This is a genomic window from Streptomyces sp. NBC_01429 (assembly GCF_036231945.1).
In the GTDB taxonomy this organism is placed as follows: domain Bacteria; phylum Actinomycetota; class Actinomycetes; order Streptomycetales; family Streptomycetaceae; genus Streptomyces.
The window spans coordinates 4,751,798-4,809,468 of sequence record NZ_CP109599.1 but is presented as its reverse complement, the minus strand read 5'-3'; the positions used below and the strand labels follow the sequence as shown (position 1 = coordinate 4,809,468).

The window sequence follows — 57,671 nt, the reverse complement described above, 5'->3', positions numbered from 1 at the left end:
TCAGGGCGGCGGCTGCCGCGGGGCCGTACCACGCGGGCGTGAGCCCCGCCCGAAGACGGGCCCGCGCCCGGGCGGCGTCGATGTCCCGCAGGGCCTCGGCCGCGGAATCCGCGGACACGTCTGCTCCGCCTGGCAGTCCGCGGCTCATCTCCTGCGATGACATCGTGTTTCCCCGGCTCTCTCATCACTGTTCGACACCTTGCGCCGCCACGCGGGCAAGCTGCGTGGGCGAGCGACCCGCGTGAGCGACCTGCCCCATACTGCCATCCGGTTTCCACAAAGGAAAGTACTTTCCTCTTGAGTCGGATGCGACCGGCCCGGCGCCCCTGGGGATTCGGGGCGCCGGGCCGGTCGCGTGTGGTGTGGTGTGTTTCGTTGTGTGTTTGTGGTTGCCGTACGGGTACGTGTCAGGCGGTGGTGGCGGTACGGCGTCGGCGTACGACCACGGCCGCGACGCCCGCCAGGATCAGCAGGGCCGCCGTACCGGCGAGCGGGAGGACGGAGCTGCCGGTGGAGGCGAGGCCGCCGCCGGAGCCGCCGATGGTGTCGGCGCCTCCCGTGGTGGAGCCGCCGGTGGTGCTGCCACCGACCGTGCCACCGGCGGTGGTTGAGCCGCCGGACGTGCTCTCGCCGCCGGTGCTGCCGCCCGCCGTGGAGCCGCCCGCCGTGGAGCCGGTTGACGTCGAGCCGCCGGACGTGGTGGCCGAGCCTCCGTCCGTACCACCTTCCGTACCGCCGTCGGTCGCACCACCGTCAGCACCCCCGTCAGCACCCCCGTCCGTACCGCCCCCGTCGTCAGCGGGCGTCACGGTCAGCCGCGCCGCCGCCGTCCGCGTACTGCCCACCGCGTTGCTGAAGGCCGCCCGGTAGCGGTAACCGTCCTGCGCGGCAAGGGCCTTGAAGGAGAGCGTGGCGTCGGCGGAGTCCGCCACCGTGTTCCAGGACTGCCCGCCGTCCGGGCTGACCTCCCACAGAACGACCGGGGACGGAGTGCCCTCGGCCGCCGCCGTGAGCGCGACCTCGCCGCCGACCGTCACCGTGGTGTCCTCGGGGGACGTCGTGACCTTCGGCGAGACCTGGCGCTCGATCAGATGGACCTCGCCGCCGGCCACCGCGTAGACGCCGTGCCGGGCGGGGTCCAGGGCCAGGGCCGTCGGGCTGCCGCCGATCTCCACCGCGTCGATGACCGGGGTCCCGGCGGTCGGGTCCACCACCGCGACCGTGGTGCCGGTGAGGCGGGCGACGTACAGCAGCCCGGTGGCGTTGTCGTAGACCATGGCCTTCGGGTTGCCGCCGACCGGGAGCGTGCCGGTCACCTCGTTCGCGGCCAGGTCGACGACCGAGACCGTACCGGCCGAGAGGTTGGCGACGTAGCCGGTGCGGGACTTCCCGTCGATGGCCACGCCCTGACTGCCCAGAGCGGTGTCGCCCAGGCTGAGCGTGGAGGCCAGTGTGCCCGTGGCGCCGTCGATGGCGTTGAGGACGTTGCGGTAGACGACGCCGCCGTTCTCCACCGCGCCGCCCACGTACGTCGCGTAGCCGATGTGGTTCTCGGTGTCGACCGCGAGGCCGAAGGCCGCGAACGGCAGGACGACCGGGGCGCCGACGGGCTGCCGGGTCGCGGTGTCGTACACGCTGACCGACTTGGTGGCCTGGTTGGCGACGTAGAGCCGCCCGGCCGCCGGGTCGACCGCGAGGTGGCCGACGCTGCCGGTGAACGTGATCGGCTCGCCGGTCTCCTCTCCCGTACGGGAGTCGTGCACCGTCACCGAGCCCGTGTGCCCGATGTAGAGCCGTTTCCCCGCGGAGTCCAGCGCCATGGCGCCGGTGGTCGGGGTGATGGCGACGGCCTCGCCGACCCGCTCGCCCGAAGCGCCCTCGTACGTGTTGAGGAAGGTGCTGGTCCCCGGGCTGGTGATGGTGCGTACGCGGCTGTCGGCCGGATCCACCACCACGGTGCGGGCCGCGGTGTCGAACGTACGGACCACGGTGTGACGCACGGTCCCCTCGGGGACCTCGGGGGTCGGCTCCTCGGTGCCACTGCCGAAGGAGACCGGGACGACGACGTCCTGGTCGCGCTCGGTGAAGTGCGTGTGATCGGCCTTGGTGACCACGGCGCAGCTCAGCCGCGTGCAGTCGATGTCGCCCTCGGTCGCCTTGACGGTGAGGTTGAGTTCGAACTCGCCCTTCCCGTCGGCGCCCACGGTGAACGGTTTGACCAGGTCCTTCGCGTACTCGGGCGGGTTGTTGGAGATCCAGAAGGACGATCCGGTGATCCCGCTCATGTCGGCGCCGCCGATGCACGGCGTCGGCTGCTCGCCCGCCTTCTCGGGCACGGCGCAGAAGGCCAGGTAGACACCCTTGTCGGGGGCGTAGCCGGTGCCCCTGACGGTGACGGTCGAGCCCTTCGGGGCGAGGTTCTCGGTGTTCGAGACGGTCAGGGTCTGACCGGTGGGCCCGGTGGCCGAGCCGGGAACGGCCGCCGCCGCGACGGGCGCCGCACCGGTGAGACCGGTGATCAGCAGACCCGCCGCGGCGGCGGCCGCGAGAAGGCGGCCTCTTTTGGAGAGGTTTCCCGGGTGGAGTGATCTCACTGGAAGGTCACCGGCACGTAGGTGTCGAAGTTGCGGTTGTTGGTGTTGTAGTGGTCGGCGCGGGTGACGATCGCGCACTTCACACCGTTCTGGTCGCAGGTCACACCGCTGGAGACGGTGGGCTTGACGTGGATCGGCACGGAGAAGCTGCCGCCGTCGTCGTAAGGCGAGGAGTTGTTCGGCGACAGCCAGTACCAGTCGCTGTTGATCCAGTGCGAGGCGCCGGTGGTGCCGGCCTCGTCCTGGCCGCCCAGACACGGGGTCGGCTTGCTGGTGAAGGTCGCCGGGTCGGCCGGGTCGACGCCGTCGGGGATGACGCAGAGGCTGACGTAGATGCCCTGGGCCTCGTTGAAGCCGCTGCCGGTGACCGTGACGTTCTCCCCCGCGACCGCGACCGTGGAGGGCGCGGTGACCGAGAGGTTGTACGTCACGCCGCTCTCGGTGACGGTGCGCCCGACGGTCGCGGCGGAGGCGGAGGCCGCGAGCCCGACCGTGAGGGCGGCGGTGCTGAGGCCGACGAGGGCGGTGCGGGCGAGAAGAGCGGTTGGGCGCATGGAGACAGACACCTTTCAACGCACAGCGCGGGGTCCACCGATCGAACAACCAGGCGGACTTAGGTAAGGCAAACCTAAGTATATGGCTGGCAAAGCGTCAACACTCCCGGCCTGATTGCCTCTTGCCTCCTGCCTCCTGCCTCCTGTCTCCTGCCCCTCGCCCCTCGCCCCTCGCCTCCCGACTCCCGACTCCGCCCCTCCCCCCTCACCTCCTGCCTCTCGCGCGCGGAGACGCGCGGAGAACGGCCCGCGGTCGGCGGCCTCAGCGCGGCAGGCCCTCCGGGGCCGTCGCCCAGGATGTGTTCGGGCGGTCGGTGAGCCCGAAGGTGAGCGCGCCGCCGTCGCGCACGAGCGAGCCGTCGACCCACGACGCGTCGCGGGTACGGCCGTTGAGCCGTACGGAATCGACGTACCGGTTCGCGGCCGTCGCGTCCGGCGCGCTCACCGTGATGGCGCCGCGCCGCCCCGCCGGGGCGATCACCGCGCGCGGGAAGAGCGGGCTCGTCAGCAGCAGGTCGGCGCGGCCCGGGGTCTGCGGGTAGACGCCGAGCGCGGCGAAGACGTACCAGGCGGACATGGTGCCGAGGTCGTCGTTGCCGGGCAGGCCGGCCGGACCGGTCCCGTACACGGCGTCGACCAGTTCGCGCACCGTCTCCTGGGTCTTCCAGGGCTGTCCGAGCGCGTTGTAGAGCCAGGGCGCGTGGATGCCCGGCTCGTTGGTGGCGTCGTAGCGCAGCGGGTCACCGCCGCGCAGCGACCACGAGCCGTCGGGCTTGTGGAAGAAACCGTCCAGCCGCGCCGCCGCGCTCTCGCGCCCGCCCATGGCCCCGGCCAGGCCCTGGACGTCCTGCGGCACCATCCAGGTGTACGTGGCCGACGTGCCCTGGGCGAAGCCGCGTTCGGAGGCGGGGTCGAAGGGGGTGACCCAGGAGCCGTCGAGGTTCCTGGCCTGGGCATAGCCAACACCGCTGCCCGCTTGCGGGTTGAAGACGTTGCGCCAGTAACTCCCGCGCGCCTCCAGCTCCTTGGCCTCCGCCTCATGGCCGAGCAGCTTCGCCCACTGCGCGAGCGCCGAGTCCGCCACGGCGTCCTCCAGCGTCTCGGCGGCGCCGCCCCAGCAGTGGCACACGTCCTGCGCGGCGTAGTGCGAGTCGAGGTACTGCGCGAGGTTGGGGCGCTGGCCCTCGCACTGGCCGGGGCAGCCCGCGTCGGACAGCCCGTCCGGGTGCGGGACGGTGGCCTGGCGGTAGAGCGAGGCGAAGGCGCCCTCGGCGTCGAAGTTCCGGACACCCATGGCGTAGAAGGTGGCCAGGGTCGCGGCCGTGGGGTCGCCGGTCATCACATGGGTCGCGCCGCTGATGTGCACCCAGCGGTCCCAGACGCCGCCGTTCTGGCGCGCGAAGTTGAACAGCGACTGCGCGAAGTCGCCCGCCACCCGGGGTTCGAGGAGCGCGAGCAGCTGCACCTGGGCGCGGTACTGGTCCCAGCCGGAGAAGTTGCTGTACTGCGCGCCCTGCCCGCGCACGACGCGCCGCGTCTCGCCCATGGCGTCGGCCTTGTTGTCGGGATCGCGGCCCATGCCCGGGTAGCGGCCGTCGCGGTCGCTGATCAGGTTGGGCTGCTGGAGCGCGTGGTAGAGCGCGGTGTAGAAGGTGGTGCGCTGCGCCTCGCTGCCGCCGCTGATCCGCACCCCGCGCAGCTTCTTGTCCCAGGCGGCCCGCCCGTCCGCCGCGACGTCCGCCGCGCTCGCGCGCGGGGCTATCTCGCCGCGCAGGTTGGCCTCGGCGCCGGCCAGGGAGACGTACGAGATGCCGAGCCGCATCCTGACATCGTTGTCGTCACGGGTGTCGAAGCTGACGTACCCGCCGGAGCCGCGTCCCGCCCGGTTCGCGCCCGTCAGGTATCCCTCGCCGCCGTCGGCCGTCGTGGAGCCCGCCGCGAGCTTGTCGTCGCGCCAGGTGCCGACGCCGGAGAAGGCGCGGTCGAACGACGCGGTGAAGTAGAGGCGGTAGTAGCTCTTGCGGTTGTTCTCGCCGCCGTTGGCCCGCCGTCCGCAGAACGCGCCGGTCTCCACCCACCCCGTCACCTTGCGGTTCCCGGCGTCGATGTCGACGTGCGCGTCCTGGCTGCCGTTGAGGGAGTTGGAGACGCGGAAGAGCAGGTTGGCGGGCTTGTCCGCCGGAAAGGTGAAGTCCGCGACGCCGGCCCGCTCGCTGACGGCGAGGTCGGTGCTCACGCCGGAGTCCAGCCCCACGCGGTAACGCCCCGGCTCGGCCTTCTCGTTGTCGTGGCTGAAGCCCGCCGCGTACTTCTGGTCCTTGGTGTCGGCGCTCGGCGAGGAGTCCACGTCCCCCACGAACGGCATGACCGGCACGTCCCCCGCCGCGCCCGGATGGCATCCGGCGCCGTTGACGTGGGTGAGGCTGAAGCCCCGGACGCGCGTCGTGCCGTACGCATAGCCGTTGGCGGCGGCGGTGTTGGTCTGGTCTCCGGCGGTGCTGGTCGGGGACCAGGCGATCATCCCGAAGGGCAGATTGGCCCCGGGATACGTATTGCCGCCGTTCGCCGACCCGATCAGCGGATCGACGTAGGCGGAGGGACTGCGCACCTCACCGGCGGACACGGCGCCCGCGACGGGGGTACCGACGAGGAACGGAGCGATCAGCCCGCCGACGACGGCGACCACCACGCCCCCGCCGGAACTCCCTCTGGAACTCCCTCTGGAGCTTCGCCCGGAACCTTGCCTGGAACTTCGTCTGGAAAACGCACTCATCGCGAGCCACACCTCTCGTCCGTCGCGGTCCACCGCGCTCTGCTGGAGATCGGCAGTGACGATAGAGGCACTTCATGGTCAGGACCATGCCCCGCGAGAGACGAGTGATGAAGCTTGGCGGAAGTCGCCGAACCCGGAGGCGCCGCCCCTTAGTAGCCCACGTAGAAGGTCGCGTCGGCCAGCTCCGTCGCGGTGGAGACCGGGTCGATGCGCAGCAGGTTGTCGGCGTGCCGGAGGTAGCGCGTCGGGTAGTTGTACGAGCGGAAGGACGCCCAGGAGGCGTCGGCCAGCCCGGCGGTCCGGTGGAACGTGGCGTCCGCGGCGAACGCCGAGGTCCCGTCGTTCTCGTCCAGCCGCAGGTTGTAGCTGTAGTGCCGCAGATAACGGCTCGGGTAGCCGACCGACTGGAAGGACACGCCCGTGCTGTCGGCCAGGCCGGGCACGAGCTTCCACTGCGCGTCGGTGTACGGGTCGAACGGGTAGGGGTCGATGCGGCCGACGTAGTCGGCGTGGCGGACGTAGCGGGCCGGGTAGTTGTAGGACTTCAGCCGGTTCCAGGCGGGGCTGCCCCACCGCGCCACCAGGTTGCCGTACTCGGTCGCGGTGATCGGCGCGATCGTGCAGTGCTTGGAGTTGACCGGCTGGGTGTAGCGGCGCTGGTCCAGCGCGGTCCAGGTGCCCGCGGCGAGGTCGCCGCTCTGCCAGGCGTAGAAGACGCCGTTGGGCGTGTACGTGTCGCCCCACAGGTACCAGGTGCCGGAGGTCAGGGACTTCACCAGCGTCGGCGCCTCGGTGCCGCCCTGCGCGACCGGTGTGCTGAAGGGGGTGAAGCTGCCGGGGGTGAGGGTGGTGGACCGCGCGCCGACCAGACCTTGGTCCCGCTTGTAGTAGAGGTAGTTGACGCCGTTCACGCCCACGGCGAGATCGCCGTCGATGACGTCGTAGCCGGGGTCGAAGAAGACCTGCGGGGAGGTGACCGTCCGGAAGTCGGTGGTGTAGTTCACCATGATCACGTTGTGGCCGCTGGAGTTCACGGACGAGTAGATGATCCCGTACCGGCCGCGCCCCGCGTCCCAGAACGCCTCGGGCGCCCAGCTGTGGGTGGTCATGTCGTGCAGCTTCAGCAGCCGGTAGCCGGTGAAGGTGCGCAGGTCGGCGGAGTCCCAGACGTGGATGTACTGGCTGTTGCGGCTCCAGTCGGTGCCCTTGAGGTCGGTGGCGATGACCACGAAGGTGCCGTCCTGCTTGCGCATGATGAACGGATCGCGCAGCCCGGCCGCGCCCGCGGTGGGGACGACCACGGGGTTGTTCTGATTCAGCGGCGTCCACTGGAGGCCGTCGGTGCTGACGGCCAGGTGCAGACCGTAGTCGTCCCCCAGTCCGTTCGGGGACTCGGTGAAGTAGCCCATGACATAGGCGGAGTCGGCGGCGTACGCGGACGACGCGCCGGCACCCAGCGTTCCGGTCAGAGCCAGCGGTACGGTCGCGGCCAGGCCGAGGATCAGCCGCCGCGAGGGGCGGGGGGCGGGACCGGGGCCGGTGCTGCCGCTGGTACTGCTTGCACTCATCTGCTCTCCAGGGTCCGAAGGTCCGTGCGGGGACAGTGGCCGATATATCGAACACAGTTCGGGAAACCGATCAGAAGCTAGGGGTGTGGCGGGTGCACGTCAATCACTCCCGCGCCCTTTCGAAACAATCGGCGCGTCAGATCCAGCGGCCCCGCGCACGACCTGCGCCCGCCGCCTGCCCCGGACCGCCGAGGCCGGCGATCCGAAGCGGCCCGGCACGGCACGGGCCTCGTGCCTGAAACGAGCGCCGACAAGGCAGACCAAGTACAGCGGGATCAATCGCAGCGCAACCCGACCCACCGCTCCCCCCGGCAATACCCCGCAGAGCAAAGACAAGGGCCCCGCCCACCGTCCATAAGGACGGCGAGCGGGGCCCTCGCTGATCGCTCCGGGGAGCTACCAGGCCGGATCAGATCCGATCATCCGAGGATGATCAGACGTTGATCTTGGTGACCTGGCCGGCGCCGACGGTCCGGCCACCCTCACGGATGGCGAACTTGAGGCCCTCCTCCATGGCGACCGGCTGGATCAGGTTGACCGTCATGACGGTGTTGTCGCCCGGCATGACCATCTCGGTGCCCTCGGGAAGGGTCACCACGCCCGTTACGTCCGTGGTACGGAAGTAGAACTGCGGGCGGTAGTTGTTGAAGAACGGGGTGTGACGGCCACCCTCGTCCTTCGACAGGATGTAGGCCTGGGCCTCGAACTCGGTGTGCGGCGTGACCGAACCGGGCTTGATGATGACCTGGCCGCGCTCGACGTCCTCGCGCTTGATGCCACGGAGGAGCAGACCGACGTTCTCACCGGCCTGGCCCTCGTCGAGCAGCTTGCGGAACATCTCGATGCCGGTGACCGTGGTGGTGGTCTTCTCCTGCTTGATGCCCACGATGTCAACGGTCTCGTTGACCTTGAGGACACCACGCTCGATACGACCGGTGACGACGGTGCCACGACCGGTGATCGTGAAGACGTCCTCGATCGGCATCAGGAACGGCTTGTCGACGTCGCGCTCGGGCTGCGGGATGGACTCGTCGACGGCCTTCATCAGGTCGAGGACGGTCTGGCCCCACTCCTTGTCACCCTCAAGAGCCTTGAGCGCCGAGACCTTGACGACCGGAAGGTCGTCGCCCGGGAACTCGTACTCGGAGAGCAGCTCGCGAACCTCGAGCTCGACGAGCTCGAGGATCTCCTCGTCGTCCACCATGTCGGCCTTGTTCAGGGCGACAACGATGTACGGCACGCCGACCTGGCGGGCCAGGAGCACGTGCTCCTTGGTCTGCGGCATCGGGCCGTCGGTGGCCGCGACCACGAGGATGGCGCCGTCCATCTGCGCCGCACCCGTGATCATGTTCTTGATGTAGTCGGCGTGACCGGGGCAGTCGACGTGCGCGTAGTGACGCGACTCCGTCTGGTACTCGACGTGCGCGATCGAGATCGTAATACCGCGCTGGCGCTCCTCAGGAGCCTTGTCGATCTGGTCGAAGGCCGAGGCCTCGTTCAGGTCCGGGTACGCGTCGTGCAGCACCTTGGTAATGGCGGCCGTGAGGGTCGTCTTACCGTGGTCGATGTGACCGATGGTGCCGATGTTGACGTGCGGCTTAGTCCGCTCGAACTTCGCCTTCGCCACTGGGTCCTCCTGGAGTGGTTCTGTACGCCTTACTCATCGGCGCCAGGTGATCTTTGCTGGGATGCCGGGTCCCCGGGGTACTCCCGCCGTGTTGCGGCGGGGGCGCCCCAGGGCTTGCCGGTGACAAGCCTAAAGCGTGGACTCGGAAGAGTTACTCGCCCTTGGCCTTCGCGATGATCTCCTCGGCGACGTTCCGGGGAACCTCGGCGTAGGAGTCGAACTGCATCGAGTAACTTGCGCGACCCGAGGTCTTGCTGCGGAGGTCTCCGACGTAGCCGAACATCTCCGACAGCGGCACCAGGCCCTTGACGACCTTGGCGTTGGACCGGTCCTCCATGGCCTGGATCTGGCCACGGCGGGAGTTGATGTCGCCGATGACATCGCCCATGTAGTCCTCGGGCGTCGTCACCTCGACGGACATCATCGGCTCAAGGAGCACGGGAGACGCCCTGCGGGCACCTTCCTTGAACGCCTGCGAACCGGCGATCTTGAAGGCCAGCTCCGAGGAGTCGACCTCGTGGTAGCCACCGTCGAGCAGCGTGATGCGCACGCCGGTCATCTCGTAGCCCGCGAGGATGCCGAACTGCATGGCCTCCTGCGCGCCGGCGTCCACCGAAGGGATGTACTCCTTCGGGATACGGCCACCGGTGACCTTGTTCACGAACTCGTACGAGGTGTCGCCACCCTCGATGGGCTCGATCATGATCTGCACCTTGGCGAACTGCCCGGTGCCACCGGTCTGCTTCTTGTGCGTGAAGTCCACACGCTCGACGGTCTTACGGATCGTCTCACGGTAGGCGACCTGCGGCTTGCCGACGTTCGCCTCGACCTTGAACTCGCGGCGCATGCGGTCGACCAGCACCTCGAGGTGGAGCTCGCCCATGCCGCCGATGACGGTCTGGCCGGTCTCCTCGTTGCTGTGCACCTGGAAGGAGGGGTCCTCCTCCGCGAGAGACTGGATGGCTACACCCAGCTTCTCCTGGTCACCCTTGGACTTGGGCTCGATCGCGACCTCGATCACCGGGGCCGGGAAGTCCATGGACTCCAGGATCACCTGGTTCTTGTCGTCGCACAGCGTCTCACCGGTGGTGGTCTGCTTCAGGCCCATGACGGCGACGATGTCACCGGCGCCCGCCGACTCGATCTCCTCACGCTTGTTCGCGTGCATACGGTAGATCTTGCCGATGCGCTCCTTGCGGCCCTTCACCGAGTTCAGCACCGCGGTGCCGGACTGGAGCAGGCCGGAGTACACCCGGATGAAGGTGAGCTTGCCCAGGTGCGGGTCCCTCATGATCTTGAAGGCCAGCGCCGCGAGCGGCTCGTCCACGGAGGGCTTGCGCTTGACGACCAGCTCGGGGTCCTTCACGTCGTGGCCCTCGATGGCCTCGACGTCGAGCGGGGTCGGCAGGTAGCGCACGACCGCGTCGAGCAGGGGCTGGACGCCCTTGTTCTTGAACGCGGTACCGCAGAACACCGGGGTGACCGTGGTGCCCGAGGACTTGCCGGAGGCGATGGTGATACGGCGGATCGCCGCGTACAGCTGCTCCACGGTGGGCTCGGTGCCCTCCAGGTACAGCTCCATCAGCTCGTCGTCGTGCTCGGAGACGGTCTCCAGCAGCGTGCCGCGCCACTCCTCGGCCGCCTCGGTGTGCGTGTCCGGGATGTCGACGACGTCGTACATCTCGCCCTTGGCGGCCTCGGCGGACCAGACAAAGGCCTTCATCGTCACGAGGTCGACGACGCCCTTGAAGTCGGCCTCGGCACCGATCGGAAGCTGCATGACGATCGGGACCGCGCCCAGGCGGTCCTTGATCATGTCGACGCAGCGGTGGAACTCCGCGCCGGTCCGGTCGAGCTTGTTGACGAAGCAGATACGCGGCACGCCGTAACGGTCCGCCTGGCGCCAGACGGTCTCGGACTGCGGCTCCACACCGGCGACACCGTCGAACACGGTGACGGCACCGTCGAGGACGCGGAGCGAACGCTCCACCTCGACCGTGAAGTCCACGTGACCCGGGGTGTCGATGATGTTGATGGTGTGGTCGACGTCGTCGAGCGGCCAGTGACAGGTCGTCGCGGCAGACGTGATCGTGATGCCGCGCTCCTGCTCCTGCTCCATCCAGTCCATCGTGGCAGCGCCGTCGTGGACCTCACCGATCTTGTAGCTCACACCGGTGTAAAAGAGGATGCGCTCGGTGGTCGTCGTCTTGCCCGCGTCGATGTGGGCCATGATCCCGATGTTGCGGACCTTGGCCAGGTCAAGCGAAGTGGTGGCCATAAGGCTCAATCTTCTCTCGGTCTCGATGTGGGTAGCGACTACCAGCGGTAGTGCGCGAAGGCCTTGTTGGACTCGGCCATCTTGTGCGTGTCCTCACGCTTCTTGACCGAGGCGCCGAGACCGTTGGAGGCGTCGAGCAGCTCGTTCATGAGGCGTTCGGTCATGGTCTTCTCGCGACGGGCGCGGGAGTAACCCACGACCCAGCGCAGGGCCAGGGTGGCGGCGCGACCGGGCTTGACCTCGATCGGCACCTGGTAGGTGGCGCCACCGACACGGCGGGACTTGACCTCAAGGGTCGGCTTCACGTTCTCAAGCGCGCGCTTGAGGGTGATGACCGGGTCGTTACCGGTCTTCTCGCGCAGGCCCTCCATGGCGCCGTACACGATCCGCTCGGCGGTGGAACGCTTGCCGTTGAGCAGAAGCTTGTTGATGAGCGACGTGACAAGAGGAGAACCGTAGACCGGGTCGATGATGACCGGGCGCTTCGGGGCGGGGCCCTTACGAGGCATTCTTACTTCTCCTTCTTGGCGCCGTAGCGGCTGCGGGCCTGCTTGCGGTTCTTGACACCCTGGGTGTCGAGGGAACCGCGGATGATCTTGTAACGAACACCCGGCAGGTCCTTCACACGGCCACCGCGCACGAGCACGATCGAGTGCTCCTGCAGGTTGTGTCCCTCACCCGGAATGTAGGCCGTGACCTCGATGCCGGAGGTCAGACGCACACGCGCGACCTTACGGAGGGCCGAGTTCGGCTTCTTCGGGGTGGTCGTGAAGACGCGCGTGCAGACGCCACGACGCTGGGGCGAACCCTCAAGCGCGGGTGTCTTGTTCTTCTCGACCTTGTCCTGCCGGCCCTTCCGGACCAGCTGCTGGATCGTAGGCACTACTTCTCCGGTTTCTGTGTGCCGTTAGTGAAACTAACCTGGAACACCTCCCGACCCACGCGGTCGGGTGTGTCGAATACTGCAAAGCCCTCGCCGAGAGCGAGGAAGGCGCAGATTGCGGTGGCCGGTACTCGGACCCCTGATGCGGCTGAAGACACGCACAGGAGCCCAGGCACACCCCAGGCACAAGGTCTGAGCGTACCTACCTCATCCACTCCGGTCAAAACAAATGCCGGGCACCCCGGCGCACCAGCGGCTCCACGGGCCCGTACAGGGCCCTCCAACGCCCGGAGGGCGGCCGTCCCGTACGGGACGGCCGCCCTCCGTTCACTCACGCCTCACTGGTTGTACGGACCGTAGTCGTAGTCCTCCAGCGGAACGGCCTGGCCGGAGCCCGTGCCGAACGGCGAGTAATCGATGTCGTCGTAGCCGACGGCCGAGTACATGGCGGCCTTGGCCTCCTCGGTCGGCTCGACCCGGATGTTGCGGTAGCGGGACAGGCCCGTACCGGCCGGGATGAGCTTACCGATGATGACGTTCTCCTTGAGGCCGATCAGGGAGTCCGACTTGGCGTTGATCGCCGCGTCGGTCAGGACCCTGGTCGTCTCCTGGAAGGACGCCGCCGACAGCCACGACTCGGTGGCCAGCGACGCCTTGGTGATACCCATCAGCTGCGGACGGCCGGAGGCCGGGTGGCCGCCTTCCGTGACCACACGACGGTTCTCGGTCTCGAACTTCGAGCGCTCCACCAGCTCGCCCGGCAGCAGCTCGGCGTCGCCGGACTCGATGATCGTCACGCGGCGCAGCATCTGCCGGATGATGATCTCGATGTGCTTGTCGTGGATCGACACACCCTGCGAGTTGTAGACCTTCTGGACTTCGCCGACCAGGTGGACCTGGACCGCGCGCTGACCGAGGATCCGCAGCACGTCGTGCGGGTTGGTGGCACCGACGGTGAGCTTCTGGCCCACCTGGACCGGGTCGCCCTCGCCCACGAGCAGACGGGCACGCTTGGAGATCGGGAACGCCGTCTCCTCGCTGCCGTCGTCCGGGGTGACGACGAGCTTCTTGGTCTTCTCGGTCTCCTCGATACGGACGCGGCCGGCCGCCTCCGAGATCGGGGCGACACCCTTGGGCGTACGGGCCTCGAACAGCTCGACGACTCGGGGCAGACCCTGGGTGATGTCGTCACCGGCCACACCACCGGTGTGGAAGGTACGCATCGTCAGCTGGGTACCGGGCTCACCGATGGACTGGGCGGCGATGATGCCGACCGCCTCACCGATGTCGACCAGCTTGCCGGTGGCCAGCGAGCGGCCGTAGCAGAAGGCACAGGTGCCGACCGCGGACTCGCAGGTCAGGACCGAGCGGGTCTTGACCTCCTCGACCCCGGCGGCCACGACGGCGTCGATCAGGACATCGCCCAGGTCGACATTGGCCGGCGCGATGACCTTGCCGTCGACGACGACGTCCTCGGCGAGCATCCGCGCGTACACGGACGTCTCGACGTCCTCCGCCTTGCGGAGCACCCCGTCGGCGCCGCGCTCGGCGATCCGCAGCTTCAGACCGCGGTCGGTGCCGCAGTCCTCCTCGCGGATGATGACGTCCTGCGAGACGTCCACCAGACGACGGGTCAGGTAACCCGAGTCGGCGGTACGCAGGGCGGTGTCGGCCAGACCCTTACGGGCACCGTGCGTGGAGATGAAGTACTCCAGTACGGACAGACCCTCACGGAAGGACGCCTTGATGGGACGGGGAATCGTCTCGTTCTTGGCGTTGGACACCAGACCACGCATACCGGCGATCTGACGCATCTGCATCATGTTTCCACGAGCACCCGAGTTGACCATCATGAAGATGGGGTTGGTCTTCGGGAAGTTCGCGTTCATCGCCTCGGCAACCTCGTTGGTCGCCTTGGTCCAGATCGCGATGAGCTCCTGGGTGCGCTCGTCCTTGGTGATCAGACCGCGCTCGTACTGCTTCTGGACCTTCTCGTCCTGCGCCTCGTAACCCTGGACGATCGCCTTCTTCGCCTCGGGCACGACGACATCGGAGATGGCGACGGTGACACCGGAACGGGTCGCCCAGAAGAAGCCGGCCGCCTTCAGGTTGTCGAGCGTCGCCGCCACGATGACCTTGGGGTAGCGCTCGGCGAGGTCGTTGACGATCTCGGAGAGCTGCTTCTTGCCGACCGAGTCGTCGACGAACGGGTAGTCCTCGGGCAGCAGCTCGTTGAAGAGCGCGCGGCCCAGGGTGGTACGGAACCGGAACGGGTCGCCCTGCTGCCACGCGACGGCGGTGCCGTTGGTGTCGGCCTCGGCGTCGGCCGGCGGGGTCCAGCCGCGCGGCGGGATGGTGCCCACCGGGAAGCGGATGTCGACCTTCGCCTGGAGCGACAGCTCCCGGTTGTCGAAGGCCATGGTGGCCTCGGCGGTGGAGCCGAAGGACCGGCCCTCGCCCTTGACGACGCGCTCTTCCTCGTCCGTGGTGAGGAAGAAGAGGCCGAGCACCATGTCCTGGGTGGGCATGGTGACCGGACGGCCGTCGGCCGGCTTGAGGATGTTGTTCGAGGAGAGCATCAGGATGCGCGCCTCGGCCTGCGCCTCCGCGGAGAGCGGCAGGTGCACGGCCATCTGGTCACCGTCGAAGTCCGCGTTGAACGCGGTGCAGACGAGCGGGTGGATCTGGATGGCCTTGCCCTCGACGAGCTGCGGCTCGAACGCCTGGATACCCAGACGGTGCAGGGTGGGCGCACGGTTCAGCAGCACCGGGTGCTCGGCGATGACCTCTTCGAGCACGTCGTACACGACGGTACGGCCGCGCTCGACCATGCGCTTCGCCGACTTGATGTTCTGCGCGTGGTTCAGGTCCACCAGGCGCTTCATCACGAACGGCTTGAACAGCTCCAGCGCCATCGCCTTCGGCAGACCGCACTGGTGCAGCTTGAGCTGCGGACCGACGACGATCACGGAACGGGCCGAGTAGTCGACTCGCTTGCCGAGGAGGTTCTGACGGAACCGGCCCTGCTTGCCCTTGAGCATGTCGCTCAGGGACTTCAGCGGGCGGTTGCCGGGGCCGGTCACCGGGCGACCGCGGCGGCCGTTGTCGAACAGCGCGTCGACGGCCTCCTGGAGCATCCGCTTCTCGTTGTTCACGATGATCTCGGGGGCACCGAGGTCAAGGAGACGCTTGAGGCGGTTGTTCCGGTTGATCACACGGCGGTACAGGTCATTCAGGTCGGAGGTCGCGAAGCGGCCACCGTCCAGCTGCACCATCGGACGCAGGTCCGGCGGGATGACCGGCACGCAGTCCAGCACCATGCCCTTGGGGCTGTTGCTGGTCTGGAGGAACGCGGAGACGACCTTGAGGCGCTTGAGCGCACGGGTCTTCTTCTGGCCCTTGCCGGTACGGATGATCTCGCGGAGGCGCTCGGCCTCCTCGTCGAGGTCGAAGGACTCCAGACGCTTCTGGAGCGCCGCGGCGCCCATCGAGCCGTCGAAGTACGTGCCGAAGCGGTCGCGCAGCTCGCGGTAGAGCAGCTCGTCGCCCTCCAGGTCCTGGACCTTGAGGTTCTTGAAGCGGCTCCACACCTCGTCGAGGCGGTCGATCTCGCGCTGCGCACGGTCGCGCAGCTGCTTCATCTCACGCTCGGCGCCTTCGCGCACCTTGCGGCGCACATCGGCCTTGGCGCCCTCGGCCTCCAGCTCGGCCAGGTCGGTCTCGAGCTTCTTGGCGCGGGCTTCGAGGTCGGAGTCGCGACGGTTCTCGACCTGCTGACGCTCGACGGAGACGTGCGCCTCCAGCGAGGGCAGGTCGCGGGTGCGGCGCTCCTCGTCCACGAACGTGATCATGTACGCGGCGAAGTAGATGACCTTCTCGAGGTCCTTCGGCGCGAGGTCGAGCAGGTACCCGAGGCGCGAGGGCACGCCCTTGAAGTACCAGATGTGGGTGACGGGTGCGGCCAGCTCAATGTGGCCCATCCGCTCACGGCGCACCTTGGCGCGGGTGACTTCGACGCCACAGCGCTCACAGATGATGCCCTTGAAGCGGACACGCTTGTACTTGCCGCAGTAGCACTCCCAGTCCCGGGTCGGACCGAAGATCTTCTCGCAGAAGAGTCCGTCCTTTTCGGGCTTGAGCGTGCGGTAGTTGATGGTCTCCGGCTTCTTCACTTCGCCGTGCGACCAGGTCCGGATGTCGTCCGCGGTGGCAAGGCCGATCCGCAGCTCGTCGAAGAAGTTGACGTCGAGCACTTGTCGTCAATCCCTCTTTCGGGGGTTCGAGCCCCTCGCGTCAGCGAGTAGATGGGGCACTTCAGCAATGGTCTGAACGGGTCCGGGGAGAGCCGGCCGGATACGCGATCCGGCCGGCGAACCCGTCAGACCTCTTCGACGCTGCTCGGCTCGCGCCGGGACAGGTCGATACCGAGCTCCTCCGCCGCGCGGAAGACGTCCTCGTCCGTGTCACGCATCTCGATGGACATGCCGTCCGAGGACAGCACCTCCACGTTGAGGCAGAGCGACTGCATTTCCTTGATGAGCACCTTGAAGGACTCGGGAATGCCGGGCTCGGGGATGTTCTCGCCCTTGACGATGGCCTCGTAGACCTTCACGCGGCCGGTCACGTCGTCGGACTTGATCGTCAGCAGCTCCTGGAGGGCGTAAGCGGCGCCATAAGCCTCCAGCGCCCACACCTCCATCTCACCGAAGCGCTGGCCACCGAACTGGGCCTTACCACCCAGCGGCTGCTGGGTGATCATCGAGTACGGGCCGGTCGAGCGGGCGTGCAGCTTGTCGTCGACCAGGTGGTGGAGCTTGAGGATGTACATGTACCCGATCGAGATCGGGTCCGGGAACGGCTCACCGGAGCGGCCGTCGAACATCCGGGCCTTACCGGAGCCCTTGACCATCCGCTCGCCGTCGCGGTTCGGGATCGTGGACTCGAAGAGTCCGGAGATCTCGTCCTCGCGGGCGCCGTCGAAGACCGGTGTGGCGACGTTCGTGCCGGGCGCGACCTCGTCGGCGCCGATGGCCTTCAGCCGCTCCATCCACTCCTCGTTGCCCTCGACCTTCCAGCCCTGGCTGGCGAGCCAGCCGAGGTGGATTTCGAGGACCTGTCCCGGGTTCATCCGGGACGGCACGCCGAGCGGGTTGAGGATGATGTCGACCGGGGTGCCGTCCTCCAGGAACGGCATGTCCTCGATCGGCAGGATCTTCGAGATGACGCCCTTGTTGCCGTGCCGGCCGGCGAGCTTGTCACCATCGGTGATCTTGCGCTTCTGCGCGACGTACACGCGGACCAGCTGGTTGACGCCGGGCGGCAGCTCGTCGCCCTCCTCGCGGTCGAAGACGCGGACGCCGATGACCTTGCCGATCTCGCCGTGCGGCACCTTCAGTGAGGTGTCACGGACCTCGCGCGCCTTCTCACCGAAGATCGCGCGGAGCAGCCGCTCCTCCGGGGTCAGCTCGGTCTCGCCCTTGGGCGTGACCTTGCCGACCAGGATGTCCCCGGCGACGACCTCGGCACCGATACGGATGATGCCGCGCTCGTCGAGGTCCGCGAGGACCTCCTCGGAGACGTTCGGGATGTCGCGGGTGATCTCCTCGGGGCCCAGCTTGGTGTCCCGGGCGTCGACCTCGTGCTCCTCGATGTGGATCGAGGAGAGGACGTCGTCCTGGACCAGCCGCTGGCTGAGGATGATCGCGTCTTCGTAGTTGTGGCCCTCCCACGGCATGAACGCCACGAGCAGGTTCTTGCCGAGCGCCATCTCACCCTGCTGGGTGGCCGGCCCGTCGGCGAGGACCTGGGACTCCACGACCCGGTCGCCCTCGTTGACGACAACCTTCTGGTTGACCGAGGTGCCCTGGTTGGAGCGGGAGAACTTGGCGATCCGGTACGTGGTGTACGTGCCGTCGTCGTTGGCGACGGTGATGTAGTCCGCGGATACCTCCTGGACCACACCTTCCTTCTCCGCCTTGATGACGTCACCGGCGTCGACCGCGCAGCGGTACTCCATGCCGGTGCCGACGAGCGGCGCCTCGGACGTGATCAGCGGCACGGCCTGACGCATCATGTTCGCGCCCATGAGGGCACGGTTGGCGTCGTCGTGCTCCAGGAAGGGGATCATCGCGGTCGCGACCGACACCATCTGGCGCGGCGAGACGTCCATGTAGTCGACGTCGTCGCCCGGGATGTAGTCGACCTCGCCGCCACGGCGGCGGACCAGCACGCGGGGCTCCGTGAAGCGCATGTCCTCGGAGAGCGTCGCGTTGGCCTGCGCGATGACGAAGCGGTCTTCCTCGTCGGCCGTCAGGTAGTCGACGTCGTCGGTGACGACACCGTCGACGACCTTGCGGTACGGCGTCTCCACGAAGCCGAACGCGTTGACCCGGCCGTAGGAGGCGAGCGAGCCGATCAGGCCGATGTTCGGGCCTTCGGGGGTCTCGATCGGACACATGCGGCCGTAGTGCGAGGGGTGCACGTCACGGACTTCGAAGCCGGCCCGCTCACGGGACAGACCACCCGGGCCGAGCGCCGAGAGACGGCGCTTGTGGGTGAGACCCGACAGCGGGTTGTTCTGGTCCATGAACTGCGACAGCTGGCTGGTGCCGAAGAACTCCTTGATGGAGGCGACGACCGGCCGGATGTTGATCAGGGTCTGCGGCGTGATCGCCTCGACGTCCTGGGTCGTCATGCGCTCACGCACGACGCGCTCCATCCTCGCCAGACCCGTACGGACCTGGTTCTGGATGAGCTCGCCGACGTTGCGCAGACGGCGGTTGCCGAAGTGGTCGATGTCGTCGGTCTCGACGACGATCTGCGTGCCGTTCTCGCCGACCGTCTCGGTCTCACCGGCGTGCAGCTTGACCAGGTACTTGATGGTCGCGATGACGTCGTCGGTGGTGAGCACTCCGGCGTCCAGCGGCTCGTCCGCGCCGAGCTTCTTGTTCACCTTGTAGCGGCCGACCTTCGCGAGGTCGTAGCGCTTCGGGTTGAAGTAGAGGTTCTCGAGCAGCGTCTGAGCGGCCTCGCGCGTCGGCGGCTCGCCCGGACGCAGCTTGCGGTAGATGTCGAGGAGCGCGTCGTCCTGGCCCTGGGTGTGGTCCTTCTCCAGGGTGGCGCGCATGGACTCGTACTCGCCGAACTCTTCGAGGATCTGCTCGGTCGTCCAGCCGAGAGCCTTGAGGAGGACGGTGACGGACTGCTTGCGCTTGCGGTCGATGCGGACACCGACCATGTCGCGCTTGTCGATCTCCATCTCCAGCCAGGCACCCCGGGACGGGATGATCTTGGCGGAGAAGATGTCCTTGTCGGACGTCTTGTCGATGGAGGAGTCGAAGTAGACACCCGGCGAGCGCACCAGCTGGGACACCACGACACGCTCGGTGCCGTTGATGACGAAGGTGCCCTTGTTGGTCATGAGCGGGAAATCGCCCATGAAGACCGTCTGGGACTTGATCTCGCCGGTCTCGTTGTTGGTGAACTCGGCGGTGACGAAGAGGGGGGCCGCGAACGTGAAGTCCCGGTCCTTGCACTCGTCGATCGAGTTCTTGGAGGGCTCGAAGCGGTGGTCGCGGAAGGTCAGCGACATCGACCCGGAGAAGTCCTCGATCGGGGAGATCTCCTCGAAGATCTCCTCCAGACCCGACTTCCTGGGGACGTCCTGTCCACTCTCGACAGCCGCCTCGACACGAGCCTTCCAGGCGGGGTTGCCGAGCAGCCAGTCGAAGCTCTCGGTCTGGAGCGCCAGAAGGTTCGGAACCTCAAGCGGCTCCTTGATCTTTGCAAAGGAGATGCGCAGCGGGGCAGTGCTTGCGCCGTTGTTCGTATTCGTGGTCGAGGCGTTGCGCGAGGCGGCCAAGAGGGGGTCCTTCCGAGGGCTCGGACTCACTACGCGCGTACCGGTCCCAAGCGGGGCACGGAGAGGGAAAGCCCAGTTCAGGGCCGATCACTCACCGATGCTCTTGCGAGGGGGTGCCCCTGGTGACGGGCAGGGAGCAGCTAACAGGCAGCGCAAAGGGTCAGTGTAGCCACTTGGCACACTGATGTCCAGAGCGGGTTTTCCGACACCCTCGTTTTTCTCAACACCCTTGTCTCAACTGCATGTCTCAACCGCGCCAAGCCTCGTGTCGTAGGCGCACATCGTTACTGCCCTCTTAGCCATCGATCCATGCCTCGGATGCGGATCGATTGTGACGACGCGTCCTGAGAATTGCGCGCTGCGTGCGGTTCGTCAAGGCCCCCCACCCCGTGTGCGAGGTCACTGGGCGTACGGAAAGCACGGCGATGATCACGATACTCGCCACGGGCGGAAGAGCAAGGCACCCCCTGCCGGAACGGCGAAGGGCGACCACCCGACTGGGTGATCGCCCTTCGCGTCAACGCTGCGCCTCACGGCGCCGGGACCGTCTCCGTACGCCAGGATCCCCTCAGGGGGCCTCTCAGCGGCCGGTGACGGGCCCGCGTGGGGTTACTTGACCTCGACGGAGGCGCCGGCGCCCTTGAGGGCCTCGGCGGCCTTGTCGGCGGCGGCCTTGTCGACCTTCTCGACGACGGGCTTCGGGGCGCCGTCCACGAGGTCCTTGGCCTCCTTGAGGCCCAGCGAGGTCAGCTCACGCACGACCTTGATGACCTGGATCTTCTTCTCGCCGGCACCCGTGAGGATGACGTCGAACTCGTCCTGGACCTCTTCGGCCTCGACGGCGGCGGCAGCGCCACCGGCGGCGGCAGCGGCGACCGGGGCGGCGGCCGTGACGTCGAACTTCTCCTCGAAGGCCTTCACGAAGCCGGAGAGCTCGATGAGGGTCATGTCCTCGAACTGCGCGAGCAGCTCGTCCTGGGTGAGCTTCGCCATGATGGCGGTCCTTCCACTATTCGGCTGGTGCCGTATGTACAGTTCCGCGGGCGTACCGGCCCGCTGTGGCCGACCGAGCGTGATTACTCGGAGTCGGCCTCGACGGGGGCCGGCGTACCGGCACCGTCCTGCTCTTCCTTCTGGGCACGAAGAGCTTCCGCGGTGCGGACGAACTTCGACGGAAGCGCCTGGAAGAGCGCGGCAGCCTGCGACTGCTTGCCCTTCATGGCTCCGGCCAGCTTGGCGAGCAGAACCTCACGGGACTCGAGGTCCGCGAGCTTCTTGATCTCATCGGCGGTCAGCGCCTTACCGTCAAGGACACCGCCCTTGATGATGAGATTCGGGTTGTCCTTGGCGAAGTCACGAAGACCCTTCGCCGACACCACCGGGTCACCGGTGACGAAGGCAACCGCCGTCGGACCCGCGAACAGGTCGTCCAGCGTGTTGATCCCGGCCTCGTTGGCCGCGATCTTGGTCAGCGTGTTCTTCACCACGGCGTACTGGGCGTTCTCACCGAGAGAACGGCGCAGCTCCTTGAGCTGCGCCACGGTGAGACCCCGGTACTCGGTCAGCACAGCGGCATTCGAGCTGCGGAACTTGTCCGTCAGCTCGGCTACCGCGGCAGCCTTGTCGGGCCTTGCCATGAGCGTCGGCCTCCTTCCGGGTGATGAGGACCGCTCAGAAGGGGCTGGGCAAAACGAAACGCCCCGGCGCAGGCGCACGGGGCGTAGCTCAACCGAATGGAATCCGGGAGCTTTCCACAGTCACCTGCGCAGGTCGTCCGCAGCTAGCGGATCCTTCGGCCACCGCACCCTCTTGCGAGGACGCGGCAACGACCAGCGGTCTTTGGCTTCTGGGGAAGACTACGTGAGGACGGGCGCCTCCGGCAAATCAGCCGGTCAGCTCCCTTCGGCCCCGCTCATCATCTCGCCGAGGTCGGCCACCTCGGAGGCCGGCGGGGCCTTGATCTCGACCGGCTTGTTGTACTCGCCGAACTTGACCGTCATGTCGAGCGGCCCGGACTCCGTGGTCGCCCGGGTACGGAACTGCTTGGTGAGGTCGTCCCCGTCGATCCACATGTCCATCGTGAGCTTCTCGATGCCCATGTCCTCGTACGCCTTGAGGCTCTTCTCGCGCTTCTTCTTCGTCTCGGCGTCGAGGCCCTTCAGCTCCGCCTTCATGGCGCTGAGCGGGAGGGAGCCCTGGTAGTGCGTGGTCTTGACCCCGTCGACGGTCTCCTCGCCGACCCTCTTCAGGTCCTTGGCGAGGGCGAGGGAAGCGGACTCGGCGGCCGGGTTGCGGTCCACCTGGCTGGACAGCCCGCCGAGCGGGTTCTCGCCGCCGGCGGCGGACATGTCGTCGAGAGAGCCCATGGGGAACTTGATCCAGCGCTTGCCGTCCATCTCCGGATCGGCCGCGGCGCTGTCACCCCCCATGTACATGCCGTCGGAGGTGAGCAGGATCTCGATCTCCTCCTTCTCGCCCTCCGACTCGCCCGCCATCTTCATCCGCATGGCCGGCGGCTTCACGCTCATCGCCACGTCGCCCGAGACGGTCCCCTCACCCGGGACCTTCCCCTCCATCGTGTAGGAGAGAGAGGTGATCTTCTCGTTCTTGCCGGCGGCCCGCTTGATGGCGGCCGCCGGGGTCATCTCGACCGACGACGAGGAGACGGAAGGCGACGAGGAAGCCGAGTCGGCGGAGTCCGAGGACGAACAGGCCACGGTGGAACAGAGCAGCAAGCCGCCGAGCGCGGTCACCGCGGCGGTCCGGTACATCGAGTTCATGATTCCCCCCACAGGAATGACACAGGTGTTTCAGATGTCCCGTGACTGTACCGCCTGCCTCGGACAGTGCCCTCCGGATACCCCCGCGCCGGAACGAGCCGGTCCCCGCACCTCCGGAGAGGTACGGGGACCGGCTGCGTGCCTGCGGTGCGACCCGCGACTGCCGTCAGTGTCAGACGGCGGCCGGGTCCTCCTCGACGAGGAGGTTACGGGTGCGGTTGGCGTCCAGCGGGATGCCGGGGCCCATCGTGGTGGCCAGTGTGGCCTTCTTGATGTAGCGGCCCTTGGCGGCGGACGGCTTCAGACGGAGGATCTCCTCCAGCGCCGCCGCGTAGTTCTCGACCAGCTTCGTCTCGTCGAAGGAAACCTTGCCGATGATGAAGTGCAGGTTCGAGTGCTTGTCGACGCGGAACTCGATCTTGCCGCCCTTGATGTCGTTGACAGCCTTGGTGACATCGGGGGTGACGGTGCCGGTCTTCGGGTTCGGCATCAGACCACGCGGGCCGAGGACGCGGCCGAGACGGCCGACCTTGCCCATGAGGTCCGGGGTGGCGACGACGGCGTCGAAGTCCAGACGGCCCTTCGAAACCTCGTCGATCAGTTCGTCGGCGCCGACGATGTCGGCGCCCGCGGCACGCGCGGCCTCGGCGCGGTCACCGGTCGCGAAGACCAGGACCCGGGCGGTCTTGCCGGTGCCGTGCGGGAGGTTCACGGTGCCACGGACCATCTGGTCGGCCTTGCGCGGGTCGACGCCCAGCCGCATGGCCACCTCGACGGTGCCGTCGAACTTGGTGGCGGTGGTGTCCTTGGCGATACGGACGGCCTCGAGCGGGGCGTAGTTACGCTCCCGGTCGATCTTGGCCTCCGCGCCACGGAGTGCCTTGCTGCGCTTCACTTCGTCTCCTGGGGGTTCATCGCGTGTGGAGTTCGTGGTCCGGACCGCGCATGGTCCTGCCACTGGGTGGTGCTGCCCGGACGGGTCAGCCCTCGACCGTGACGCCCATGGAACGGGCGGTGCCGGCGATGATCTTCTCGGCGGCGTCCAGGTCGTTGGCGTTGAGGTCGGGCATCTTCGTGGTGGCGATCTCACGCACCTGGTCGCGGGTGAGCTTCGCGACCTTCTTGACGTGCGGCTCGCCGGAGCCCTTGTCCACACCCGCGGCCTTGAGGATCAGCTTCGCGGCCGGCGGCGTCTTCGTGATGAAGGTGAAGGAGCGGTCCTCGTAGACCGTGATCTCCACCGGCACGACCATGCCACGCTGCGACTCGGTCGCGGCGTTGTAGGCCTTGCAGAACTCCATGATGTTGACGCCGTGCTGACCCAGCGCGGGGCCGACCGGCGGAGCCGGGTTGGCCGCGCCGGCCTTGATCTGGAGCTTGATAAGCCCCGTGATCTTCTTCTTCTTGGGAGGCATTGCTCTCTCCGGGTCCTAGTGAGAGTTTTCGGCCGCCATCCGGTCATCCGGACGGAGGCATACCGCACAACGATAACGGGTATAGCTGCACGGCCAAAAACCGACAGGTCAGACAGCTGTCGGAGCCTGTCTGACCTGTCGGAAGCTGCGGGGCGAACTCGGTCCTGGGGTCGGACTCAGTTCTTCTGGATCTGGTCGAAGCTCAGCTCGACCGGGGTCTCGCGACCGAAGATCTCCACCAGGCCCTTGACCTTCTTCGAGTCCGCGTTGATCTCGTTGATGGTCGCCTGGAGCGTGGCGAACGGACCGTCGGTGACGGTGACCGAGTCGCCGACCTCGAAGTCCAGCACCTGGACCTCGACCTTGCGGGACGGAGCCGGCTTGCCCTCGGCCTCGGCGGCCTCGCGCGCCGCCTTCTCCTCGGCCTCCGGGGCGAGCATCTTGACGATCTCGTCCAGGGTCAGCGGGTACGGGTCGTAGGCGTTGCCCACAAAGCCGGTGACGCCGGGGGTGTTGCGGACGACGCCCCAGGACTCGTTCGTCAGATCCATGCGCACCAGGACGTAGCCCGGGAGCTTGTTCTGGCGAACGTTCTTGCGCTCGCCGTTCTTGATCTGGACGATCTCTTCCTCGGGGACCTCGGCCTGGTAGACGAACTCCTCGACGTTCAGCGAGACGGCGCGCTGCTCCAGGTTGGCCTTGACGCGCTTCTCGTAGCCCGCGTAGGTGTGGATCACGTACCACTCGCCGGGCAGCGTGCGCAGCTCTTCACGGAGGGCCTCGACCGGGTCGACCGCGGGAGCCGCGGTCTCGTCCTCGGTGTCCTCGTCCGTGTCGCCGGCCTCGGCCTCGACAGCGGCGTCCGTGTCGTCGTCGGCGTCCGACTCCGTATCGGCCGCTTCGTCGGCGTCCCGCTCGTCGGCCTCGGGGTGGACAGCGGCCTCCTCGGCCGGCTCGCCCGCGGCGATGTCAGCGGCTTCGGCCTGGTCTGGCTCGACAGCGTCCGCCGCCTCGACGATGCCGGTTTCGTCCTCTCGGGACTCCACCGACTCGCTGGCGTCGTTCAGTTTCGGGTCAGACACGGTGGCTGCTTCTTCCTGGCTCAATGGGTGGAACACGCGAAAGGGGCGCCGCACCGGGCGCCCTTCGCGGGATCAGCCGAAGACGTACTTGATTGCTTGCTGGAAGCCATAGTCAATCACGGTCACCAGACCGATCATGACGACCACGAAGACAATCACGACTGTCGTGTACGTCGTCAGCTGGCTACGAGTCGGCCAGACGACCTTGCGCAGCTCTGCGACGATCTGGCGGTAGAAGAGTGCGAGGCGGCCCAGAGGGCCCTTCTTGCCTCGCTTGCCACCCTTACGGGGCTTCTTCGACTCGGCGGACTCATCGTCGGCATCAGGCTTGTCGATGGAGCCCACGGCGTCCGTCACGCTCTCTCACCTGATTCCGGGTCGTGACCGTGCCGCGCCCGGGGGAGCCGCACGGCGATGCATTGAATGTACGTACATGCGCACACACCCTGGCGAAGGTGTGTGTAGCAGGGCCGGAGGGACTTGAACCCCCAACCGCTGGTTTTGGAGACCAGTGCTCTACCAATTGAGCTACGACCCTTTGTGTTTTCCCCAACCTACCGCATCCAACCGGGTGCACGGAGTGCCCGGTACGGACCTGGCTGCTGAAGGCCAACGACGAGTGAGTGTACGTGTTCACGGGCCGTGCGTCGAACAGCTTCCCCGGGACGTGCCCAGGAAGGCTTCCCGGCGCCGCCCGTCTCCGCCGGCACGCGGCACCCGCGTGAGCCGCTCCCCCTCCCGTCCTTCTCTCATCCTTTTATGTGTCCATCCGACGAAACCTACGTGCCGCCGAGGTTTCGGGTCTGGGACCATGGGCTTCATGAGCGCTGCAACCCCTCCCACCGAGCGCCGGGTCTCCGCGCGCGTCGGCGCGATCTCCGAGTCCGCGACCCTCGCCGTGGACGCCAAGGCGAAGGCCCTCAAGGCCGCCGGGCGTCCGGTGATCGGCTTCGGCGCCGGTGAGCCCGACTTCCCGACGCCCGGCTACATCGTCGAGGCCGCCGTCGAGGCCTGCCGCACCCCCAAGTACCACCGGTACACGCCGGCCGGCGGGCTCCCCGAGCTGAAGGCCGCCATCGTCGCGAAGACGAAGCGGGACTCTGGCTACGAGATCGAGCCGGCCCAGGTCCTGGTGACCAACGGCGGCAAACAGGCGATCTACGAGGCGTTCGCGGCGATCCTCGACCCGGGCGACGAGGTCATCGTCCCGGCGCCGTACTGGACGACGTACCCGGAGTCGATCCGGCTGGCCGGCGGCGTGCCGGTCGAGGTCGTGGCCGACGAGACCACGGGCTACCGGGTCTCCGTCGAGCAGCTGGAGGCGGCCCGTACGGAGCGTACGAAGGTCGTCCTCTTCGTCTCCCCGTCCAACCCGACGGGCGCCGTCTACAGCGCGGCCGACACCGAGGCGATCGGCCGCTGGGCCCTGGAGCACGGACTCTGGGTCCTGACGGACGAGATCTACGAGCACCTCGTCTACGGCGACACCGCCTTCACCTCGCTGCCCTCCGTCGTCCCCGAGCTGCGCGACAAGTGCGTCGTGGTCAACGGCGTCGCGAAGACCTACGCCATGACCGGCTGGCGGGTGGGCTGGATCGTCGGCCCCAAGGACGTCGTCAAGGCCGCGACCAACCTCCAGTCGCACGCCACGTCCAACGTCTCCAACGTCGCGCAGGTCGCCGCCATCGCGGCGCTCACCGGTGACCTCACCGCCGTCGCCGAGATGCGGACCGCCTTCGTCCGGCGCCGCCGGACGATCGTGCGCATGCTCAACGAGATCGACGGCGTCCTCTGCCCGGAGCCCGAGGGCGCGTTCTACGTGTACCCGTCGGTGAAGGCCCTGCTCGGCAAGGAGATCCGCGGCAAGCGCCCCCGGACCTCGGTCGAGCTGGCCACGCTGATCCTGGACGAGGCCGAGGTCGCGGTCGTCCCGGGCGAGGCGTTCGGTACGCCGGGCTACCTGCGGCTGTCGTACGCGCTGGGCGACGAGGACCTGGCGGAGGGCGTCGCGCGGATGCGGAAGCTGCTGGGCGAGGCCCAGGACTGACCCTGCTCACTCAATTGAGTGGGCTGAGAACGGGCTTCCGGTGCCGACCGGAAGCCCGTTTTTGCGTTCGGACAAGACCAGGATCGGGGAAAGTGGCTGCCGCTCCGCCGATCCGTGCGGCAGGATCTACGGATGGAGAGCACCATCCCCCGCGATCTCAGCCTGCTGCCCAAGGCTCATCTGCATCTGCACTTCACCGGCTCGATGCGCCCGACCACCCTGCTGGAACTCGCCGACAAGTACGGCGTCCACCTCCCCGACGCCCTCACCGGCGGCGAGCCGCCCAAGCTGCGCGCCACCGACGAGCGCGGCTGGTTCCGCTTCCAGCGGCTGTACGACATCGCCCGGTCCTGTCTGCGCTCGCCCGAGGACATCCAGCGGCTGGTGCGCGAGGCCGCCGAGGAGGACGTACGGGACGGCTCCGGCTGGCTGGAGATCCAGGTCGACCCCACCTCGTACGCCCCGCACCTGGGCGGACTGATCCCCGCCATGGAAGTCATCCTGGACGCCGTGGACGCGGCCTCCAGGGACACCGGCCTCGGGATGCGCGTCCTGGTCGCGGCGAACCGGATGAAGCATCCACTGGAGGCGAGGACCCTGGCCCGGCTCGCGGTGCGCTACGCGGACCGGGGCATCGTCGGCTTCGGGCTCTCCAACGACGAGCGCCGGGGCATGGCCAGGGACTTCGACCGGGCCTTCGCGATCGCCAGGGACGGCGGGCTGCTGGCCGCGCCGCACGGCGGCGAGCTGACGGGCCCCGCCTCCGTGCGGGACTGCCTGGACGATCTGAGCGCGTCCCGGATCGGGCACGGCGTACGGGCCGCCGAGGACCCGAAGCTGCTGCGCAGGCTCGCCGAGCGCGGGGTGACCTGCGAGGTCTGCCCGGCCTCCAATGTGGCGCTGGGCGTCTACGAGAAGCCGGAGGACGTTCCGCTGCGGACGCTGTTCGACGCCGGGGTCCCGATGGCGCTGGGCGCGGACGACCCGCTGCTGTTCGGCTCCCGGCTGGCCGCCCAGTACGAGCTGGCCAGGCGGCACCAGGGCTTCACCGACGCCGAACTGGCCGAGCTGGCCCGTCAGTCGGTACGGGGCTCGGCGGCGCCGGCGGACGTGCGGGACAAGCTGCTCGCGGGCATCGACGCCTGGCTGGCCGCCTGAACGCGGGTTGTCCGGCCGGACAACCCGCTACAGGCTGACGCCCACCGTCACTGGCTCGTTGACCAGGGTGATCCCGAAGGCCGCGTGGACCCCGGCGACCACCTCGCGCGCCAGCGCGAGCAGGTCCTCGGTGGTCGCCGCGCCCCGGTTGGTCAGGGCGAGGGTGTGCTTGGTGGAGATCCGGGCCGGGCCCGTGCCGTACCCCTTGGTGAAGCCCGCCTTGTCGATCAGCCAGGCGGCGGAGGTCTTCGTACGCCCCTCCCCCTCGGGAAATCCGGGCGGCGTCACGTCGTCGCCCAGGCGGGCCCGCGCGCGGGCGACGAAGTCCGCGAACTGGCCCTCGGTGAGGATCGGGTTGGTGAAGAAGGAGCCGGCCGACCAGGTGTCGTGGTCCTCGGGGTCCAGCACCATGCCCTTGCCCGCGCGCAGCTTCAGCACGGTGTCGCGGGCGGTGGCGGCGTCCACCCGGTCGCCGGGCGCGACACCGAGGACGCGGGCGGTCTCCGCGTACTTCAGGGGGGCGGAGAGACCGCCCGCGTCCTCAAGGCCGAAGCGGACCCGCAGCACGACCCAGCGGCCCGGGTGCTGCTTGAAGCGGCTGTGGCGGTACGCGAAGCCGCAGTCGGCGTTCGTGAGGGTGACGCGCTCGCGGGCGACGCGGTCGTAGGCGACGACCTCCGTGATGGTGCTGGACACCTCCTGGCCGTACGCGCCGACGTTCTGGATCGGGGTGGCGCCGGCCGAGCCGGGGATCCCGGCGAGGCACTCGACGCCCGCGAGGCCCGCCTCGACCGTGCGGGCCACCGCGTCGGTCCAGACCTCGCCGGCGGCCAGCTCCAGGGCGGTGCCGTCGAGGGCGAAGCCCTTGGTCGCGATGCGCAGGGCGGTGCCGTCGAAGCCCTTGTCCCCGATGATCAGATTGCTGCCGCCGCCGATGATCAGCAGCGGGGTGGCGGAGTCGTCCGCCTCGCGTACGGCGGCGATCACTTCCTCGTCCGTGGTGGCCGTGACCAGCCGGGCCGCGGGGCCGCCGAGGCGGAAGGTGGTCAGGGGGGCGAGGGGGGCATCGTGGAGTTCCTGCACGGGGACAAGAGTACGGTCCGGCCCCGCGCGCGTTCCTCCGCGCGGGGCCGGACCGCGGTCGGGTCGGCGGCGCTCAGGCCACGGTGGTCAGGTCGCGCCGGTCCGCCTCCCCCTTCTTCTCCCCCTCGGCCTCGGCCGGTCCGCGCGCGCCCCGGCCCGGGATGAGCAGCGCCGCGAGCGCCACGGCTCCGGCGCCGATCCACAGGGCGGGGACCGTGCCGTCGACGAAGGTGTCGGGGCTGTCGTACCCGCCGCGCGCGGCGAAGACCGCGCCGAGGACGGCGACGCCGAGCGCGCCGCCGACCTCGCGCAGGGCGTTGTTGGTCCCGGAGGCGATGCCCTGTTCGGTGGTGCGGACGCTGGACATGACGAGGCTGGCGGCCGGGGCGAAGTACAGGCCCATGCCGATGCCGCTGATGATCAGGGGCGGCAGCTGGGCCGCGTACGACAGGTCGGGCCCGAGGACCTGGGCGAACCAGGCCAGTCCGACGGCCTGGAGCGCCAGCCCGGTGGCCACGACGGGACGGCCGCCGATCCGGTCGGAGACGAGACCGGCGATCGGCGAGACGAGGAGCGGCATCGCGGTCCAGGGCAGCATCCGCACCCCCGCCTCGGTGGGGCTGTAGCCGACGACCGCCTGGAGGAACTGGCTGAGCAGGAAGATCGAGCCGAACATGCCGAGGAACATCAGCAGACTCGCGGCGTTGATCCCGGAGAAGGCGCGGTCCTTGAACAGCCGCATGGGCAGCATGGCGTCCGGGCGGCGCAGTCCGTGCCGCACGAAGGCGACGAGCAGCGCGGTGCCGGCGAACAGGCCCAGCAGGACGGTGACGCTGGTCCAGCCGTCCTCGTTGGCGTTGACGAGCGCGTAGACGATGCCGAAGAGGCCGCCGCTGATGAGGAGCGTGCCGGGGATGTCGAGGCGGGCGCCGGGCGCGGACGACTCGGCCAGCCGGAGCCGGGCGAGCGGCAGCAGGACGAGTCCTATGGGGACGTTGAGCCAGAAGATCCAGTGCCAGGACAGGTGTTCGGTGAGCGATCCGCCGACGAGCGGGCCGCTGGCGACGGCGAGGCCGGTGATGGCGCCGAAGACGCCGAGGGCCGCGCCGCGCCGTTCGGCGGGGACGGCGGCGGTGAGCAGGGTGAGCGTGAGGGGCATCATGCTCGCCGCCCCGACGCCCTGGACGGCCCGGGCGGCGATCAGGGCATCGATGCCGGACGAGAGGGCCGCGGCGGCGGAGGCGCCGGTGAAGACCGTGAGGCCGGCCATGAAGAGCCTGCACCATGTCAAGCGCTTACGTACGGAAGGGGCGAGCCGGGAAACGCGTAAGGGGCGCCCGCAATGGCGGGCGCCCCTTACGCGGCAGGGGACCGAAGCCTCCCGCCGTGTCTCAGCCGAGCTGGACGACGGCGCGGGACATGCCCAGCACCTTCTGCCCGGCGCTCATGGCCGTCAGGTCCACCCGGACCCGGCTGTCGTCCAGCTTCGCCCCGACCTTGGCGCTGACCTCGACCAGCGCGCCCTCGTCGTCGTTGGGCACCACGACGGGCTTGGTGAAGCGGACGCCGTACTCGACGACGGCTCCCGGGTCGCCCGCCCAGTCCGTGACCACCCGGATCGCCTCGGCCATGGTGAACATGCCGTGCGCGATGACGTCCGGGAGCCCGACGTCCTTGGCGAACTTCTCGTTCCAGTGGATCGGGTTGAAGTCCCCGGAGGCGCCCGCGTACCGCACCAGCGTCGCCCGGGTGATGGGGAAGCTCTGGGCCGGCAGCTCCGTGCCGACCTCGACGTCGTCGTAACCGATCTTCGCGGTCATCGCCCTCACGCCCCCTCGGCGGCACGCGCCACCAGCTTGGTCCACGCGGTCACGACATGGGCGCCGGACTCGTCGTGCACATCGCCCCGGACATCGATGATGTCGTTCCCCGCGAGGGACTTGATCGCCTCGATGGTCGAGGTGACGGTCAGCCGGTCCCCCGCCCGTACGGGACGCGTGTACGCGAACTTCTGGTCGCCGTGCACCACCCGGCTGTAGTCGAGACCCAGCTGCGGGTCGGCGATCACCACACCCGCTGCCTTGAACGTGATCGCGAACACAAAGGTCGGCGGGGCGATCAGATCGGTGTGCCCGAGCGCCTTCGCGGCCTCCGGATCGCTGTATGCCGGATTGGGGTCCCCCACCGCCTCGGCGAACTCGCGGATCTTCTCCCGGCCGACCTCGTACGGCGCGGTGGGCGGATAGCTCCGCCCCACGAAGGACTGATCGAGCGCCACGACTCGCTCCCTCCTGATGTACCTGATGTGATGTCCCCGATACCGGGGACCACAAGAATGCCCGTTCGTACGGCCTCGACGGACACGGCCCCGGGGACTACGGCACCCGGGCACCGGCACCGGGGACCAGGGCTCCCGAGTCGCGGCGGCACAACGACGCGAGGCCGTCCCCACAGAGGGGACGGCCTCGCGTACGAGCCTGATTCAGCGCGTTTCGCGGTGCGCGGTGTGCGAGTTGCAGCGCGGGCAGTGCTTCTTCATCTCAAGACGGTCCGGGTTGTTACGCCGGTTCTTCTTGGTGATGTAGTTCCGCTCCTTGCACTCCACGCAGGCCAGCGTGATCTTCGGGCGGACGTCGGTGGCAGCCACGTGAGTGCTCCTTGGACGGACAACGGATGAACGGATGAACGCATAAAAGAGTAGCCGATCGAAGGACCGACCCCACAATCGGCTACTTTTGTGTAGCGGTGACCGGACTTGAACCGGTGACACAGCGATTATGAGCCGCTTGCTCTACCGACTGAGCTACACCGCTTCGATGTTGGATCTCCTCGCCCGAAGGCGAGGATCACCGAACATCTGAGCCCCAATACGGAATCGAACCGTAGACCTTCTCCTTACCATGGAGACGCTCTACCGACTGAGCTATTGGGGCGAGCGATGAAGACATTACACGGTCGGTTGCCGATCGCCCAAATCCGTTTCAACGCCCGCTTCCCCGTGCCTCGCCCCAGTTGTCCCGGGACCGCGCTCGCGTCACAGGGCGGGGCTGAGGCGAGGCAGCGGCGGGGTGATGCGTGGGTTCTGAGGTAGGTCCTGAGTGGGCCCTGGGTGCGTCCTGGGTGGGCTCGCCGGTACGACTATTGCGCTCCTCCGCGAAGCTCGGCCGGGGCGCCCCTAGGCTCGACCCACGCTGCGTGATCCCGCCTGCCGGGCCGGACACACCCCCTCGACCAGGAGCGCGATGCCCGACAGCCAACCGCAGCCGTCCGACGGCGCCACGGCCGATACCACCGCGCTCGTCCTGTGCGGCGCACGTCTCGCCGACGGCAGGACCGTCGACGTACGGCTCGGCGCGGGCCGGATCGAGGCGGTGGGCACGGCCGGCAGCCTCGCCGCCCACGGCACCCGCGTCGATCTCGCGGGCTATCTGCTGCTGCCCGCCCCCGCCGAACCGCACGCCCACGGCGACACCGCGCTCACCGCCGGGGACGGGCCGGTCTCCTACTCCCCCGAGGACGTGCAGCGCCGGGCCACCGAGGCCACCCTGCTCCAGCTGGGGCACGGCGCGACCGCGCTGCGTTCCCACGTACGGATCGGGGACGCGCGGCAGCTGGGGCGGATGGAGGCGGTGCTCCAGGCCCGCCGCTCGCTGCGCGGGCTCGCCGATCTGACCACCGTGGCCGTGCCCCGGCTGCTGACGGGTGTGGCGGGCGCCGACGGGCTCGCGATGCTGCGCGACGCGGTGAAGATGGGCGCGGGGGCGGTGGGCGGCTGCCCCGATCTCGACCCCGATCCGGCCGGCTACGTGGAGGCGGTGCTGAACGTCGCCGCCGAGCACGGCTGCCCCGTGGATCTGCACACGGACGGTGACGATCCGGCCCGGCTGGCGCGGCTGGCCGCCATGGCGGGCGGCATGCGCCAGGGCGTGACGCTCGGGCCGCTCGCGGGGCTGGCGCGGCTGCCCGCCGAGGTCGCGGCCCGCGCGGCGGACCAGCTCGCGGCGGCCGGGGTGACCGTGGTCTGTCTGCCGCAGGGCGCGTGCGGCGGTGTGGAGCGCGCGGGTGATCCGCGCCGTACCCCGCCGCCGGACGCGGAGCGCGGCATCGCTCCCGTACGGCTGCTGCGGTCGGCCGGGGTGCGGGTCGCTGCGGGCGGCGGCGCGCTGCGGGACCTGGCGAACCCGGTGGGGCGCGGGGACCCCCTGGAGTCCGCGTATCTGCTGGCCTCGCGGAGCGGGCTGCGGGCGGTGGACGCGTACGGCACGGTGAGCGCGGCGGCGCGCGCCGCGATGGGGCTGGCCGAGGTGCGGGTGGAGGCGGGTTTCCCGGCCGAGCTGCTGGCCGTGCGCGGGGAGGACGTCGAGGGCGCGCTGTCGCTCGCGTACAGCAGGATCGTCGTCCACCGGGGCCGGGTGGTGGCCCGGACGAGCGCGGTGCGGGAGTACTGCGACTCGGCGGCGGCCGTCGCCCTGGAGCTGCCGCGACAGGGCCGATCGGACCTCGGCGCGTGAGCCGTGCGGGCCCGCGCGGCGTACGGTCGTGACCATGCGAATCGTGATTGCTGGAGGACATGGTCAGATCGCGCTGCGGCTGGAGCGACGGCTCGCCGCGCGCGGACACGGGGTCGCGGGGATCATCCGTGATCCCGGGCAGGCGGACGAACTGCGGGCCTCGGGCGCCGAACCGGTCGTCCTGGACCTGGAGTCGGCCTCGGTGGAGCAGGTGGCCCAGGCACTGGAGGGCACGGACGCGGCGGTCTTCGCCGCGGGCGCGGGCGGCGGCAGCGGAGCGGCCCGCAAGGAGACGGTGGACCGGGGCGCCGCGGTCCTCTTCGCGGACGCGGCGGAGCGCGCGGGGGTACGGCGGTTCGTGGTCGTCTCCTCGATGGGCGCGGACCCCGACCACGAGGGCGACGAGGTCTTCGACGCGTACCAGCGCGCGAAGGGCGCGGCGGACGCTTACGTACGGTCAAGGACCGCGCTCGACTGGACGATTCTGCGGCCGGGACAGCTGACGGACGACGCGGGCACCGGTCTTGTCTCGCTGGCGGAGTCAACGGGGCGCGGTGCGGTGCCCCGTGACGATGTGGCGGCTGTCCTGCTGGAGCTGCTGGAGACCCCGGAGACGGCCGGGCTGACGCTGGAGCTGATCAGCGGGACGGTGCCGGTGGCGGACGCGACGAAGGCCGTGGCCGGGCCCCGTTCCTGACCCCGGCGCCGGAGCCCCGGTCACAGCCCGCGCCCCGGTCCCGGCCGGGGTGCGGGGCCGCCCCTCTTCGGCGCGGGCATACGAAGACGGCCCCTGATCCGCGTTTCCGTGGATCAGGGGCCGTCCGTATCGCGTGGCGGCGCCAGGATTCGAACCTGGGAAGGCTAAGCCGGCGGATTTACAGTCCGCTCCCATTGGCCACTCGGGCACACCGCCATGGGATATCGCTGCCGTCCGGATACTCCGCCGGTGGGCGGCGCTCCTTGGCAACGACGTAAACAATACCCGATGCCCGGGGGTGCTCCGCCACTGGATTGATCAGCGCTGGAGGCGGGCGCGGGTGACTAGGCTTTGCGCCAGCGGTCGGTGGTGTCCGGTCGCGCGGCGAGCATGCGCCGGGCACCCCCGCCGACACCCCACAGCACCCCACAGCACCGATGACAAGGAGCCACAGGACATGGCCGACTCCAGTTTCGACATCGTCTCGAAGGTCGAGCGGCAGGAGGTCGACAACGCCCTCAACCAGGCCGCGAAGGAGATCTCGCAGCGCTACGACTTCAAGAACGTCGGCGCCTCGATCGACTGGTCCGGCGAGAAGATCCTGATGCAGGCGAACTCCGAGGAGCGCGTCTCCGCGATCCTCGACGTCTTCCAGTCCAAGCTGATCAAGCGCGGGATCTCGCTGAAGGCGCTGGACGCCGGCGAGCCGCAGCTGTCCGGCAAGGAGTACAAGATCTTCGCCTCGATCGAGGAAGGCATCTCCCAGGACAACGCCAAGAAGGTCGCGAAGTTCATCCGCGACGAGGGCCCCAAGGGCATCAAGGCGCAGGTCCAGGGCGACGAGCTGCGGGTCAGCTCCAAGAGCCGTGACGACCTGCAGACCGTGATCTCCCTGCTCAAGGGCCAGGACTTCGACTTCGCGCTGCAGTTCGTCAACTACCGGTGACCAAGGTGGTACGGGGACGGAGCGGCCGGACCGCTCCCGTTCCCGTACCCCTGGCGTTCCCGTGCCCGTTCCCGCCGGTCAGCGGGATCGCGAGTGGCCGAAGAGCACCCGGTACACGATGAGCAGGATGAGCGCTCCGCCGATGGCCGCGGCCCAGGTGGCGGCGTCGAAGAAGTTCGCGTTGATGGGGTGGTCGAGCCAACGGGAGGACACCCAGCCCCCGATGAAGGCTCCCGCGATACCGATGAGCGTGGTGCCGATGATCCCGCCGGGGTCCCGGCCGGGGAGCAGAATCTTGGCGACGGCTCCGGCGAGCAGTCCGAGAATGATCCAACCGATGATGCTCATGCCCTGAGCCCTGCCTTTCGTGCTGTGTGACCGGGAAGACGTCGTGGAGACGGGCGACGGTTGCGCAAATCGGCAACCTATGGCGCGTACACAGGAACCCACAGGAACTGCGCCCGTGATGCCGGCCCGGCTGATGATCGATCGGTTACCCAGCATCCAGTGGCACACACGCGCGGTGCGGCCGGTTCAGGGGCGAAGCAGGGTTCAGGACGCGGCGGGCTCAGGGGGGAACCAGGGTTCTCCCCTGTTTCGTCTCACGCGGTCAAGGCCGGATAATTGAGCTGGGCAGCAGCTCACGGCCATCTCGCGGAAGGCAAATGATCATGAAGCTCATCGAGCTGATCCTCAACGTCCTGTGGCTGGTGTTCTGCGGCATCTGGATGGCGATCGGCTACGTCATCGCGGCTGCCATCTGCTTCGTCCTGATCGTGACGATCCCGTTCGGCGTCGCCTCGCTGCGCATCGCCGGCTACGTGCTGTGGCCCTTCGGGCGCACCACGGTCGAGCGCCCCGACGCCGGGGCGCCGTCCTTCATCGGGAACATCATCTGGGTGGTCTTCGCCGGCTGGTGGCTGGCCCTCGGCCACCTGCTCACCAGCATCCCGCTGTTCATCTCGATCATCGGCATCCCGTTCGGCTGGGCCAACCTGAAGCTGATCCCGATCTCGCTGATGCCGTTGGGCCGGGAAGTCGTGTCGACGGACGAGCGCTTCGGGGCCCGCTGACCGTCGGGCCGCCGGCCGGCCGGGTGCGGGCCCGGTCGCTCACGGCCGGGGGGGAGCGCCCGCCATCCGCTCCAGCCGGGCGATGCGCTCCGCCATCGGCGGGTGCGTGGAGAACAGCTTCGAGACCTCGCCGGGCCGGAACGGGTTGGCGATCATCATGTGGCTCGCGGTCTCGATCCGGGGCTCGGGCGGCAGCGGAAGCTGCCGCGTCCCGGCCTCCAGTTTGCGCAGCGCGCTGGCGAGGGCGAGCGGGTCACCGGTGAGCTGCGCGCCGGAGGCGTCGGCCTCGTACTCGCGCGAGCGGCTCACCGCCAGCTGGATGACGGAGGCCGCGAGGGGGCCCAGGATCATGATGAGCAGCATGCCGAAGAGGCCGGGGCCGTCATCGTCGTCGGAGCGGCCGATGGGGATGAGCCAGGCGAAGTTCACCAGGAACATCACCACGGAGGCGAGCGCCCCGGCGACCGACGAGATCAGGATGTCGCGGTTGTAGACATGGCTCAGCTCATGGCCGAGGACCCCGCGCAGCTCGCGCTCGTCGAGGATCTGGAGGATCCCCTCCGTGCAGCAGACGGCGGCGTTGCGCGGATTGCGGCCGGTGGCGAACGCGTTGGGCGCCTGGGTCGGTGAGATGTACAGCCGCGGCATGGGCTGGCGGGCCGCCGTCGAGAGTTCGCGGACGATCCGGTAGAGCTGCGGTGCCTCGAACTCGCTGACCGGGCGGGCGCGCATGGCGCGCAGGGACAGCTTGTCGCTGTTCCAGTAGGAGTACGCGTTGGTGCCGAGCGCCACGACGAGCGCGATGATCAGGCCCGTTCGGCCGAAGAAGCTGCCGATCGCGATGATGAGCGCTGAGAGCCCTCCGAGGAGGACGGCGGTCTTCAGCCCGTTGTGCCGGCGGTGCACGGTACGCCCTCCAAGTGGTGCGGCAGGGGAACCCTTCGCTGGGGCCTGCCCGGCCGGTCTCAACCGGGCGGACAGAACCTGGTGCTGCTCAGCTCCACTCTCCAGTGGACCCTTCCGTACTGGTCAACGCCAGGCGAGCGGTACGGGTTCCCCGGTGCGTCCGGGCGGGGCGGGGGCCGTGCCGCCCCGCCCCGACGGCGTCAGAAGAGGCTGACTCCGGCGAAGCGCAGCACCAGCTGGGGCGCTCCGGACAGCACGATCCCGGCGACGGCCGTCAGGGCGATGGCGACGGTGAGGGCGGGCGCCGGGGCGGCGGAGACGACGGCCCCGCCGGGGGTGACGGCCGCGGTGTTCCCGGCGGCCGGCTCCTCCTGTCCCTCGGGGGCGCGGAAGAGGACGGCCGTCCACCGGAGGTAGTAGTAGAGCGCGATCACGACGTTGACGGCCATGACGACGGCCAGCCAGCCGAGACCGGCGTCGACGGCGGCGGAGAAGACGGTGACCTTGGCGAACAGGCCGATGATCCCCGGGGGCAGTCCGGCCAGGCAGAGCAGGAAGAAGGCCATCGCGAGGGCGGCGAGCGGCCGTCGCGCGTACAGGCCCTGGTAGTCGGAGAGGCGGTTGAGGCGGTGGTTACGGGCCACCAGGGCGACGACGGCGAAGGCGCCGAGGTTCACGACGGCGTACATCAGGGCGTACGCGACGGTGGAGCCGATCCGCCGCTCGCCCGCGTACCCGGCGGAGGCGATCGGGACCAGGAGGTAGCCCGCCTGTCCGACGGACGACCAGGCGAGCAGCCGTACCGCGCTCCGCGCGCGCGTGGCCGACTGCCGCAGCGCGGCCACGTTGCCGACGGTCATGGTGAGCGCGGCGAGGACAGCGAGGAGCGGGCCCCACACCGTCCCGTACGAGGGGAACGCGACGACGGTCACCAGGATGAGCCCCGAGAAACCGACCGCCTTCCCGACGACGGACAGATAAGCGGCGATGGGCAGGGGCGCGCCCACATAGGTGTCGGGGACCCAGAAGTGGAACGGCGCGGCGGCCGTCTTGAAGGCGAAGCCGACGAGGGTGAGGGCGACGCCCGCCTTGGCGAGCGTCTCCAGCGGGCCGGACACGTCGTACAGGCGCTCGGCGACCTCGCCGAGGTGCAGGGTGCCGGTGGAGGCGTAGACGAAGCTGACGCCCAGCAGCATCACCGCGGTCGCGGTGACCGAGGAGAGGAAGAACTTCAGCGCCGCTTCGGAGGAGAGCCGGTCCCCGTGCCTGAGCCCGACCAGGGCGAAGGCGGGCAGGGAGGCGACTTCGAGGGCGACGACCAGGGTGGCGAGGTCGCGGGAGGCGGGCAGCAGGGCCGCGCCGGCGGCCGAGGCGAGCAGGAGGAACCAGTACTCCCCTACGGGGAGTTCCTTCGTGTCCGCGAGGGAGAGCAGGACGGTGAGCAGCGCTCCGCCGAGCACCAGCGCCTGGATGACGAGGGTGAAGTGGTCGGCGGTGTAGCTGCACACGTCGGCATTGGTGGTGAGGCAGAACGTCTTGTGGCCGCCGTCGCGCAGTGGTACGAGCGCCAGCAGCGCGAGGGCGAGGCCGGCGATGGCGATCCCGCCGAGCAGGGGCTTGCGGCGGGCCGGTACGAAGAGGTCGGCGACCAGGACGATCAGGGCGACCGCCGCCGTGAGGGTGGGAGGCGCGATCGCCCACCAGTCGACGGACTGGACGAGGCTGGCGGCGCTCTCGGCGGCCACGGTCACGACTTGCCTCCTGCGAGGAGCTTCTGCACGGCCGGGTCGGTGAGGCCGAGGAGGACCGCGGGCCAGAGTCCGGCGATGACGGTCAGGGCGGCGAGCGGGGACCAGGAGGCGATCTCGTAGGTCTGGATGTCGGCGAAGCGGACCGGTGCGCGCCGCGGGCCGGTTCCGGCCGTGGTGTCGGCCGCGGGTGCCCCTGCCGACGCCTCCGCCGGTTCCGGCTCGGGCTCGGGCGGTTTCACCCCCATGCACACCCGGCGTACGACGATCAGAAGGTACGCGGCGGTGAGGAGCGTCCCGAATCCGGCGATGGCCATGAAGGTGAGGAAGGCGGGGCGGCTGAGCCCTTCCGCCGGGTTGAACGCGCCGAACATGGTGAGCATCTCGCCCCAGAATCCGGCGAGTCCGGGCAGTCCGAGGGAGGCGACGGCGGCGAAGGCGAGCAGCCCGCCGAGGCGTGGCGCGCGGCCGTAGAGCGCGGCGCCGGTCGCCCCGGCGAGGGTGTCGAGGTCGGCGGTGCCGTAACGGTCCTTGAGGGCGCCGACCAGGAAGAACAGCAGGCCGGTGATGAGTCCGTGGGCGATGTTGGCGAAGAGCGCGCCGTTGACTCCGGTGGGGGTCATGCTCGCGATGCCGAGCAGCACGAAGCCCATGTGGCCGACGGAGGAGTAGGCGATCAGCCGCTTGAGGTCCCCGCCCGCGCCCTCCCTGGCCAGCGCGAGGCAGGCCAGGGAGCCGTAGATGATCCCGGCGACCGCGAGGGCCGCGAGGTAGGGGGCGAAGGTGCGCATGCCGTCGGGGGCGACCGGCAGGACGATACGGACGAATCCGTACGTTCCCATCTTGAGCAGTACCCCGGCGAGGAGGACGGAGCCGACGGTGGGGGCGGCGGTGTGGGCGTCAGGAAGCCAGCTGTGCAGCGGCCACATCGGGGTCTTCACCGCGAGCCCGAGGCCGATCGCGAGAACGGCGGTGACCTGCACGGACGTACTGAGTCCGGCGCCGTTGTCAGTGGCGAGTGCCACCATGTCGAAAGTGCCCGCGTTGAGCCCGATGAGCAGGAGGCCGAGCAGCATGATCACGGAGCCGAGCAGGGTGTAGAGGATGAACTTCAGGGCGGCGGCCCGCCTGCCGCCCGGTACGCCTTCCGAGCCGCCCCAGCGGGCGATCAGGAAGTACATCGGGATCAGCACCATCTCGAAGGCGAGGAAGAAGAGCAGCAGGTCGAGGACGGCGAAGGTGGCGAGTGTGCCGGACTCCAGGACGAGGATCAGGGCGACGAATGCCTTGGGCGAGGCGCCGTTGGCCCGCGGCGTCGGCCGCTGGTGTCCCTGCTTGAAGTAGCTGTAGAGCGCGCACAGGAAGGTCAGGAGCGCGGTCAGGACCAGAAGGGGGAGGGAGATGCCGTCGACGCCGAGGTGGATCCGCACGTTGAGTGCCGCGATCCAGCTGATGTCCGTGGTGGCCTGCATCCTGGACGCGTGGTCGCGGTCGAAGCCGAGGGCCAGGACGACCGTGGCGAGGAGGACCGCTCCGGTCACGGTGACGCCGTGGCGCAGTACGGCCTGGTCGGGGCTCCTGCCCCGGAGTCCGGGCGGGGCAGGCAGCAGCGCGGCGACGGCGCCGACGAGCGGCACGACGAGGATCAACGCGAGAAGGAACTGCATCACGGATTCACTGATATCGATCACGGCTCACGCTCCGGCGGCGACGAGTACGGCGGCGATCGCCAGGACGACGGAGCCGGCGAGCAGGGCGCTGAGGTAGGTCTGCACATTGCCGGTCTGCGCGCGGCGCACGAGGGCGCCGAGTCCGCGCGCACCGGTTCCGGCGCCGCGTACGTAGGTGTCGACGACCTCGCGGTCCAGGAAGCGGACCAGTTGGGCCGCCGCCAGCACGGGGCGTACGAACAGCTGGTGGTAGAGGGCGTCGAGCCGGAAGCCGACCGCCGCGTGGCGGTGCAGCGGTCCCAGCAGGAGACGGCCGGGGTCGGCCGGGTCGGGGGCGGCCGAGACGGAGCCGTAGACCCGGGTGTGGTTCTCCATCGCCTCCCGCTCCGCGAGCGCGGGCTCGGCGTCGGGGTGGGCGACGACGGCTCCCATGGGGGTGCGGGCGGCCAGCGCCGTGGTGTGGCGCCAGCCGGCGTAGGTGACCAGGCCGCCGACGAGGGCGACTCCGGTGGACAGGACGGAGGTGGTGAGGTTCGGCGCGAGGCTGTGTCCGTCGAACCAGTTCGGGAGATAGCCGACGGCCAGCCCCAGGGCGAGGGAGGGAATGGCGAGTACCCAGAGCACGGTGTTCATGGCGAGCGGCTGCCTGCCGTGGTCGGGTTCGGACACGGGGAGCGCCGCGGAGCGGCTCGTTGAGGGGTGGTGGTCGGGTGACGGGCGGGCGCCGCGGCCTCGGAAGGCGAGCAGCCAGAGGCGGGTGGCGTAGGCGGCGGTGAGCAGCGCCGTCAGCAGCCCGGCCACGAGCACCGTCCAGCCGGCGGCGCCGGGGGCGGCGCCGGACGGGTCGAGCGCGGTGTGCTCGGCGGCGACCAGGACGGACTCCTTGGAGAAGAAGCCCGCGAAGGGAGGGATCGCGGCCAGCGCCAGCAGGGCGACGGTCATCGTCCAGTAGGCGTCGGGGATGCGCTTGGCCAGACCGCTCGTCCGGGACATCGTGGCGAGGGAGTTGGTGCCGGCCGCGTGGATGACGACACCGGCGCCGAGGAAGAGGAGGGCCTTGAACGCGCCGTGCGAGACGAGATGGAAGACGGCCGCGCCCCGGTCGCCCACCGCCAGGGCGCCCGACATGTAGCCGAGCTGGCCGATCGTCGAGTAGGCGAGGACCCGTTTGATGTCGTCCTGGGCCAAGGCGGCGAGCGCCGAGCCGACCATGGTGACCGCGGCCATCACCGCCAGCACCACCAGGGCCGCCGCCGAGGCGGTGAACACCGGAAGGAGCCGGGCCACGAAGTAGATACCGGCGGCGACCATCGTCGCGGCGTGGATCAGCGCGGAGACGGGCGTGGGGCCCGCCATCGCGTCGGGCAGCCAGGTGTGCAGCGGGAACTGCGCGGACTTGCCCGCCACCCCCGCGAGCAGCAGCAGCGCGATCAGGGTGGGGTGGTCGAGACCGCCGTCGGCGACGGCCTTGAGGATGCCGGTGATCCGGAACGTACCGGCGTCGGAGGCGAGGGCGAACAGCCCGATGAGGAAGGGGACATCACCGAGCTTGGTGACCAGGAACGCCTTCAGGGAGGCGGCGCGCGCCTCGGGGGTCTCCCAGTAGTGGCCGACGAGGAAGTACGAGCAGATGCCCATGATCTCCCAGCCGACCAGCAGCACCATCAGGTCGCCGGAGTAGACGACGAGCAGCATCGCGGAGGTGAAGAGGGAGACGAGGGCCGCGTACGACGGGTAGCGCGCGTCGCCGCGCAGATAGCCGGTCGAGTAGATCTGCACACAGGACGCGACGACGCCGACGAGGACGGCGACCAGGGCCGCGAAGCCGTCGATGTGCAGGGCGAGGTCGATGGGGACCGAGCCGGTCGGGGTGAGCCGGGTCGCGGCGTCCAGCGGCGCCGTGCCGTCGCCCGCGCCACCGCCCTGGCGTACGGCCACGGCGATGGCGAACGCGGCGGCGGCCAGGGTCGGCAGGACGGCCAGGGGGCGTACGAACCCGGGGGCGGTGCGCCCGAGCAGCAGTCCGGCCGCGGCGCCGAGGAACGGCAGGAGGGGGACGAGGACGGCGAGGGTCGTGGTGGTCACGCGGTGGCCTCAGCCTTCTTGGCCGGAGCGCCGGTCTCCGCCGGGCCCTCGGGGTCTTGCGGGTCGGCCGCGTCCTCGGGACCCTCGGCGGTGTCGCGGAGCCGGTCGATGTCCGAGGTGCCGCGGTTGCGGTAGACCATCAGGACGATCGCCAGGCCGATGCCGATCTCCGCGGCCGCGATGGCGATGACGAAGAGGGTGAGGGACTGGCCGGTGTGCAGGGTGTCGCGGAGCCAGACGTCGAAGGCGACGAGGTTGAGGTTGACGGCGTTGAGCATCAGCTCGACGGACATCAGGACGAGGATCGCGTTGCGGCGCGCGAGCACTCCGTACAGCCCGACGCAGAACAGGAGGGCCGCGAGTACGGCGGGATAGGCGAGATGCATCAGCGCTGCTCCTTGTCGCCGCCGCTGTTCTTGCGGGAGAGGACGATCGCGCCGACGAGCGCCGCCAGCAGAAGCACGGACAGCGCTTCGAAGGGCAGTACCCAGTTCCGGAAGAGGAACTGGCCGGAGACCTCGGTGGAGCCCTGCGCGGGCCCGTCCAGGTCGATCCAGGTCGTGCGGAAGGCGTCGACGACCACCCAGACCAGGCAGACGGCGGAGACGGCGGCCACCGCGAGGGCGGCGGGGCGGTTGCCCGAATCGGCGTCGGGAGAGCGGCCGATGGGCGCCTTGGTCAGCATCAGCCCGAAGAGGAGGAGGACCACCACGGAGCCGACGTAGATCAGGACCTGCACCCAGGCGATGAACTCCGCCGTCAGCAGCAGGTACTCGACGGCCAGTCCGCCGAGCGCCACGACCAGCCAGAGGGCGGCGTGCACCAGTTGTCTGGTCGTGACCGTCACCAGGGCCGCGCCGAGGGTCACCAGGCCGACCAGGACGAAGGCGATCTCGACGCCGGCCGGGGACAGGAAGCCGGGTCCGGTGGCGGCCGGGGCGGCGGCCATCAGGGTCACTGCGCCGTTCACTCGCCGGCCTCCCGGTCCGTCGGCTCCTCGGCGGCGGCCGCCGCCGCCCGCGCCCGCGCCTCGGCCGCCGCTTCCGCCTGCGCCGCCGCTTCCGCCTCGGCCGCCTCGGCCGCCTCGGCCGCCTCGGCCGCCTCGGCCGCCGCGGCGAGCTTGTCGGCCGTCTTGCGGGCCGCGCCCAGCTCCTTCGGCTCCTCGGCGCCCGGGTCGAGCGCGGGCGGGGCGGGCACCGTCCACATCCACTCGCGGAGCTTGTCCCGCTCATGGGTGAGTTCGAGGATGTCCGTCTCCGCGTACTCGAACTCCGGTGACCAGAACAGCGCGTCGAAAGGACAGACCTCGATACAGATCCCGCAGTACATGCAGAGCGCGAAGTCGATGGCGAACCGGTCGAGGACATTGCGGCTGCGCTCGCGGCCCCCGGGGGCGGCGGCGGGCACCGTCTCCTTGTGGGAGTCGATGTAGATGCACCAGTCGGGGCACTCCCGGGCGCAGAGCATGCAGACCGTGCAGTTCTCCTCGAACAGTCCGATCACCCCGCGGGAGCGGGGCGGCAGTTCGGGCTGGTGTTCCGGATACTGCGCGGTGACGGTCTTCCTCGTCATCGTCCGCAGGGTGACGGCCAGGCCCTTGGCCAGGCCCGATCCGGGGATGGGGGACATCTAGCTGATCGCCACCTTCACGATGCCGGTGAGCGCGATCTGCGCCAGTGCGAGCGGGATGAGTACGGTCCAGGCGAGCTTCTGCAACTGGTCCTCGCGCAGCCGCGGGTAGCTCACCCGCAGCCAGATCACGACGAAGGCGAGGACCGCGGTCTTCAGCAGCGTCCAGACCCAGCCGAGGCCGTCGCCGCCGAACGGACCGTGCCACCCGCCGAGGAAGAGGACGGTGGTCAGCCCGCACAGAACGACGATGCCCGCGTATTCGGCGAGCAGGAACAGCGCGAAGCGCAGCCCCGTGTACTCGGTGTAGGCGCCGAAGATGATCTCGGAGTCGGCCACCGGCATGTCGAAGGGCGGACGCTGGAGTTCGGCGAGTCCGGCCACGAAGAAGACCAGCGCGCCGATGATCTGCCAGGGCAGCCACCACCACGCGAAGGCGTCGAGGATGCCGTGGAGGGAGACGGTGCCAGCCGCCATCGCGACGGAGGCTGCGGCGAGCAGCATCGGCAGTTCGTACGCGAGGAGCTGCGCGGCGGTGCGCAGACCGCCGAGGAGCGAGAACTTGTTGGCCGAGGCCCAGCCCGCCATGAGCGAGCCCAGTACGCCGACCCCCATCACCGCGAGCACGAAGAAGACGCCCGCGTCGACGGCCTGGCCGACGGCGCCCTCGCCCCGGCCGACCGGGATGACGAGCACGACGAGCAGGTACGGCAGGAGGGAGACGGCGGGGGCGAGCTGGAAGATACGGCGGTCGGCGTTGGCCGGGACCACATCCTCCTTCTGCGCGAACTTCACCCCGTCGGCGACGAGTTGCGCCCAGCCGTGGAAGCCGCCCGCGTGCATGGGGCCGAGGCGGCCCTGCATGTGGGCCATCACCTTGTGTTCGGCCTGCCCGACCACGAGCGGGACCACCATGAACACCGCGAAGACGATGACCAGCCGGAGGGCGACGTCGAGTACGTCGTTCACGCGTCTCCTTCGGGGCGGCGGTCGCTCGCGGAACGGTCGCTCGCGGGCTCGGCGGGCGCGGGACGCTCGCTCGCGGGCGCGGGATTCTCGGCGCCCTCCCCCGCGGCGCCCTCCCCCGCGGCCGGGCGGGGCGCGCGCCAGGGCGCGTCCGCCGACTGCTGCTGGCTCGCCGAGCCCCCCGAGACGCTGCGCGCACGGCGGACCGGACGGTCACCACCGGCCGCACCGGCGGCGCCCGCCGCGCCCCCGGCCCGCGCCCCGCGGGCGGGACGGGCCGGGGCGGGCGGCAACTGGCCCTTGAGAGGGCCCCACTCGTTCGGGTCGGGCACGCCGGGCGGAAGCATCTGACGCCGCTTCGGAGCGCCGTGTCCGGCGCCCGCCGGGGCCTCGCCCGGCTCCTTCGCGCCGGGCCACGCCTTGGCGACGCGGGCCGCCAGGACGAAGTCCTTGCGCAGCGGATGGCCCTCGAACTCCTCGGGGAGCAGGAGGTGGACCAGGTTGGGGTGGCCGGTGAAGGTGATGCCGAACATCTCGTACGTCTCGCGCTCGTGCCAGTCAGCGCCCGCGTAGACGCCGATGGCCGTCGGCAGGACGGCCGCCTCGTGCGGCACGGTCGTACGGATCAGCAGGCGGCGTACCGTACCGGTTTCCAGCGCGGCGACATGGGCGCAGACGCGGAAGCCCGTGCCCGGTTCGTCGACCGCGCTCAGCCAGTCGAAGTAGGTGCAGCCCAGCGCGGAGCGGGCGGTTTCGAGGGCGGTGAGCCAGGAGTCGGCGGGGACGTCGACCGTCATGAGGTCGTAGGCCAGTGCGGCCGTGGCGCCCTCGCCGAAGATCTCGGCGGCACCGTCGGGGAGCCGGTCGTGGGCGCTCACGGGGCCGTCCCCTCCCCCGGCGTCGGCGGCGGCGCGATCAGGCCGCTGCTCAGGGCGGCGGCCGAGGGACGGCCGGCGGCGGCGTAGCGCTCACCGAGCGATTCGCGGGCGATCTTCTCCTGGAGCTTCAGGATGCCCTGGAGCAGCGCCTCGGGGCGCGGCGGGCAGCCGGGTACGTAGACATCGACCGGGATGATCTGGTCGACGCCCTTCGTCACGGAGTAGGAGTCCCAGTACGGGCCGCCGCAGTTGGAGCAGGCGCCGAAGGAGATCACGTACTTCGGCTCGGGCATCTGCTCGTAGAGCCGCTTCACCGCGGGCGCCATCTTGTCGGTGACGGTGCCGGAGACGACCATCAGGTCGGCCTGGCGCGGGCCGGGCGCGAAGGGGATGACGCCGAGGCGGATGAAGTCGTGCCGGGCCATGGAGGCGGCGATGAACTCGATCGCGCAGCAGGCGAGTCCGAAGTTGAAGACCCAGAGGCTGTAGCGGCGGCCCCAGTTGAGGACCACCTTCATGGGCTCGGGGGCCAGCCGGGAGAGCACGCCGAGTTTCGGCTCCGGCAGCGACACGGGGGCGGACCGGGCGACGGGCGCGGACCGGGCCACGGGCGCGGAGCCGGGAGCGGCGGCGGAGCCGGGGGTCACGTCCATTCCAGGACGCCCTTCTTCCATGCGTAGAGCAGTCCCACGGCCAGGAAGCCGAGGAAGATGAACATCTCGACGAGCGTCGTCGCGCCGTATCCCGGGGCCGCGAAGACGGTCGCCCACGGGAACAGGAAGATCGAGTCGACCGCGAAGATCACGTAGAGGAACGCGTAGACGTAGTAGCGGACCTGCGTGTGGGCCCAGCCCTCGCCGACGGGGTCGACACCGCATTCGTACGTGAGCAGTTTCTCCGGCGTCGGCACCACCGGCCGCAGCAGTCGTCCCGCTCCGAAGGCCACGGCGACGAAGAGCGCCCCGACGACCGCGAGCAGGCCGACCACCGAATAGCTCTGGAAGTAGTCCGACGCGAGAACGGTCGGTTGCGACACGTCCGCCCCTCGCTCCCTGACCTCGTTGCGACTTCATCGGCTTCTTCGACGATCTGTACGCACCGGAGTCTAGGCCCTGTTAAAGAACTGGTAAGCAGTCGCGTCACGCATAAGGGGGGACCAGGGGGGCGCAGGGGGGCTATCCCTACGTCACCGCCACCGAGCCACCCCATGGCGCGGGGAACCCCCGGCGGGCACGCTTGGTCCTTATGAGCGTGAGCAAGTCCCTGAACAGCGGCCTCCCCGGCGACGACCGGCCCCCGCCGGTGCGCTTCGGCTACGACCGGCACACCTGGAAGGAGGTCGCGTATCTCCTGGCGAACCTTCCGGCGACGCTGCTCGGTTTCCTCTACGCGGTGGTCACCGTCTCCACCGGGGTGGTGCTGTCGGTCACGGTGATCGGTCTGCCGTGGCTCGTCTGCGGTCTGGCCGGCGCGCGGTGGCTCGGCCGCTGGGAGCGCGCGCGGGCGCGCGCGCTCCTGGGGGTACGGATCGACGAGCCGAGCCCGCTGCACGGAAGCCGGCGGGACCGCGCACGCGGAGACGGCCGGGGGCGGACGGCGGGGCGGCGCTCCGAGGGCGCGCTGAGCCGGGTGTGGACCGGGCTGAAGGATCCGGTGGCCTGGCGGACGCTGCTGTACTCGTTCATCCGGCTGCCCTGGGGCGTGGTGACGTTCGCGGTGACGCTGGTGGGGCTGCTCGTCCTGTGGCCGGTGCTGCCCTATCTGGTGCGCGGTCTCACCAATGTCGACCGGGCGATGGTGCGCGGGCTGCTGGTGCCGTCGGACGAGCTGGAGCGGCGCATCGCCGAGCTGGAGTCGGACCGGGGCGTGGTGGTGGACACGGCGGCGGCCGATCTGCGCCGCATCGAGCGCGATCTGCACGACGGCGCCCAGGCCCGGCTGGTGGCCCTCGCCATGGGACTGGGGCTGGCGAAGGAGAAACTGCTGGAGGAGGACCCGGAGACGGCGGCGGCGATGGTGGACGAGGCGCACAGCGAGGTGAAGCTCGCCCTCCAGGAGCTGCGCGACCTCGCGCGCGGCATCCACCCGGCCGTCCTCACCGACCGGGGACTCGACGCGGCACTCTCCTCCATCGCGTCGCGCTGCACCGTACCGGTACGGGTGGAGGTGGACCTGGGCGAGCGGCCCGCCGAGGCGATCGAGGGCATCGCGTACTTCACCGTCTCCGAGCTGCTCCAGAACGTCAGCAAGCACAGCGGGGCCCGGAGCGCGGCCGTCGACGTGTGGCGCGCGGACGACCGGCTGCTGGTCCAGGTCCAGGACGACGGGCGCGGCGGCGCGCGGCTGGACGGCGGTACGGGGATGTCCGGGCTGGCCGAGCGGCTGGGCGCGGTCGACGGTCTCTTCGTACTGGACTCCCCGGCCGGCGGGCCCACGGTCGTCACGGCGGAGCTGCCCTGGCGCGAGCGCGAGCGCTCCTGACGCGTCCGGTCCCGGGGTGGGGAAAACCCCAGGGCGAAGAGGGAGACCGGCCTCATGGCGCGGGTGCGCGGCACTTCGGCAGCATGGACAGCGGCCGAGGGGCGCCACCACCCAGGACCGCCGCGCGCCGATCACCGCACGCCGCTTACGCCCACACCGAGACTCCCGCACACCCCGACACCCGGACACCCGGACACCCGGACACCCCGACACCCGGACACCCGCTCCAGAACGGACGACACCGATGGCCACGGATTACGCGTCGCAGCCGCGCCCCCGCCTGCTCCCCCAGGTCCTGCGCGCGCCGGTCGAGGGGCGTGCCTGGCGCGAGTTGGGCTATGTGCTGCTCAGCCTGCCGATCAGCACGGTGCTGTTCGCGTACGCGATCACGATGATCTCGCTCAGCGCCGGGCTGCTGGTCACCTTCCTCGGCGTACCGGTCCTGGCGGTCGGGCTGAGCGGCTGCCGGGGTTTCGGCGCGCTGGAGCGGGCCAGGGCCCGGGAGCTGCTGCGGGTCGAGGTGGCGGCCCCGGAACCGGCACGGGCCAGGAAGAGCGGGCTGATGCCGTGGATCGGCGCGGTCCTCAAGAGCGGGGCGTCCTGGCGTCATCTGACGTACGCGGTACTGCACTTCCCGTGGGCGGTGTTCGCGTTCTCGGTCGCGGTGACGTTCTGGTCGGTCGGCTGGGCGCTGTTCCTCTATCCGCTGTGGCAGTGGGTGTTCCCCGACGAGCCCGAGCCGTCGGGCATCGCGCTGTTCTCCGACGGCAGGGGCAACCAGATCTATCTCGACACCCCGTTCGCGATCGCCGCCACCAGCGCCGTCGGTCTGGTGTTCGTCCTCGCCTCCCCCTGGCTGATCCGCGGTCTGACCACGGTGGACCGGATCCTGGTCATCGGGCTGCTGGGCCCGTCGCTGCTGGCGGGACGGGTCACGGAGCTGGAGTCGGACCGGGGCGTGGTGGTGGACACGGCGGCGGCCGATCTGCGCCGCATCGAGCGCGATCTGCACGACGGCGCCCAGGCCCGGCTGGTGGCCCTCGCCATGGATCTGGGGCTGGCGAAGGAGAAGCTGCTGGAGGACCCGGACGCGGCGGCGCGCATGGTCGACGAGGCGCACGGCGAGGTGAAGGTGGCCCTCCAGGAGCTGCGCGACCTCGCGCGCGGCATCCACCCGGCCGTCCTCACCGACCGGGGACTCGACGCGGCACTCTCCTCCATCGCGTCGCGCTGCACCGTACCGGTACGGGTGGAGGTCGATCTGCCGGCCAGGCCGGCGGCGGCGATCGAGGGCATCGCGTACTTCACCGTCTCCGAACTGCTCCAGAACGTCAGCAAGCACGCGCGGGCGAGCCGGGCCTCGGTGGACGTGTGGCACACCCAGGGCCGGCTGATGCTCCAGGTCACGGACGACGGCAGGGGCGGGGCCGACACCACGGCGGGCACCGGGCTCGCCGGTCTCGCGGAGCGGCTGAACGCGGTGGACGGCGTCCTGGTCGTGAACTCCCCGGCCGGGGGTCCGACGACGGTGACGGCGGAGCTGCCCTGGCGCAGCTGAGCGTCCCCCCGCTGCCGCCGCTTTCCCCTGCCTCCTGCCCCCGCTGCCGCCACGTCCACTCACGCCCCTGCTGTCCCCACCACCCCTACCGACCCTGCTGTCACCGTTGTCACCGTTGTCCCCGCAGAGCGCACGGAGCTGGGATGCTGGAGTCCGCGAGTGCGCCACCGGGGCGCCGCGGGGGCGGGACGGACTTCGGCAGTGGGGGCTTGAAGATCTCATGAGGGACACGGACGACAGAGTGCGCGTGGTCATCGCCGAGGACTCGGTGCTGCTCAGGGAGGGGCTGACCAGACTGCTGACCGACCGCGGGCACGAGGTGGTCGCCGGGGTGGGGGACGGCGAGGCGCTGGTCAGGACCGTCGGCGAGCTGGCGGACCGGGGCGAGCTGCCGGACGTGGTGGTCGCGGACGTACGGATGCCGCCGACCCACACCGACGAGGGCGTACGGGCGGCGGTGCGGCTGCGCAAGGACCATCCCGGACTCGGGGTGCTGGTGCTGTCGCAGTACGTCGAGGAGCAGTACGCCACCGAGCTGCTGGCCGCCAGCAGCCGGGGCGTGGGCTACCTGCTGAAGGACCGGGTCGCGGAGGTCAGGGAGTTCGTGGACGCCGTGGTCCGGGTGGCCGGGGGCGGTACGGCGCTGGACCCCGAGGTGGTGGCCCAGCTGCTCGGCCGCAGCCGCAAACAGGACGTGCTGGCCGGGCTGACACCGCGCGAGCGGGAGGTGCTGGGGCTGATGGCGGAGGGGCGGACGAACTCGGCGGTCGCGAAGCAGCTCGTGGTGAGCGACGGCGCGGTCGAGAAGCACGTCAGCAACATCTTCCTGAAGCTCGGGCTCTCCCCGAGCGTCGGCGACCACCGTCGGGTGCTGGCCGTTCTCACGTACCTCAAGTCCTGAGCCCCGGCCCGCACGTCCCGACCCCCGATCCGACCCGCGATCCGACCCCCGATCCGACCCGCGATCCGATCCCCGATCCGACCCGCGATCCGATCCCCGATCCGACCCGCGATCCGATCCCCGATCCGACCCGCGATCCGATCCCCGATCATCAGCTCCCCACCCCCGGGTCCCCGCTCGGGGCGGACCGAAAGCCCTAGAACCAAAGGATGAGAACGCGACCGTGCCCATCGAGAACCGAGCCAGCGACAAATCATGACAAGTTAGTGCACCGGGACGTCTCAAAATGATGTCCCCCATCCGACCGGTCAAGGGAAGGCGACCCTTACCGACGTAGGGTGGCATGCAGGACCGCCGGGCGGCCGGCCGGTCCCGAGCCGCCGCCTCGAAGGAGGTCCAGTTCAGTGACCAGCCAGGTCAGTAGCCCGGCCGAGCAGGCCGATGAGGACAACGACGCGAGCGAGAACGACAACGCCGTCGGTGGACAGCGCGCCCCGGCACGAGGGGGCACGGGCGGGAAGGAAGTCCGCCGTCTCGACCGGGTGATCATCCGCTTCGCGGGTGACTCGGGTGACGGGATGCAACTGACGGGTGACCGGTTCACGTCGGAGACGGCGTCGTTCGGAAATGACCTGTCGACCCTGCCGAACTTCCCCGCCGAGATCCGGGCACCCGCCGGGACCCTGCCGGGCGTCTCCTCGTTCCAGCTGCACTTCGCCGACCACGACATCCTCACCCCGGGTGACGCGCCGAACGTGCTGGTCGCGATGAACCCGGCCGCGCTGAAGGCCAATATCGGCGATGTGCCGCGCGGCGCGGACATCATCGTGAACACCGACGAGTTCACCAAGCGCCCGATGGCCAAGGTCGGTTATCTGACCTCACCCCTCGAAGACGGCTCGCTCGACGCGTACCAGATCCACCCGGTGCCGTTGACGACGCTGACGATCGAGGCGCTCAAGGAGTTCGGGCTCTCCCGCAAGGAGGCCGAGCGCAGCAAGAACATGTTCGCGCTCGGGCTGCTGTCATGGATGTACCACCGGCCGACGGAGAGCACGGAGCGCTTCCTGCGCGCCAAGTTCGCCAAGAAGCCGCAGATCGCCGAGGCGAACGTGGCCGCGTTCCGCGCGGGCTGGAACTTCGGCGAGACGACCGAGGACTTCGCGGTCAGCTACGAGGTGGCCCCGGCCAGCGCCGCGTTCCCGACCGGCACGTACCGCAACATCTCCGGGAACCTGGCGCTCTCGTACGGTCTGATCGCCGCCGGCCACCAGGCGGACCTGCCGCTGTACCTCGGCTCGTACCCGATCACCCCGGCCTCGGACATCCTGCACGAGCTGTCCAAACACAAGAACTTCGGCGTACGGACCTTCCAGGCCGAGGACGAGATCGCCGCCATCGGCGCGGCGCTGGGCGCGGCCTTCGGCGGTTCGCTCGCCGTCACCACCACCTCGGGCCCCGGGGTGGCGCTCAAGTCGGAGACGATCGGGCTCGCGGTCTCGCTGGAGCTGCCGCTGCTCGTCGTCGCCATCCAGCGCGGCGGCCCCTCCACCGGGCTGCCGACCAAGACGGAGCAGGCGGACCTGCTCCAGGCGATGTACGGGCGCAACGGCGAGGCCCCCGTCCCGGTGGTCGCGCCCCGGACCCCGGCGGACTGCTTCGACGCGGCCCTGGACGCCGCCCGGATCGCGCTGACCTACCGCACGCCGGTCTTCCTGCTCTCCGACGGTTACCTCGCCAACGGCTCCGAGCCCTGGCGGATCCCGGAGACCGGGGAACTGCCCGACCTGCGGGTCCAGTTCGCCACCGGCCCCAACCACGAACTGGCCGACGGCACCGAGGTGTTCTGGCCGTACAAGCGCGACCCGGGGACCCTGGCCCGCCCGTGGGCCGTGCCCGGGACGCCCGGTCTCGAACACCGGATCGGCGGCATCGAGAAGCAGGACGGCACGGGCAACATCTCGTACGATCCGGCCAACCACGACTTCATGGTGCGCACCCGGCAGGCCAAGATCGACGGGATCCAGGTGCCCGATCTGGACGTGGACGACCCGGACGGCGCCCGCACCCTGGTGCTGGGCTGGGGCTCCACGTACGGGCCGATCACCGCCGCCGTACGCCGGCTCCGCAAGGAGCCCGTACCGATCGCACAGGCGCATCTGCGCCATCTCAACCCCTTCCCGCGCAATCTCGGGGAGGTGCTGAGCCGCTACGACAAGGTCGTGGTGCCGGAGATGAACCTCGGTCAGCTCGCCACGATGCTCAGAGCGAAGTACCTGGTGGACGCCCACTCGTACAACCAGGTCAACGGCATGCCGTTCAAGGCCGAACAGCTCGCCACGGCCCTCAAGGAGGCCATCGATGCCTGACACGACGACCTCGCCGATCTCCAACGAACTGCTGACGCTGGTCCCCAGGACCGAGGTCAAGCAGTCCATGAAGGACTTCAAGTCGGACCAGGAGGTCCGCTGGTGCCCCGGCTGCGGTGACTACGCCGTGCTCGCCGCCGTCCAGGGCTTCATGCCGCAACTCGGCCTCGCCAAAGAGAACATCGTGTTCGTCTCGGGCATCGGCTGCTCCTCCCGCTTCCCGTACTACATGAACACGTACGGGATGCACTCCATCCACGGCCGTGCTCCCGCCATCGCCACCGGGCTCGCCACCTCGCGCCGCGATCTGTCCGTCTGGGTCGTCACCGGCGACGGCGACGCGCTCTCCATCGGCGGCAACCATCTGATCCACGCGCTGCGCCGGAACGTCAATCTGAAGATCCTGCTGTTCAACAACCGGATCTACGGGCTGACCAAGGGCCAGTACTCCCCCACCTCCGAGGTCGGGAAGATCACCAAGTCGACGCCGATGGGCTCGCTCGACGCGCCCTTCAATCCGGTGTCGCTGGCGATCGGCGCTGAGGCGTCGTTCGTGGCCCGTACGGTCGACTCGGACCGCAAGCACCTCACCGAGGTGCTGCGGCAGGCCGCCGAGCACCCGGGCACGGCGCTGGTGGAGATCTACCAGAACTGCAACATCTTCAACGACGGCGCCTTCGAGGTCCTCAAGGACAAGGACCGGGCGGCGGAGGCCGTGATCCGGCTGGAGCACGGGCAGCCGATCCGCTTCGGCGCCGACGGCGCGAAGGGCGTCGTACGGAACCGGGCCACCGGCGACCTGGAGGTCGTCGCCGTCACCCCGGAGAACGAGGCGGACATCGTGGTCCACGACGCGCACGCGGCGAGCCCCACCACCGCGTTCGCGCTGTCGCGGCTCGCCGACGCCGACACCCTGCACCACACGCCCATCGGGGTGCTGCGCAGCGTCGAGCGGCCCGTCTACGACACGCTGATGTCGGACCAGCTGGACGCGGCGGTCGAGCGCCACGGCAAGGGCGACCTGGCCTCCGTGCTGGCGGGCGGCGACACCTGGACCGTCGTCGGCTGAGGCGCCGCGAGCTTTCCCGAGGCCCGGATCTCCTGTCCCGTCAGGAGACCCGGGCCTTGTCGTCGGCGCGGGCACCATCGGGGCGGGCACCATCGGGGCGGGCACCATCGGCGCGGGCACCATCGGCGCGGGCGCGCGTCTCGTCGTACGTCCGCCGCGCCTCGAAGACCTCGTCGAGCCGCCGCTCGGTCCAGCGCGCCAGCCCCCACACCTGCTCGGCGGCCTCCCGGCCCAGGCCGGTGAGGGAGTAGTCGACGCGCGGCGGGATGACGGGCTTGGCGTCGCGGTGGACGAAGCCGTCGCGCTCCAGCGTCTGGAGGGTCTGGGCGAGCATCTTCTCGCTGACACCGCCGACCTCGCGCCGCAGCTCGCTGAAGCGGTACGAGCGCTCCAGCAGGGCGGCGAGCACCAGCACGCCCCAGCGGCTCGTGACGTGCTCCAGGACCAGCCGGGAGGGACACATGACCCGGTTGACGTCCGGGCTGTTGCTTACGCTCATCCCAGTACCTTACTTCAAGGTGGGTACTTTCATTTGGTTAGTGTGCGCCGTAGGGTGAGGGCCAGAGCGTTACGAAATCGAGCAAATCAGCATGAACTGGAGAATTCCCTCATGAGCATCGTCGTCACCGGAGCCACCGGACACCTCGGCCGTCTCGTCGTGGAAGCCCTGCTGGCCGCCGATGTCCCGGCCGACACCATCGCCGCCGTCGTACGGAACAAGGAGAAGGCCGCCGACCTCGTGGCGCTCGGTGTGGAGCTGCGGGTCGCCGACTACAGCAGCCCCGAGACGCTGAAGGACGCCTTCCGGTCCGGTGACCGCGTCCTGCTGGTCTCCGGCAGCGAGGTCGGGCAGCGCGTGGCACAGCACACCGCCGTCATCGGGGCGGCGCGGGCGGCGGGCGTGGCGCAGCTCGCGTACACGGGCGTCCTGGGCGGCCCCGAGGCCGACTTCGACCTGGCCGCCGAACACAAGGAGACCGAGCGGCTGATCCTCGAATCGGGCCTGCCGTACACGTTCCTGCGCAACGGCTGGTACACCGAGAACTACACGGAGAACCTCGCGCCGGTGCTGGAGCACGGCGCCGTCGTGGCCAGCGCGGGCGAGGGCCGGGTCGCCGCGGCGACGCGCGCGGACTACGCGGCGGCGGCCGCCGCCGTACTGACCGGCGAGGGCCACCTCGGCAAGGTGTACGAACTGAGCGGCGACACGGCGTGGTCCTTCGAGGAGTACGCGGCGGAGCTGTCCCGCCAGACCGGCCGGACGATCGTCTACAACAACGTGCCGGCCGCGACGCACCTCTCCATCCTCACCGGGGCGGGCCTGCCGGAGCCGTTCGCCGCGATCCTGGTGAACGTGGACGCCGCGATCGAGCGCGGGCTGCTCGCCGGTACGACCGGCGACCTGGCGCGGCTGACCGGCCGCCCGACCACCCCGCTCGCGGACTCGGTCGCGGAAGCACTCAAGGGCTGACACCGGCACCGCCCCCTCCCCGGCAGGGGGAACCTCGGCGTCATGACCGTATGACGATACGAACATGACATCCCGACCCGCGCGGCGCTACCTTTCGACGAGGTTTCGCACGTCCCGACGGGGGACGGCGCGCGCGTGGGACGGGGAGGGTCAGTGAAGGCGGAAGGCGAACAGCGGACGGGACTGCTGTACGGGATCGGTGCCTACGGAATGTGGGGGCTGGTCCCGCTCTTCTGGCCGCTCCTCCAGCCGGCCGGCGCGATGGAGATCCTCGCCCACCGGATGGTCTGGTCCCTGGGCGTCGTCGTGATCACGCTCCTGGTGCTGCGCCGCTGGAGCTGGATACGCGAGCTGCTGCGGCAGCCGCGCAGGCTGGCGCTGATCGCGGCGGCCGCCTCCACGATCACCGTCAACTGGGGCGTCTACATCTGGGCGGTCAACTCCGGCCGGGTCCTGGAGGCGTCCCTCGGGTACTTCATCAACCCGCTGGTGACCATCGCCATGGGCGTCCTGCTGCTCAAGGAGCGGCTGCGGGCGGCCCAGTGGACGGCGGTCGGCATCGCCGTCGCCGCCGTGCTGGTCCTCGCCGTCGGATACGGGCGACCGCCGTGGATCTCGCTGATCCTCGCCTTCTCGTTCGCGACGTACGGACTGGTCAAGAAGAAGATCAACCTTGGCGGCCTGGAGTCGCTGGCGGCCGAGACGGCAGTGCTGTTCCTGCCCGCGCTCGGCTATCTGGTGTGGCTGAGCGCGACCGGCGCGGCCACGATCGGCTCGCAGGGCCCCGGCCATGTGGCGCTGCTCGCCGGCACGGGCCTGATCACCGCGGTGCCGCTGATCTGCTTCGGCGCCGCGGCCATCCGCGTACCGCTGTCGACGCTCGGGCTGCTCCAGTATCTGGCCCCGGTCTTCCAGTTCGTGCTGGGCGTCACGTACTTCCACGAGGAGATGCCGGCCGAGCGCTGGGCCGGCTTCTCGCTGGTCTGGCTGGCGCTGACGATCCTGACCTG

At 69.7% G+C, this 57,671-nt stretch carries 48 protein-coding genes, 4 tRNA genes and 1 pseudogene (2 of these 53 running past the window's edge); 13 read left to right on the top strand and 40 right to left on the bottom strand.

Going from position 1 to position 57,671, the window contains the following annotated elements; translation table 11 throughout:
- From OG627_RS21055 to OG627_RS20965, 19 genes are all read right to left on the bottom strand, one after another.
- Positions 1 to 118, bottom strand: the 5' portion of a protein-coding gene (locus OG627_RS21055; protein WP_329067359.1) for a hypothetical protein. The gene continues 353 nt to the left of window position 1, outside the view; 118 of the gene's 471 nt are visible here — the first part of the coding sequence; it begins with the start codon at positions 116 to 118; its stop codon lies beyond the left edge, outside the window.
- A gap of 289 nt (positions 119 to 407) precedes the next feature.
- Positions 408 to 2,594: an endoglucanase gene (locus OG627_RS21050; RefSeq protein WP_329067357.1), complete on the bottom strand. Its 2,187-nt coding sequence runs from the start codon at positions 2,592 to 2,594 to the stop codon at positions 408 to 410.
- Positions 2,591 to 3,148, bottom strand: coding sequence for a hypothetical protein (locus OG627_RS21045; protein ID WP_329067354.1), 558 nt, complete (start codon positions 3,146 to 3,148; stop codon positions 2,591 to 2,593). The genes OG627_RS21050 and OG627_RS21045 overlap by 4 nt, the downstream gene beginning before the upstream one ends.
- A gap of 262 nt (positions 3,149 to 3,410) precedes the next feature.
- Positions 3,411 to 5,921 carry a GH92 family glycosyl hydrolase gene (locus OG627_RS21040; protein WP_329067352.1) on the bottom strand — a complete coding sequence of 837 codons (2,511 nt, stop codon included), beginning with the start codon at positions 5,919 to 5,921 and terminating at the stop codon, positions 3,411 to 3,413.
- Between the two features lie 149 nt (positions 5,922 to 6,070).
- Positions 6,071 to 7,489, bottom strand: a complete 1,419-nt coding sequence (locus OG627_RS21035) for a glycoside hydrolase family 43 protein (protein ID WP_329067350.1) — start codon at positions 7,487 to 7,489, stop codon at positions 6,071 to 6,073.
- 433 nt (positions 7,490 to 7,922) lie between these two features.
- A complete protein-coding gene (gene tuf, locus OG627_RS21030) occupies positions 7,923 to 9,116 on the bottom strand; it encodes an elongation factor Tu (protein WP_114622844.1) in 1,194 nt (397 codons plus the stop codon).
- A 151-nt stretch (positions 9,117 to 9,267) separates the two neighbouring features.
- On the bottom strand, positions 9,268 to 11,394 hold the full coding sequence (gene fusA, locus OG627_RS21025) for an elongation factor G (protein ID WP_114622845.1): 2,127 nt from the start codon (positions 11,392 to 11,394) through the stop codon (positions 9,268 to 9,270).
- A gap of 38 nt (positions 11,395 to 11,432) precedes the next feature.
- Positions 11,433 to 11,903, bottom strand: coding sequence for a 30S ribosomal protein S7 (gene rpsG / locus OG627_RS21020; RefSeq protein WP_030351427.1), 471 nt, complete (start codon positions 11,901 to 11,903; stop codon positions 11,433 to 11,435).
- Between the two features lie 2 nt (positions 11,904 to 11,905).
- The gene (gene rpsL / locus OG627_RS21015; RefSeq protein ID WP_003948652.1) at positions 11,906 to 12,277 is read right to left on the bottom strand and encodes a 30S ribosomal protein S12; all 372 of its coding nucleotides are present in this window, start codon (positions 12,275 to 12,277) and stop codon (positions 11,906 to 11,908) included.
- A 338-nt stretch (positions 12,278 to 12,615) separates the two neighbouring features.
- Positions 12,616 to 16,530, bottom strand: coding sequence for a DNA-directed RNA polymerase subunit beta' (locus OG627_RS21010; RefSeq protein WP_329067346.1), 3,915 nt, complete (start codon positions 16,528 to 16,530; stop codon positions 12,616 to 12,618).
- Positions 16,531 to 16,655: 125 nt separating this feature from the next.
- Complete coding sequence (gene rpoB / locus OG627_RS21005; protein ID WP_329067344.1) at positions 16,656 to 20,138, bottom strand: DNA-directed RNA polymerase subunit beta; 3,483 nt, start codon at positions 20,136 to 20,138, stop codon at positions 16,656 to 16,658.
- A 609-nt stretch (positions 20,139 to 20,747) separates the two neighbouring features.
- Positions 20,748 to 21,131: a 50S ribosomal protein L7/L12 gene (gene rplL / locus OG627_RS21000; RefSeq protein ID WP_329067342.1), complete on the bottom strand. Its 384-nt coding sequence runs from the start codon at positions 21,129 to 21,131 to the stop codon at positions 20,748 to 20,750.
- Positions 21,132 to 21,214: 83 nt separating this feature from the next.
- A complete protein-coding gene (gene rplJ / locus OG627_RS20995; protein ID WP_329067340.1) occupies positions 21,215 to 21,775 on the bottom strand; it encodes a 50S ribosomal protein L10 in 561 nt (186 codons plus the stop codon).
- 255 nt (positions 21,776 to 22,030) lie between these two features.
- Positions 22,031 to 22,918, bottom strand: a complete 888-nt coding sequence (locus OG627_RS20990; protein ID WP_329067338.1) for a DUF1396 domain-containing protein — start codon at positions 22,916 to 22,918, stop codon at positions 22,031 to 22,033.
- 172 nt (positions 22,919 to 23,090) lie between these two features.
- Complete coding sequence (rplA, locus tag OG627_RS20985) at positions 23,091 to 23,813, bottom strand: 50S ribosomal protein L1 (protein ID WP_329067337.1); 723 nt, start codon at positions 23,811 to 23,813, stop codon at positions 23,091 to 23,093.
- Positions 23,814 to 23,898: 85 nt separating this feature from the next.
- Positions 23,899 to 24,333, bottom strand: a complete 435-nt coding sequence (gene rplK / locus OG627_RS20980) for a 50S ribosomal protein L11 (RefSeq protein ID WP_329067335.1) — start codon at positions 24,331 to 24,333, stop codon at positions 23,899 to 23,901.
- A 176-nt stretch (positions 24,334 to 24,509) separates the two neighbouring features.
- A complete protein-coding gene (nusG, locus tag OG627_RS20975) occupies positions 24,510 to 25,415 on the bottom strand; it encodes a transcription termination/antitermination protein NusG (RefSeq protein WP_329067333.1) in 906 nt (301 codons plus the stop codon).
- A gap of 72 nt (positions 25,416 to 25,487) precedes the next feature.
- Positions 25,488 to 25,772, bottom strand: coding sequence for a preprotein translocase subunit SecE (gene secE, locus OG627_RS20970; protein WP_114622197.1), 285 nt, complete (start codon positions 25,770 to 25,772; stop codon positions 25,488 to 25,490).
- A gap of 108 nt (positions 25,773 to 25,880) precedes the next feature.
- Positions 25,881 to 25,953, bottom strand: a tRNA-Trp gene (locus OG627_RS20965).
- A gap of 282 nt (positions 25,954 to 26,235) precedes the next feature.
- Here OG627_RS20965 and OG627_RS20960 point away from each other — a divergent pair.
- Both OG627_RS20960 and OG627_RS20955 read left to right on the top strand, forming a co-directional pair.
- Complete coding sequence (locus OG627_RS20960; protein WP_329067329.1) at positions 26,236 to 27,462, top strand: pyridoxal phosphate-dependent aminotransferase; 1,227 nt, start codon at positions 26,236 to 26,238, stop codon at positions 27,460 to 27,462.
- 132 nt (positions 27,463 to 27,594) lie between these two features.
- Entirely contained in the window at positions 27,595 to 28,620 is a 1,026-nt protein-coding gene (locus OG627_RS20955) for an adenosine deaminase (protein ID WP_329067327.1), read from the top strand.
- A gap of 27 nt (positions 28,621 to 28,647) precedes the next feature.
- On the opposite strand, the gene OG627_RS20950 is transcribed toward OG627_RS20955, so the two are convergent.
- The 7 genes from OG627_RS20950 to OG627_RS20920 form a co-directional block, all read right to left on the bottom strand.
- Entirely contained in the window at positions 28,648 to 29,703 is a 1,056-nt protein-coding gene (locus OG627_RS20950; RefSeq protein ID WP_329067326.1) for a UDP-N-acetylmuramate dehydrogenase, read from the bottom strand.
- A 73-nt stretch (positions 29,704 to 29,776) separates the two neighbouring features.
- Positions 29,777 to 30,994, bottom strand: coding sequence for a DHA2 family efflux MFS transporter permease subunit (locus tag OG627_RS20945; protein ID WP_329067324.1), 1,218 nt, complete (start codon positions 30,992 to 30,994; stop codon positions 29,777 to 29,779).
- A gap of 100 nt (positions 30,995 to 31,094) precedes the next feature.
- Positions 31,095 to 31,523, bottom strand: coding sequence for a MaoC family dehydratase (locus OG627_RS20940; protein WP_329067322.1), 429 nt, complete (start codon positions 31,521 to 31,523; stop codon positions 31,095 to 31,097).
- Between the two features lie 5 nt (positions 31,524 to 31,528).
- Positions 31,529 to 31,981: a MaoC family dehydratase N-terminal domain-containing protein gene (locus OG627_RS20935; protein ID WP_329067320.1), complete on the bottom strand. Its 453-nt coding sequence runs from the start codon at positions 31,979 to 31,981 to the stop codon at positions 31,529 to 31,531.
- A 204-nt stretch (positions 31,982 to 32,185) separates the two neighbouring features.
- Positions 32,186 to 32,350, bottom strand: a complete 165-nt coding sequence (rpmG, locus tag OG627_RS20930) for a 50S ribosomal protein L33 (protein ID WP_003956487.1) — start codon at positions 32,348 to 32,350, stop codon at positions 32,186 to 32,188.
- 93 nt (positions 32,351 to 32,443) lie between these two features.
- A tRNA-Met gene (locus tag OG627_RS20925) sits at positions 32,444 to 32,516 on the bottom strand.
- A 47-nt stretch (positions 32,517 to 32,563) separates the two neighbouring features.
- Positions 32,564 to 32,636, bottom strand: a tRNA-Thr gene (locus tag OG627_RS20920).
- 309 nt (positions 32,637 to 32,945) lie between these two features.
- Here OG627_RS20920 and OG627_RS20915 point away from each other — a divergent pair.
- Positions 32,946 to 34,214 (top strand): amidohydrolase family protein, encoded by a 1,269-nt coding sequence (locus tag OG627_RS20915; RefSeq protein ID WP_329067318.1) that lies wholly within the window; start codon positions 32,946 to 32,948, stop codon positions 34,212 to 34,214.
- A 34-nt stretch (positions 34,215 to 34,248) separates the two neighbouring features.
- Positions 34,249 to 34,911: an SDR family oxidoreductase gene (locus tag OG627_RS20910; protein ID WP_329067316.1), complete on the top strand. Its 663-nt coding sequence runs from the start codon at positions 34,249 to 34,251 to the stop codon at positions 34,909 to 34,911.
- Positions 34,912 to 35,045: 134 nt separating this feature from the next.
- On the opposite strand, the gene OG627_RS20905 is transcribed toward OG627_RS20910, so the two are convergent.
- Positions 35,046 to 35,127: transfer RNA gene (locus OG627_RS20905), tRNA-Tyr, on the bottom strand.
- Positions 35,128 to 35,368: 241 nt separating this feature from the next.
- Here OG627_RS20905 and OG627_RS20900 point away from each other — a divergent pair.
- Positions 35,369 to 35,857, top strand: coding sequence for a YajQ family cyclic di-GMP-binding protein (locus OG627_RS20900; RefSeq protein WP_329067314.1), 489 nt, complete (start codon positions 35,369 to 35,371; stop codon positions 35,855 to 35,857).
- Positions 35,858 to 35,935: 78 nt separating this feature from the next.
- Here the strand turns inward: OG627_RS20900 and OG627_RS20895 are convergent, their stop codons facing one another.
- Entirely contained in the window at positions 35,936 to 36,205 is a 270-nt protein-coding gene (locus OG627_RS20895; RefSeq protein WP_329067311.1) for a GlsB/YeaQ/YmgE family stress response membrane protein, read from the bottom strand.
- 323 nt (positions 36,206 to 36,528) lie between these two features.
- Between OG627_RS20895 and OG627_RS20890 the strand changes: the two genes are divergently transcribed.
- Positions 36,529 to 36,930, top strand: coding sequence for a YccF domain-containing protein (locus OG627_RS20890; protein ID WP_329072837.1), 402 nt, complete (start codon positions 36,529 to 36,531; stop codon positions 36,928 to 36,930).
- A 39-nt stretch (positions 36,931 to 36,969) separates the two neighbouring features.
- On the opposite strand, the gene htpX is transcribed toward OG627_RS20890, so the two are convergent.
- The 11 genes from htpX to OG627_RS20835 form a co-directional block, all read right to left on the bottom strand.
- Positions 36,970 to 37,836, bottom strand: a complete 867-nt coding sequence (gene htpX / locus OG627_RS20885) for a zinc metalloprotease HtpX (protein WP_329067309.1) — start codon at positions 37,834 to 37,836, stop codon at positions 36,970 to 36,972.
- A gap of 200 nt (positions 37,837 to 38,036) precedes the next feature.
- Positions 38,037 to 39,587 (bottom strand): NADH-quinone oxidoreductase subunit N, encoded by a 1,551-nt coding sequence (locus tag OG627_RS20880; protein WP_329067307.1) that lies wholly within the window; start codon positions 39,585 to 39,587, stop codon positions 38,037 to 38,039.
- Positions 39,584 to 41,251, bottom strand: a complete 1,668-nt coding sequence (locus tag OG627_RS20875; protein ID WP_329072835.1) for a complex I subunit 4 family protein — start codon at positions 41,249 to 41,251, stop codon at positions 39,584 to 39,586. Before OG627_RS20875 ends, OG627_RS20880 begins: the two co-directional genes overlap by 4 nt.
- A 27-nt stretch (positions 41,252 to 41,278) precedes the next feature.
- Positions 41,279 to 43,339, bottom strand: a complete 2,061-nt coding sequence (locus tag OG627_RS20870; protein WP_329067306.1) for an NADH-quinone oxidoreductase subunit 5 family protein — start codon at positions 43,337 to 43,339, stop codon at positions 41,279 to 41,281.
- Positions 43,336 to 43,725 carry an NADH-quinone oxidoreductase subunit NuoK gene (nuoK, locus tag OG627_RS20865; RefSeq protein ID WP_329067304.1) on the bottom strand — a complete coding sequence of 130 codons (390 nt, stop codon included), beginning with the start codon at positions 43,723 to 43,725 and terminating at the stop codon, positions 43,336 to 43,338. The genes OG627_RS20870 and nuoK overlap by 4 nt, the downstream gene beginning before the upstream one ends.
- The gene (locus OG627_RS20860; RefSeq protein WP_329072833.1) at positions 43,725 to 44,288 is read right to left on the bottom strand and encodes an NADH-quinone oxidoreductase subunit J family protein; all 564 of its coding nucleotides are present in this window, start codon (positions 44,286 to 44,288) and stop codon (positions 43,725 to 43,727) included. The genes nuoK and OG627_RS20860 overlap by 1 nt, the downstream gene beginning before the upstream one ends.
- 17 nt (positions 44,289 to 44,305) lie before the next feature.
- The gene (locus tag OG627_RS20855; RefSeq protein ID WP_329067302.1) at positions 44,306 to 44,968 is read right to left on the bottom strand and encodes a NuoI/complex I 23 kDa subunit family protein; all 663 of its coding nucleotides are present in this window, start codon (positions 44,966 to 44,968) and stop codon (positions 44,306 to 44,308) included.
- A complete protein-coding gene (locus tag OG627_RS20850; RefSeq protein WP_329067300.1) occupies positions 44,969 to 45,937 on the bottom strand; it encodes a complex I subunit 1/NuoH family protein in 969 nt (322 codons plus the stop codon).
- Positions 45,934 to 46,812 (bottom strand): NADH-quinone oxidoreductase subunit C, encoded by an 879-nt coding sequence (locus tag OG627_RS20845; RefSeq protein ID WP_443073513.1) that lies wholly within the window; start codon positions 46,810 to 46,812, stop codon positions 45,934 to 45,936. Before OG627_RS20845 ends, OG627_RS20850 begins: the two co-directional genes overlap by 4 nt.
- Positions 46,809 to 47,465: an NADH-quinone oxidoreductase subunit B gene (locus OG627_RS20840; protein WP_329067298.1), complete on the bottom strand. Its 657-nt coding sequence runs from the start codon at positions 47,463 to 47,465 to the stop codon at positions 46,809 to 46,811. Before OG627_RS20840 ends, OG627_RS20845 begins: the two co-directional genes overlap by 4 nt.
- The gene (locus OG627_RS20835) at positions 47,456 to 47,848 is read right to left on the bottom strand and encodes an NADH-quinone oxidoreductase subunit A (protein ID WP_329067296.1); all 393 of its coding nucleotides are present in this window, start codon (positions 47,846 to 47,848) and stop codon (positions 47,456 to 47,458) included. The genes OG627_RS20840 and OG627_RS20835 overlap by 10 nt, the downstream gene beginning before the upstream one ends.
- Positions 47,849 to 48,057: 209 nt before the next feature.
- Between OG627_RS20835 and OG627_RS20830 the strand changes: the two genes are divergently transcribed.
- The 5 genes from OG627_RS20830 (at position 48,058) to OG627_RS20810 (ending at position 55,190) form a co-directional block, all read left to right on the top strand.
- Positions 48,058 to 49,293 (top strand): sensor histidine kinase, encoded by a 1,236-nt coding sequence (locus OG627_RS20830; RefSeq protein WP_329067294.1) that lies wholly within the window; start codon positions 48,058 to 48,060, stop codon positions 49,291 to 49,293.
- A gap of 244 nt (positions 49,294 to 49,537) precedes the next feature.
- On the top strand, positions 49,538 to 50,851 hold the full coding sequence (locus OG627_RS20825) for a sensor histidine kinase (protein WP_329067292.1): 1,314 nt from the start codon (positions 49,538 to 49,540) through the stop codon (positions 50,849 to 50,851).
- A gap of 241 nt (positions 50,852 to 51,092) precedes the next feature.
- The gene (locus OG627_RS20820; RefSeq protein ID WP_443073641.1) at positions 51,093 to 51,752 is read left to right on the top strand and encodes a response regulator; all 660 of its coding nucleotides are present in this window, start codon (positions 51,093 to 51,095) and stop codon (positions 51,750 to 51,752) included.
- Positions 51,753 to 52,156: 404 nt separating this feature from the next.
- Positions 52,157 to 54,121, top strand: coding sequence for a 2-oxoacid:acceptor oxidoreductase subunit alpha (locus tag OG627_RS20815; RefSeq protein WP_329067288.1), 1,965 nt, complete (start codon positions 52,157 to 52,159; stop codon positions 54,119 to 54,121).
- Positions 54,114 to 55,190: a 2-oxoacid:ferredoxin oxidoreductase subunit beta gene (locus OG627_RS20810; protein ID WP_329067286.1), complete on the top strand. Its 1,077-nt coding sequence runs from the start codon at positions 54,114 to 54,116 to the stop codon at positions 55,188 to 55,190. Before OG627_RS20815 ends, OG627_RS20810 begins: the two co-directional genes overlap by 8 nt.
- Before the next feature lie 127 nt (positions 55,191 to 55,317).
- On the opposite strand, the pseudogene OG627_RS20805 reads toward OG627_RS20810, so the two are convergent.
- Positions 55,318 to 55,689: pseudogene (locus OG627_RS20805) on the bottom strand (winged helix-turn-helix transcriptional regulator); the annotation flags it as partial.
- A 111-nt stretch (positions 55,690 to 55,800) separates the two neighbouring features.
- Between OG627_RS20805 and OG627_RS20800 the strand changes: the two are divergent.
- Positions 55,801 to 56,661, top strand: a complete 861-nt coding sequence (locus tag OG627_RS20800) for an SDR family oxidoreductase (RefSeq protein WP_329067283.1) — start codon at positions 55,801 to 55,803, stop codon at positions 56,659 to 56,661.
- A 153-nt stretch (positions 56,662 to 56,814) separates the two neighbouring features.
- On the top strand, positions 56,815 to 57,671 hold the 5' portion of the coding sequence (gene rarD, locus OG627_RS20795) for an EamA family transporter RarD (RefSeq protein WP_329067281.1). It continues 247 nt past the right edge of the window; the window shows 857 of its 1,104 coding nt (coding positions 1-857); its start codon is at positions 56,815 to 56,817; its stop codon lies off the right edge, out of view.

Coding starts and splice junctions, on each gene's coding strand:
- OG627_RS20900 (WP_329067314.1), top strand. CDS start 35,369: ATGGCCGACTCCAGTTTCGACATCGTCTCGAAGGTCGAGCGGCAGGAG.
- OG627_RS20810 (WP_329067286.1), top strand. CDS start 54,114: ATGCCTGACACGACGACCTCGCCGATCTCCAACGAACTGCTGACGCTG.
- OG627_RS20875 (WP_329072835.1), bottom strand. CDS start 41,251: ATGCAGTTCCTTCTCGCGTTGATCCTCGTCGTGCCGCTCGTCGGCGCC.
- nuoK (WP_329067304.1), bottom strand. CDS start 43,725: ATGCATCTCGCCTATCCCGCCGTACTCGCGGCCCTCCTGTTCTGCGTC.
- rplJ (WP_329067340.1), bottom strand. CDS start 21,775: ATGGCAAGGCCCGACAAGGCTGCCGCGGTAGCCGAGCTGACGGACAAG.
- OG627_RS20895 (WP_329067311.1), bottom strand. CDS start 36,205: ATGAGCATCATCGGTTGGATCATTCTCGGACTGCTCGCCGGAGCCGTC.
- fusA (WP_114622845.1), bottom strand. CDS start 11,394: ATGGCCACCACTTCGCTTGACCTGGCCAAGGTCCGCAACATCGGGATC.
- OG627_RS20910 (WP_329067316.1), top strand. CDS start 34,249: ATGCGAATCGTGATTGCTGGAGGACATGGTCAGATCGCGCTGCGGCTG.
- OG627_RS20940 (WP_329067322.1), bottom strand. CDS start 31,523: ATGACCGCGAAGATCGGTTACGACGACGTCGAGGTCGGCACGGAGCTG.
- OG627_RS20960 (WP_329067329.1), top strand. CDS start 26,236: ATGAGCGCTGCAACCCCTCCCACCGAGCGCCGGGTCTCCGCGCGCGTC.
- OG627_RS20990 (WP_329067338.1), bottom strand. CDS start 22,918: ATGAACTCGATGTACCGGACCGCCGCGGTGACCGCGCTCGGCGGCTTG.
- OG627_RS20830 (WP_329067294.1), top strand. CDS start 48,058: ATGAGCGTGAGCAAGTCCCTGAACAGCGGCCTCCCCGGCGACGACCGG.
- OG627_RS20860 (WP_329072833.1), bottom strand. CDS start 44,288: ATGGCCGCCGCCCCGGCCGCCACCGGACCCGGCTTCCTGTCCCCGGCC.
- OG627_RS20955 (WP_329067327.1), top strand. CDS start 27,595: ATGGAGAGCACCATCCCCCGCGATCTCAGCCTGCTGCCCAAGGCTCAT.
- rplL (WP_329067342.1), bottom strand. CDS start 21,131: ATGGCGAAGCTCACCCAGGACGAGCTGCTCGCGCAGTTCGAGGACATG.
- rplK (WP_329067335.1), bottom strand. CDS start 24,333: ATGCCTCCCAAGAAGAAGAAGATCACGGGGCTTATCAAGCTCCAGATC.
- OG627_RS21040 (WP_329067352.1), bottom strand. CDS start 5,921: ATGAGTGCGTTTTCCAGACGAAGTTCCAGGCAAGGTTCCGGGCGAAGC.
- OG627_RS21035 (WP_329067350.1), bottom strand. CDS start 7,489: ATGAGTGCAAGCAGTACCAGCGGCAGCACCGGCCCCGGTCCCGCCCCC.
- OG627_RS20825 (WP_329067292.1), top strand. CDS start 49,538: ATGGCCACGGATTACGCGTCGCAGCCGCGCCCCCGCCTGCTCCCCCAG.
- rpsG (WP_030351427.1), bottom strand. CDS start 11,903: ATGCCTCGTAAGGGCCCCGCCCCGAAGCGCCCGGTCATCATCGACCCG.
- OG627_RS20855 (WP_329067302.1), bottom strand. CDS start 44,968: ATGTCCCCCATCCCCGGATCGGGCCTGGCCAAGGGCCTGGCCGTCACC.
- OG627_RS20890 (WP_329072837.1), top strand. CDS start 36,529: ATGAAGCTCATCGAGCTGATCCTCAACGTCCTGTGGCTGGTGTTCTGC.
- OG627_RS20915 (WP_329067318.1), top strand. CDS start 32,946: ATGCCCGACAGCCAACCGCAGCCGTCCGACGGCGCCACGGCCGATACC.
- OG627_RS20840 (WP_329067298.1), bottom strand. CDS start 47,465: ATGGACGTGACCCCCGGCTCCGCCGCCGCTCCCGGCTCCGCGCCCGTG.
- OG627_RS21045 (WP_329067354.1), bottom strand. CDS start 3,148: ATGCGCCCAACCGCTCTTCTCGCCCGCACCGCCCTCGTCGGCCTCAGC.
- OG627_RS20800 (WP_329067283.1), top strand. CDS start 55,801: ATGAGCATCGTCGTCACCGGAGCCACCGGACACCTCGGCCGTCTCGTC.